42 protein-coding genes and 2 tRNA genes are annotated in these 40,442 nt (G+C 64.3%); 20 read left to right on the forward strand and 24 right to left on the reverse strand.

From position 1 onward, the window contains the following. Positions 1 to 253: 253 nt before the first annotated feature. Positions 254 to 1,387, reverse strand: a complete 1,134-nt coding sequence (gene ribD / locus BM144_RS18415; RefSeq protein WP_092955686.1) for a bifunctional diaminohydroxyphosphoribosylaminopyrimidine deaminase/5-amino-6-(5-phosphoribosylamino)uracil reductase RibD — start codon at positions 1,385 to 1,387, stop codon at positions 254 to 256. 116 nt (positions 1,388 to 1,503) lie between these two features. On the opposite strand from ribD, the gene pilV reads away from it, so the two are divergent. Genes pilV through BM144_RS18445 form a run of 6 tightly spaced genes read left to right on the forward strand, consistent with a single transcriptional unit; the run spans position 1,504 to position 9,282 of the window. Continuing rightward, the gene (gene pilV, locus BM144_RS18420; protein ID WP_092955689.1) at positions 1,504 to 2,166 is read left to right on the forward strand and encodes a type IV pilus modification protein PilV; all 663 of its coding nucleotides are present in this window, start codon (positions 1,504 to 1,506) and stop codon (positions 2,164 to 2,166) included. A gap of 29 nt (positions 2,167 to 2,195) precedes the next feature. Continuing rightward, a complete protein-coding gene (locus tag BM144_RS18425) occupies positions 2,196 to 3,227 on the forward strand; it encodes a PilW family protein (RefSeq protein ID WP_245783721.1) in 1,032 nt (343 codons plus the stop codon). Beyond that, entirely contained in the window at positions 3,224 to 3,823 is a 600-nt protein-coding gene (locus tag BM144_RS18430; protein ID WP_092955695.1) for a pilus assembly PilX family protein, read from the forward strand. The genes BM144_RS18425 and BM144_RS18430 overlap by 4 nt, the downstream gene beginning before the upstream one ends. Positions 3,824 to 3,830: 7 nt before the next feature. Next, positions 3,831 to 8,213 carry a pilus assembly protein gene (locus BM144_RS18435; protein ID WP_092955698.1) on the forward strand — a complete coding sequence of 1,461 codons (4,383 nt, stop codon included), beginning with the start codon at positions 3,831 to 3,833 and terminating at the stop codon, positions 8,211 to 8,213. Next, on the forward strand, positions 8,210 to 8,692 hold the full coding sequence (locus BM144_RS18440) for a type IV pilin protein (RefSeq protein ID WP_092955701.1): 483 nt from the start codon (positions 8,210 to 8,212) through the stop codon (positions 8,690 to 8,692). Before BM144_RS18435 ends, BM144_RS18440 begins: the two co-directional genes overlap by 4 nt. Further along, on the forward strand, positions 8,656 to 9,282 hold the full coding sequence (locus BM144_RS18445) for a GspH/FimT family pseudopilin (RefSeq protein WP_092955704.1): 627 nt from the start codon (positions 8,656 to 8,658) through the stop codon (positions 9,280 to 9,282). Before BM144_RS18440 ends, BM144_RS18445 begins: the two co-directional genes overlap by 37 nt. An 86-nt stretch (positions 9,283 to 9,368) precedes the next feature. On the opposite strand, the gene BM144_RS18450 is transcribed toward BM144_RS18445, so the two are convergent. The 5 genes from BM144_RS18450 to BM144_RS18470 all read right to left on the reverse strand — a co-directional run bounded on the left by BM144_RS18450 (position 9,369) and on the right by BM144_RS18470 (position 12,413). Then, entirely contained in the window at positions 9,369 to 9,977 is a 609-nt protein-coding gene (locus BM144_RS18450; RefSeq protein ID WP_092955707.1) for a DUF4142 domain-containing protein, read from the reverse strand. 251 nt (positions 9,978 to 10,228) lie between these two features. Next, entirely contained in the window at positions 10,229 to 11,065 is an 837-nt protein-coding gene (locus BM144_RS18455; RefSeq protein WP_092955710.1) for a DUF2243 domain-containing protein, read from the reverse strand. A gap of 33 nt (positions 11,066 to 11,098) precedes the next feature. Further along, positions 11,099 to 11,467, reverse strand: coding sequence for a hypothetical protein (locus BM144_RS18460; RefSeq protein WP_245783722.1), 369 nt, complete (start codon positions 11,465 to 11,467; stop codon positions 11,099 to 11,101). 24 nt (positions 11,468 to 11,491) lie between these two features. Then, positions 11,492 to 11,686: a DUF3606 domain-containing protein gene (locus tag BM144_RS18465; protein ID WP_092955714.1), complete on the reverse strand. Its 195-nt coding sequence runs from the start codon at positions 11,684 to 11,686 to the stop codon at positions 11,492 to 11,494. Between the two features lie 127 nt (positions 11,687 to 11,813). Continuing rightward, complete coding sequence (locus tag BM144_RS18470; protein ID WP_092955817.1) at positions 11,814 to 12,413, reverse strand: cysteine hydrolase family protein; 600 nt, start codon at positions 12,411 to 12,413, stop codon at positions 11,814 to 11,816. 283 nt (positions 12,414 to 12,696) lie between these two features. Between BM144_RS18470 and BM144_RS18475 the strand changes: the two genes are divergently transcribed. From BM144_RS18475 to BM144_RS18495, 5 genes are all read left to right on the forward strand, one after another. Beyond that, positions 12,697 to 14,331, forward strand: coding sequence for a histidine kinase famiy protein (locus tag BM144_RS18475; protein WP_092955717.1), 1,635 nt, complete (start codon positions 12,697 to 12,699; stop codon positions 14,329 to 14,331). A 126-nt stretch (positions 14,332 to 14,457) separates the two neighbouring features. After that, positions 14,458 to 15,525, forward strand: coding sequence for an SAM-dependent methyltransferase (locus BM144_RS18480; RefSeq protein WP_092955721.1), 1,068 nt, complete (start codon positions 14,458 to 14,460; stop codon positions 15,523 to 15,525). A 9-nt stretch (positions 15,526 to 15,534) separates the two neighbouring features. Continuing rightward, complete coding sequence (locus BM144_RS18485; protein WP_092955724.1) at positions 15,535 to 16,356, forward strand: DUF1295 domain-containing protein; 822 nt, start codon at positions 15,535 to 15,537, stop codon at positions 16,354 to 16,356. Then, on the forward strand, positions 16,353 to 17,006 hold the full coding sequence (locus BM144_RS18490) for a DUF6134 family protein (RefSeq protein ID WP_245783723.1): 654 nt from the start codon (positions 16,353 to 16,355) through the stop codon (positions 17,004 to 17,006). The genes BM144_RS18485 and BM144_RS18490 overlap by 4 nt, the downstream gene beginning before the upstream one ends. A 90-nt stretch (positions 17,007 to 17,096) precedes the next feature. After that, complete coding sequence (locus BM144_RS18495) at positions 17,097 to 17,516, forward strand: DUF2177 family protein (protein WP_092955727.1); 420 nt, start codon at positions 17,097 to 17,099, stop codon at positions 17,514 to 17,516. 50 nt (positions 17,517 to 17,566) lie between these two features. Here BM144_RS18495 and BM144_RS18500 read toward each other — a convergent pair whose 3' ends face one another. Continuing rightward, entirely contained in the window at positions 17,567 to 18,238 is a 672-nt protein-coding gene (locus BM144_RS18500) for a ChrR family anti-sigma-E factor (RefSeq protein ID WP_092955730.1), read from the reverse strand. Further along, positions 18,235 to 18,888, reverse strand: a complete 654-nt coding sequence (locus BM144_RS18505; RefSeq protein ID WP_092955823.1) for a sigma-70 family RNA polymerase sigma factor — start codon at positions 18,886 to 18,888, stop codon at positions 18,235 to 18,237. Before BM144_RS18505 ends, BM144_RS18500 begins: the two co-directional genes overlap by 4 nt. Positions 18,889 to 18,990: 102 nt before the next feature. On the opposite strand from BM144_RS18505, the gene BM144_RS18510 reads away from it, so the two are divergent. From BM144_RS18510 to BM144_RS18520, 3 genes are read left to right on the forward strand one after another with little or no spacing between them, the layout of a single operon-like run. Beyond that, entirely contained in the window at positions 18,991 to 20,367 is a 1,377-nt protein-coding gene (locus BM144_RS18510) for an NAD(P)/FAD-dependent oxidoreductase (protein WP_092955733.1), read from the forward strand. Then, complete coding sequence (locus BM144_RS18515) at positions 20,364 to 21,173, forward strand: DUF1365 domain-containing protein (protein ID WP_092955736.1); 810 nt, start codon at positions 20,364 to 20,366, stop codon at positions 21,171 to 21,173. Before BM144_RS18510 ends, BM144_RS18515 begins: the two co-directional genes overlap by 4 nt. Then, complete coding sequence (locus BM144_RS18520) at positions 21,170 to 22,444, forward strand: SAM-dependent methyltransferase (protein ID WP_092955739.1); 1,275 nt, start codon at positions 21,170 to 21,172, stop codon at positions 22,442 to 22,444. Before BM144_RS18515 ends, BM144_RS18520 begins: the two co-directional genes overlap by 4 nt. A gap of 34 nt (positions 22,445 to 22,478) precedes the next feature. Here BM144_RS18520 and BM144_RS18525 read toward each other — a convergent pair whose 3' ends face one another. Beyond that, positions 22,479 to 23,285, reverse strand: a complete 807-nt coding sequence (locus BM144_RS18525) for an SDR family NAD(P)-dependent oxidoreductase (protein ID WP_092955742.1) — start codon at positions 23,283 to 23,285, stop codon at positions 22,479 to 22,481. A 208-nt stretch (positions 23,286 to 23,493) separates the two neighbouring features. On the opposite strand from BM144_RS18525, the gene BM144_RS18530 reads away from it, so the two are divergent. Both BM144_RS18530 and BM144_RS18535 read left to right on the forward strand, forming a co-directional pair. Then, positions 23,494 to 24,966 (forward strand): SPOR domain-containing protein, encoded by a 1,473-nt coding sequence (locus BM144_RS18530; RefSeq protein ID WP_092955745.1) that lies wholly within the window; start codon positions 23,494 to 23,496, stop codon positions 24,964 to 24,966. A 170-nt stretch (positions 24,967 to 25,136) separates the two neighbouring features. Continuing rightward, a complete protein-coding gene (locus BM144_RS18535; protein WP_092955748.1) occupies positions 25,137 to 25,472 on the forward strand; it encodes an I78 family peptidase inhibitor in 336 nt (111 codons plus the stop codon). A gap of 66 nt (positions 25,473 to 25,538) precedes the next feature. Here BM144_RS18535 and hemW read toward each other — a convergent pair whose 3' ends face one another. The 5 genes from hemW to BM144_RS18560 form a co-directional block, all read right to left on the reverse strand. After that, the gene (gene hemW, locus BM144_RS18540) at positions 25,539 to 26,792 is read right to left on the reverse strand and encodes a radical SAM family heme chaperone HemW (RefSeq protein ID WP_092955751.1); all 1,254 of its coding nucleotides are present in this window, start codon (positions 26,790 to 26,792) and stop codon (positions 25,539 to 25,541) included. A 51-nt stretch (positions 26,793 to 26,843) separates the two neighbouring features. Beyond that, entirely contained in the window at positions 26,844 to 27,443 is a 600-nt protein-coding gene (gene rdgB / locus BM144_RS18545; RefSeq protein WP_092955754.1) for an RdgB/HAM1 family non-canonical purine NTP pyrophosphatase, read from the reverse strand. A gap of 45 nt (positions 27,444 to 27,488) precedes the next feature. Continuing rightward, positions 27,489 to 28,235, reverse strand: coding sequence for a ribonuclease PH (rph, locus tag BM144_RS18550; RefSeq protein ID WP_092955757.1), 747 nt, complete (start codon positions 28,233 to 28,235; stop codon positions 27,489 to 27,491). 154 nt (positions 28,236 to 28,389) lie between these two features. Continuing rightward, entirely contained in the window at positions 28,390 to 29,304 is a 915-nt protein-coding gene (locus BM144_RS18555; protein WP_092955760.1) for a PP2C family protein-serine/threonine phosphatase, read from the reverse strand. Next, positions 29,301 to 30,323, reverse strand: a complete 1,023-nt coding sequence (locus BM144_RS18560; RefSeq protein ID WP_092955763.1) for a serine/threonine protein kinase — start codon at positions 30,321 to 30,323, stop codon at positions 29,301 to 29,303. The genes BM144_RS18555 and BM144_RS18560 overlap by 4 nt, the downstream gene beginning before the upstream one ends. Before the next feature lie 87 nt (positions 30,324 to 30,410). Here BM144_RS18560 and BM144_RS18565 point away from each other — a divergent pair, with 87 nt between their 5' ends. The 4 genes from BM144_RS18565 (at position 30,411) to BM144_RS18580 (ending at position 34,576) form a co-directional block, all read left to right on the forward strand. Further along, entirely contained in the window at positions 30,411 to 31,322 is a 912-nt protein-coding gene (locus BM144_RS18565) for a YicC/YloC family endoribonuclease (RefSeq protein ID WP_175526069.1), read from the forward strand. 43 nt (positions 31,323 to 31,365) lie between these two features. Further along, on the forward strand, positions 31,366 to 31,986 hold the full coding sequence (gene gmk, locus BM144_RS18570) for a guanylate kinase (protein WP_092955769.1): 621 nt from the start codon (positions 31,366 to 31,368) through the stop codon (positions 31,984 to 31,986). A gap of 18 nt (positions 31,987 to 32,004) precedes the next feature. Beyond that, positions 32,005 to 32,208, forward strand: coding sequence for a DNA-directed RNA polymerase subunit omega (rpoZ, locus tag BM144_RS18575; RefSeq protein ID WP_092955772.1), 204 nt, complete (start codon positions 32,005 to 32,007; stop codon positions 32,206 to 32,208). Positions 32,209 to 32,308: 100 nt separating this feature from the next. Then, positions 32,309 to 34,576 carry a RelA/SpoT family protein gene (locus BM144_RS18580; protein ID WP_092955775.1) on the forward strand — a complete coding sequence of 756 codons (2,268 nt, stop codon included), beginning with the start codon at positions 32,309 to 32,311 and terminating at the stop codon, positions 34,574 to 34,576. 32 nt (positions 34,577 to 34,608) lie between these two features. On the opposite strand, the gene greB is transcribed toward BM144_RS18580, so the two are convergent. From greB to BM144_RS18625, 10 genes are all read right to left on the reverse strand, one after another. Continuing rightward, positions 34,609 to 35,178: a transcription elongation factor GreB gene (gene greB, locus BM144_RS18585; protein WP_092955777.1), complete on the reverse strand. Its 570-nt coding sequence runs from the start codon at positions 35,176 to 35,178 to the stop codon at positions 34,609 to 34,611. Between the two features lie 90 nt (positions 35,179 to 35,268). After that, positions 35,269 to 35,345 (reverse strand) — tRNA-Arg (locus BM144_RS18590). A gap of 146 nt (positions 35,346 to 35,491) precedes the next feature. Next, a tRNA-Ile gene (locus tag BM144_RS18595) sits at positions 35,492 to 35,568 on the reverse strand. 20 nt (positions 35,569 to 35,588) lie between these two features. Next, on the reverse strand, positions 35,589 to 36,593 hold the full coding sequence (hrcA, locus tag BM144_RS18600; protein WP_092955780.1) for a heat-inducible transcriptional repressor HrcA: 1,005 nt from the start codon (positions 36,591 to 36,593) through the stop codon (positions 35,589 to 35,591). A gap of 9 nt (positions 36,594 to 36,602) precedes the next feature. Continuing rightward, positions 36,603 to 37,193, reverse strand: coding sequence for a recombinase family protein (locus BM144_RS18605; protein ID WP_092955783.1), 591 nt, complete (start codon positions 37,191 to 37,193; stop codon positions 36,603 to 36,605). Between the two features lie 251 nt (positions 37,194 to 37,444). After that, a complete protein-coding gene (locus BM144_RS22930; RefSeq protein ID WP_139225773.1) occupies positions 37,445 to 37,732 on the reverse strand; it encodes a hypothetical protein in 288 nt (95 codons plus the stop codon). After that, entirely contained in the window at positions 37,729 to 37,908 is a 180-nt protein-coding gene (locus tag BM144_RS18610) for a hypothetical protein (protein ID WP_092955786.1), read from the reverse strand. Before BM144_RS18610 ends, BM144_RS22930 begins: the two co-directional genes overlap by 4 nt. Before the next feature lie 27 nt (positions 37,909 to 37,935). Further along, positions 37,936 to 39,309, reverse strand: a complete 1,374-nt coding sequence (locus BM144_RS18615; RefSeq protein ID WP_092955789.1) for a zonular occludens toxin domain-containing protein — start codon at positions 39,307 to 39,309, stop codon at positions 37,936 to 37,938. Beyond that, positions 39,306 to 39,692, reverse strand: coding sequence for a DUF2523 family protein (locus tag BM144_RS18620; protein ID WP_092955792.1), 387 nt, complete (start codon positions 39,690 to 39,692; stop codon positions 39,306 to 39,308). Before BM144_RS18620 ends, BM144_RS18615 begins: the two co-directional genes overlap by 4 nt. A 311-nt stretch (positions 39,693 to 40,003) precedes the next feature. Next, the coding region (locus BM144_RS18625; RefSeq protein ID WP_434802682.1) for a hypothetical protein at positions 40,004 to 40,442 on the reverse strand (439 nt) is incomplete at its 5' end.

Raw genomic sequence — 40,442 nt, forward strand, 5'->3', positions numbered from 1 at the left:
CTAAATCCGTTGGCCCATAGGTGGGCCCATAGATACCAAGAAAATCGCTCCAAGGCCCGTATTTCCTCATCCTACGGCTCTCACAGTCTCCGCCAGCCTTGAACCAACAGACGCCGCCAGGGCGTCTTTTGTTTTGTGCACGTCCATGGCCCGCCCACTGCCGGGAAACCAGAACGCAGAAGGGGCGGGATCGACGCAATCCGGATGGGGTGTGGCCGTGCCTCCAACGTGAGCGGCGCGTCGTCGGCAGGCGTTACACGAAATCCGCACGGCCGCGCACTTGGGCCAGCAGGCGGATGTCCTCCCCCACGCGGTCGAGCGATAGAACCTGCAGCTCCAGGCCGTCGGCCAGCGATTCGAGCGGGCCGAACTGGCTGATGCCGCGCCCGGCGCCCAGCAGCCGTGGTGCCTGGTACAGCAGCAGTTCATCGACCAGCCCCGCCGTGACCAGCGCACCGTTGAGTTCGGCGCCGGCCTCCACATGCAGTTCGTTGGCGCCGCGGCGCGCCAGATCCCGCAGCACGGCGCCCAGGTCCACCCGGTTTCCGGTGCTGTCCGGCAGGTAGACCACGGTAGCGCCGTGCGCCGCCAATGCGGCCTCCCGGGATGCGTGCGGCTGTGCGGCATAGACCACCACATCGCGGGCCTGGGCCTGCAGCACCGCGGCTTCGGGCGGCGTGCGCAAACGGCTGTCCACGATGGCGACCCAGGGCTGCCGGGGCGTGTCGATGCCGCGCACGTCCATGCGCGGATCGTCGGCAAGGATCGTCCCCACGCCGGTCAGGATGGCGCAGGCCCGGGCTCTCCAGGCGTGCACGTCCCTGCGCGCCGGCTCGCCGGTGATCCATTGGCTCACGCCGTTGGGCAGTGCCGTGATGCCGTCGATCGAAGCCGCCACCTTGAGCCGTACCCAGGGAGACCCGCGCACCATGCGGCTCAGGAAACCCAGGTTCAAGGCCTTTGCGGCGGCTGCGCCCGGCCCCACCTCCACGGCAACGCCTGCGGCGCGCAGGCGCTCGAAACCCCGCCCGCCCACCAGCGGGTTGGGATCGGGCAGGGAGGCGACCACCTTGGCGATGCCGGCCGCTGCCAGCGCATCGCAACAGGGCCCCGTCCGCCCCTGGTGGGAGCAGGGCTCCAGCGTGACGTACGCAATGGCCCCCTGGGTGGAATGCCCCCGGGCCTGGGCATCCCGCAGCGCCATGATTTCCGCATGGGCCTCGCCCGCACGCTGGGTACTGCCCGTGCCCAGAACCTCGCCTTCTGCGCTGGCGATCACGCATCCCACCCGGGGGTTGGGCGACGTCCGGAAAAGACCCTCTGCCGCTTTTTGCAGCGCGAGTTCCATCCATCCGGAAGGGCTGGGAACATCAGCAGCCACGGCCATTGCCCCCGGAAAACCCATCCATCGGCCGGCCCGGATGGAGTGAACGGTCAGACCGGCGGCGCAAACGGTCGAAACCGCCCCCCCTTGGGTAAGCAATTTTTCGTAACATCTTCGGCATGAAACGTCGTAGCACCCCGCATAACCCTTCGCCCCGCACGCTCCGTGCCGGTGCCTTTGGCAAGGCACAGGGCTTTTCGCTGATCGAAGTGCTGGTGGCCATCGTGGTGCTGTCCTTCGGGATGCTGGGAGTGGTGGGGTTGCAGGCGTATGCCATCCAGGCCAACCGTGACGCCCGCATGCAGGCACAGGCCGCGAACCTCGCCAGGGAACTGGCCGAAATGATACGGGGCAACAAGGCGGTGGGTGCCAAGACCGCAACGGCGGACAACCCGTATCTGGTCAATCTATCCGGAACCATGGCGACGGCACCCACTGAATATTGCCTGTCGGTCTCCAATGCCACCAATGGCTGCACCAGCGCAGCCGCGGTGGCCTCGGCGGAGATGACCGAATGGCTGGCCCGGTTGCGTGCAGAACTTCCGGGAGCACGCGTGGTGGTGTGTTTCGACAGCGCTCCCTACAGCAGCACCGGCAAGGGCCAATGGACCTGCACCAACAGCACCGATGGAATCGCTGTGATCAAGCTCGGCTGGACCCGCAGTACCACCAACCGCAGCGGAGACAGCGGCACGGCGCTTTTTGAAACAGCGACCGACTCGGGTTCCGTGCCCTCCCTCATTTTTCCCGTGAGCAGTGGAAATTCGCAAGGCGACGTATGACCTTCTCCCATTCATCCCGAGGGCCGCGCATGGCATCTCAGCGGCTCACCCTGCCGATCCGCCAGCGCGGTCTGACTTTGATCGAACTGATGGTGGCGATGACCATCAGCACGTTCGTGGCGCTGGCCGCCATCGCCGCATTGATCATTTCCCGCCAAGGCTTCACCAGCGTGGATGCGGAATCGCAATTGCGTGACAACGCACGGTTTGCCATTGAATTGATCCAGCGGCTCGGCGTGCAGGCGGGCTATAGGGACATCCAATTTGCCGCCACGGTTGCCCCCCCCAACACCACGGGGCTGGCCGCCGATCCCGATCCCAACGTCTTTGGACTCAACAACAGATCGCGAACAGGGAGCAATGCCTGGGACGAAGGCACTGCCTGGAGCAGCGGCGCAGCCGGCTATGGCAGCGACATTCTTGTTTTGCGCTTTCAAGTCGCCGCGGCGCCCTGGTCGACGGCATCGTCCCCTGAGTCCGACAAGGCGGTCATCGATTGCTACGGCAGAACGGGCACAGCCTTGCCCACCGATCGGAACGACCGCATGGTGAGCATCCTGCATGTGGCCACTGGGAGCGACGGTGATCTCTCACTGATGTGTTCCCGCTCTGACACCGGTGCGGCGCCGTTCGATGCCCAACCCCTGATCCGTGGCGTGGAGAACTTCCAGGTTCTCTACGGCGTTGACGGCATCGGTCCCGGCAATACCGCGGCCATCGCAGCAGCGTCGGTGGACTCGGTTCCGGAGCGCTATCTGCGGGCCGACCAGCTCACGGTCAGCGGCAACGATGCCGCCACCAAGGCGAATTGGCGCCAGGTTCGCAGCATCCGCATCGGCATGGTGCTGAGGGGCCCTCCGGGTTCTGCCGTGGACAACACCAGCCGAACGCTGTACCCGCTGGGAACGGCCGCGGCCACGGCATCCGCAGCGGCGGGTTCCGCGTTTGCGGTGGCGGCGGACCCTGGCACCGCGGCCTCAGGCCCAGCGGACGGCCGGTTGCGCCAGACGGTGACCTTCACGATTCACTTGCGGAATGCACAGGTGGAGAAACGCGGATGACGAACCAAAGCAAAGCCAGGGGCGCCTCCCTGATCATCGTCATGCTGATCCTGATCGTGGTGTCCATCGTGGGCGTCGGAGGCATCCAGATCGCGACGCTGGCCGAGCGCGCGACCCGCAGCGACAGAGACAAGCAGATTGCCTGGCAAGCCACCGAGGCGGGCCTGCTGGACGCCGAATTCGACATCCTGGGCCTGCCTGCGTCGTCCGGCAGCAAACGCGATTCGATATTCAAGCTCAAGGCGACCGACGTCTCGAAATTCATTTCCGGCTGCGGCAACTCCGGCAACTCCAGAGGGCTGTGCGCGTACAACCCGGCAACCAAGCCGGCCTGGCTGACGGTGGACTTCGAGGCCACCGGCAACAGCGCATCGACCACGCCCTTCGGGACCTTCACGGAACGCACGTTCCCCTCCGGCAGCGCAGGCATCCAACCGGCCAAACCACCGCGTTACATCATCGAACCCATCCCGGACCCTTCCTATTCGCGCACCGAAGGTCCGGAAAACATGCGGTACATCTACCGCGTGACGGTCATGGGGTTCGGTCCCAACCCGGACACGCAGACGATGCTGCAAATGATTTACAGAAACTGAGCCGATCATGTTCATGTCACTGCACTCTTTGATGAAGCGCATCCCCAGGCCCCTGCATCGTGCAAGCACCTGGGCGGTGATCTTGGGCGCACCGGTCGCCGCCATTTCGTTTCTGGCATTCGGCGTGGGCCCCACGGCGCCGAGCATTCCCGTATTGCCGCTGTCGACAGAGCCGCTGTACGCCAATTCCACGGCGGACAAGCCCACCATGGCCTTGGCGCTTTCGGTGGAATATCCAACCGTAGGCGCGCAATACACGCCCAGCGGAAACATAGACAACACCTACTCGAACGCTACCGAATACCTCGGCTATTACGACGCGGAGGCCTGCTACAACTACAACGACAGCCCCACGGAAACCATTCCGTCAGGCTTCACGCAATCGGATTACAAACGCTTCGTGCGTTCAGGCGCCGCCACGAACCGGAAGTGCTCCAATGCGTTCAGCGGCAACTTCTTGAACTGGGCCACCAGCTCCGCCATCGACATGTTGCGGCTGGCCCTGTCGGGTGGCGACAGATACATCGACACCGATGGCCTCACCATCCTGCAGCGCGCCGTCATTCCGAACGGCGATCCTGTCTGCATGTGGAACACCACCAACTTCCCGGCCAAGCAACTGCCCAAGGATGGCGGCGGCGCAGGCACCTACTGGGGCGCCGTTCCCACGCGGATGGTGACGGCAGCCAATGGCAACGACATCTGGGTCGCCAACACGCTGAACCGTGTGTATTTCGGTACGTCCCGAACCGGTGACTGCGGCTCCGGCCCCGCGAACTACACATTGGGCGGCCCTGCGGGCGCCAATGTCATGGAAACCCCCGTCCGCTCGGGCACTTCGCTTCCGAACGGGGCATTCCAGTGCATCAACGGCGAAACCGGCACCTGCACCTTCACCGGCATCAAGGAGGTCTGGTACGGCGTCAACAACAAGTGGGCGGTAGTGGCCGCCAGCGAAGGGCTGAAGTGCCCGAGCGGGTGCAACTCCGTACTGGGCGATCCTGCCCCGGGCGTGGGCAAAAAGGTCTACTACGTCAATTACACCGGCACCTGGAGGCCACCCCAGTCGTCCTCGCTGAACAGCGACGGATTTTTCTATTCCCGCGTCCAGGTCTGCGACTCGACCGGAAGCACGCTGAACGATTCCCGCGATTACAACCTCTGCCGTCAGTATCCCAGCGGCAACTACAAACCCACCGGGGTGATCCAGAAGTACAGCGACCAATTGAGATTGGCAGCCTTTGGCTATCTGATGGACCCGACGGCCAGCTACAACAATGGCCGCTATGGCGGTGTATTGCGCGCCCCGATGAAGTACGTCGGCACGAAGACCTACGATGAGCGCGGCCAGGACAACACGCCCACCGGCGGGAACAGCGCGGCCGAATGGAATGCGACCACCGGTGTTTTCGTCACCAACCCGGACAACTACACCAACAGCACCGCCGAACTCAATTTCGGGATCAGCGGGGTGATCAACTATCTGAACAAGTTCGGGCGCACAGGCCCTATTCAGGGCCGGTACAAAACTTACGACCCCGTCGGAGAGCTGCATTACGAAACGCTTCGCTATCTGCAAGGCCTGGCTCCCAGCTTGGATGCCGTGAGCAACATGTCGACATCGATGTACGACGGGTACCCGGTGTACGCCACCTGGAACGATCCCTACGGCGGAAGCCGCTCTGCCACCGCGGATTACTCGTGCCTCAAAAGCAACATCGTGGTGATCGGCGACATCAATACCCACGACGGGAACAGGCTGCCCACCCCCAGCGCCACGAACAACATCATCGACATCAATGCATGGCGAGGAGTGGTTCAGGCTTTCGAGAAGAACCAGACCTCCGTCACCTATGTGGATGGAAGCGGTGCCACGCGATCGGTCTCCAATTTCAACGGCACCAACAACAGCGTGCCTTCGGCCTCGGGCACCAGCCAGATCATGGGCTCGGCCTACTGGGCCCACACCCATGACATCCGTGGAACAGGCTGGACAGGCACTGGCGGCCCGGCCAAGCAACGCCCGGGTCTGCGCGTGAAGACGTTCCTCTTCGACGTGAATGAGTACGGCGACCAGAACAACGCCAACACGCGGCGAAACGCCAACCAGTTCTTCATGGCCGCAAAGTACGGCGGTTTCGAAAGCGACCCGTCCAATCCAGGATCCAAGCCTTACAACGTCCAGGGCAATCCATTCAAGGACCAGACAGGCACCAACAACAACAACGTCTGGCAGAAGACCAGCGATCCGGGCGAAGCCAGCACCTACTACCTGCAAAGCAGTGCCCGCGGTGTGCTGAATGCCTTCAATGACATTTTCAGCCGGGCAGCGACCTCCGCCCGGAGCATTGCCGGGGCCAGCGCGGCTTCGCCACGCATCAGCACCAGCTCTCCGACGGCCCTCTTCTCTGCAAGATTCGACACCAGCAACTGGAGTGGCGATGTCGTGGCAGAGCCGCTGTCCGTGGACAGCAGCGGCACGGTCACGGTCGGCGCCAGTTCATGGAGTGCGGCAGACCGGCTCGCCACCATGACCGCGCCAGCCACCAACCGCAATATCTTCGTGGGCGATCCCTCCAGCACGGCCAACCCGAAAGCCGTGAGCTTCACGTGGGCGACCATCGGCAGCACCTTGCAAGGACAGCTGAACAAGGAGACACCCAGTTCTGCCGCCGACTCCCGGGGGCAGACGCGGCTGGATTTCCTGCGGGGAGATCGCTCTCGCGAAGGCAACCCGTTCCGCGTGAGAAGCTCGCTGCTGGGAGATATAGTCAACTCGGCAGTGGTCTATTCGGGCGCTCCGTCCGCGGCCTTCTCCGGCGCAGGCTACACCGCGTTTGTCAGCGCCAACGCCAACCGCACGAAGGCCGTGTTCGTGGGTGCCAACGACGGCATGCTGCACAGCTTCAATGCGGCAAATGGCAATGAGCTGTTTGCCTATATCCCGAGCTGGATGGGCCCCAAGCTCTCCGCGCTGACCAGCACCAATTACGCCAACAACCACCAGAGCTATGTCGATGCCTCTCCCGTGATCCGGGAAGCGCAGGTGGCGTCGAATGGCACGGCGACAGACTGGAAGACGGTGCTGGTTTCAGGGACGGGTGCAGGAGGCCAAGGGGTCTTCGCACTGGACGTATCCGACCCTGGAAGCTTCGACGCGAGCAAGGTGATGTGGGAGTTCACCCAGAACGATGATGCCGACATGGGCTATGTCGTGGGGCAACCCCAGATCCTGAAACTGCGCACCAACACCACCGGGACTCCCGTCTACCGCTGGTTCGCAGTGGTCGCGAGTGGTGTGAACAACTACGTCAAGGCGGACAGTGCCGGCAACTATGGCGACGGCAATCCGGCATTGTTCCTGCTGGCCCTGGACAAGCCTGTGGGCGATGCCTGGGCATTGGGCACGAATTACTACAAAGTCTCCCTGCCGGCCAATGCGGCCCTGAGTGCAACGGCACCCACGGGCGCCATCAATTTCAGCGCCCTGTTCGGAGCCAATGCCGAAGTCACCAACATCTACGTCGGTGACCTGCATGGCCGGGTGTGGAAGCTGAACTTCAGCGGCGTGGCGGCCAGCAACTGGACGACAGCCAACCTTTCTGCTTACCGTAACGGCGGCCTCCCGGCGCCCTTGTTCATTGCCAAGACATCGGGCGGCAACGTTCAGCCGATCACGGCGGCGCCTGCCCTGTTCACCGGCCCGCTGGTTCAAGGGTTGGAGACTTTCTATGTCATGGTCGGTACGGGCAAGTTCCTGGAAACGGCAGACACCACCTCCACGCAGGTGAATACGATCTACGCGCTCTACGACGACGGGAGCACCGGATCGGTCAGCAACACGGGGGCCATTGCCAGCAGGGCGCGGCTCAAGCAGGGTTCCATCGACACGACCGCCAAGACCGTCACCGTCCCCGCCTTCACCTGGGGCAAGGCGACGAGCGACAGCGACACGGCCAATCCACGCTCTGGCTGGTACGTGGATTTCGTCGGCACCGGCGAAAAACTCGTCAGCGCCATCAGCAACCGCGGCAATTTGATCGCATCTTTCAACACCATCATTCCCGGTGCCTCCGGGAACCAGGGGGTTTGCAGCAACACGGGCGGTGGCGGCAACAGCTACACCATCAATGTGGGTACAGGGGCCGGAACCTACGTTCCCTCCCAGGTGGGACTGTTGGGGCCGGGATTGCTGATCGAAAATGAATCGCAGCAAACGCTGAGCGCTTTCGACAGTGCGGGACAGCGGATTCGTACGACCACGCAGAAACGCATCAATATCGGCCAGAGCAGCGTGGCTGCCGGTGGGGAAGTGACCATTACGGAGATCATCGGGCGGCTCAGCTGGCGCCAGATCCACAACTACCAGGATTTGAAGAACACACCATGAAACACATCAAGAACAGCCAGGGCTTCAGCCTGATCGAACTGATGATCGTGGTGGCCATCATCGGCCTGCTTGCTGCCGTTGCGTATCCTGCCTACACCGACTCCATCCTTAAAGGGCGACGGGCCCAGGGGCGTACGGCCCTGGCCGAACTGCTGCAACAGCAAGAGCGGTACATGACCCAGAACAATTGCTACCTGAAGTTCACCAATACCACCGGCACCCTCAGTGCAACCACGTGTGCTGGCGGCACCTCGACGGACGTGCCGTTCAAGGTGTTTTCCGGCGATACGCGCAGTTCCACGGCTTACTGGCTGTCGGCCAAGGAGTGCACCATCAACAACACCGCGGTGGACATGAAGACCTGCGTGCTGGTAGAGGCCGTGCCCACCAAGACAGACTCCGATGTAGGAACACTTCAACTGAACAGCTTCGGGCAGAAAACATGCACCGGCAACAAAAAACAACTGTGCTGGCCATGACCGGAATCGCACGCCGGTTTCGCGCTCGCGGCTTCACGCTCATCGAGCTGATGGTCACGCTCGGCATTGCGGCGATATTGCTGACCCTCGCAGCGCCCAATCTCTCTCAGTTCCAGAGAAACTCACAGCTGACCTCCGCAACCAACTCGTTGGTCGGCGCGCTCAATGCGGCCCGCGCCGAAGCGATGAAACGGGGCAAGAACACGTTCGTCGTCCCCACGAGCAATGGCAATGGCAATCAGTGGGCTACCGGCTGGGTGGTCTTTGTGGATATCGACAGATCCCAGGCGTATGAAGCGGGCAATGACTTCACCGTGTTGGAGCAACCCGCGCTGCCCGGCTTCATCACGGTGTCCGCCAATGGGACGGCCAATGAGTCTCCCGCCTATGTCATGTTCGACAGTTCAGGGTACGCTCGCCCGAAAGACGGAAGCTTCTCGAATATGACCATCAATCTCTCCCGCTCCGATCTCTCGGGCGCCAGCCAGATCGCTGAGACCCGAAGAATCAAGATTGGCATCACCGGTAGAATCAGCACCTGCAAGCCTGCCAGCAGTTCTGACGCCACCTGCCCAGCCACAGACAGCTGATCGATACCTGGGGCGCTGGACGCAATTCCTGCAGCCAGGATCAATGGGAATGTCGCTGCGGCGGGAGCGGCATTTCCCGCGCACGGTCACGGCTTGCGCGACTTCTCCGTTTTCTCTGCCGTCACCCCCACGTCGGGCGCCAGTTGCTGCGCCATCTCGAGGTGGTGCTTCAGTGAGGGTAGCGTCTTTTCTGCAAATGCCTTGACCTCCGGATCACGGGCGTTGCGCACGCCTTTCTCGAAAAGCGCGATGGTGTCCTTGTGTGCCTGCAGGCCCATGGTCTCCGCATAGCGCTTGTCGAAATCGGCACCATCGGCTGCGTTCAGCAGCTTGAGCTTGGCCTCTTGCACCATCGAGGGGCCGTCCGGTACACGCACATTTTTCGAGGCGGCCAAGGCTGCCAGTTCCTGGTTCACCTTGGTGTGCTCATCCACCATCTGCTGTGCAAATGCGCGAGTCTTGGGGTTTTGTGCTTTTTGCAGCGCGAGTTGACTGCTCTTGACTTCGGCATGGCCGTTGTGAGCCGCGTCCTTCAAGAAAGAAGTTTCGGCTTTTGACAGCCGCGATGCAGCAGCCTGGCTGGCCGCATTCTCCGCCGGCCTGGCCGCGCCGGCTCCCGTTTGCGCGGATGCCCCGGCAATATGGAGCGCACAGCCCACTGCAACAGCAGACAGCAGCAAATGACGATGGTTCATGACTTTCCTCCGATGGTGGTGAAAAACCGCGGGGTGCCAACGAGGTGACGCCGCCACGGAACTCTATCGTTCAAGGGCAAAACGTATTCCTGTGGCCCCACCCTTCTGCGTCCCAGGCAAACGGGGTGCTCTCCTGGCTACGGACAAGCGATTTGAATTTTTTGCCGCTGCAAATCAATGGAGGTCATCCGCAGTGGTGCATCGCGAATTGGCTGCAGACCCTGGTTGGGATCCGAAGCAGGGCTCTCATCTCAGCCCTGGGATCCCGCAGCCATCCAGGACAGGCATCCCAGGCTCACACGGGAGGTGCTCACCAGCATGGCTCCCCGTGCGTACAGTTGGCCGGCCCTTCCAGCATCATCCATGCGAACAGCCCAGAGGGCCCCGGAACGATCCGCCCAGACGACACGCGCATCCACGGCCGCCAGCCGGTCCATGGCCGATGCAGCGGAGATTCCAGGCCTGAACAGCACAACCACCTCCCCGCTCTCACGGCCTGCGGGTTGCAGCGATAACAAAGCAGCGCCACCCACGACCAAGGCGACAGCCGCTACGCGGCCATACCCCGCGCCGCGATGGCCCTCCGCCCCAGAACCCGGACCGCCCTCCGGAGGATCTCCTCCTGCGGGCCCATGGCGGCGTTGCCAGCCGATCCACATCGGCAACAACCCAAACAGCACCAGCCACGTGGCATCCCATGCCAAGGGCATTGCCGATGCATCGCGAATGCGGTGCAACCCCAGCAGCCAATGAGAGAAAACAGCGTCCACCAGATGCCACAGGCCGAAACCCAGTAGAAAAAATCCCCAGAGACAGCGCCCGCCCCCTGAAAGGGCAAAGAAGCGGCGCGACTTCCAGAGCTTCCAGAGCCCAACCGCTGCGATGGCGTACATCAACGCATGGAATACGCCATCCGCCAGGATCTGCATCCGTATGTCCTGCAATGCGGGAGAGCGCAGGCCGCTCAGAAGGTGGTGCCATTGCAGCACCTGGTGAAGCAGGATGCCATCGAAGAATCCACCGAAACCGAACCCAAGAAATCCTCCGGCCCAGGCCAGTGCCTTTCCCGCGTTGTTGTCGGGCGGCATGGGCCTGCCCAAGGTGGAGGAGTCCGCCACCGCTTACCGCTTGCGGTCGTCCGTCTCGCCGATCAGTGCCGCGCCTTGGCGAGACGATGGCTTAGGCCCGGTGGGCTGGTCTCCTCCATATTCAAGCCCGAGGGCCCGCGCGGAACCCGAGGCATCCACCGACGCCAGGGGCCCCGTCTGGAGATGGTCCGAATGCTGGTCACCCGTCCTGTGGCGCTCCCGATTGCCGTAGCTGCTTTCGTCACCGCCCGCACCGAACCGCCGCCCGCCATCACCGGTAGCAGGGTTTTCACCGCCGGCCGGCGTGGCCGTGTCCCTTGGGTCGTTGCGCATGCCGTATTGGTCGAAATGACCGGTATCGCGCTGGCGATCCTGTTCAGTAGAAACCTTGTCCGATTTCATAAGTTCTCCTGCCTGTTCAGCACATCAATGCGACTGCTGGCGCCGCTGCTCAAGGTAGTTGCGCACCGCCTCCGCCGAATTGCCGACCGCCTCGACGGCCCTGCGCAACTCGAATTCGTCGCAGTTCAAAACCGAGGCCCAGTCCCGCACCTCGTAGTCTTCCGAAAGATTGATGAGGCGCCGATCGGCACCGCCTGCCTTTGTCTTGTCGTCTGCCATACCGCCAGCCTCCTGCGCCGATTGAAAACGATGACCCATGCTAGGAAATCGCGGTCGGCAGGCGGCGTAGGACAAGTGCTGCCGCTGCGGTGCGATGTGTCAACGCATCTTTACGGGCAATGGCGCCTCAGAAGGCCTGGGCTTTCATTGCAATGGCCGACGTTCCCGGACGGGTATCGCATTTGAATACCTGAGCCAACTGCTGCATCGCGTTGCGTTTGCGCGAAGGGCTTTCCGCAGCGGTGCAATCCGAAGGCACCCATACGTCGTAGCCGAGCATCCTGGCGTCGGTGGCGCTCAGCATCACGCACATGTCGGCAGCCAGCCCGGCGACGATGATGCGCCGCGTGCCCATCTGCCGAAGCAGGTGCAGCAGCGGCGTGGACTGGAAGGCCGAATGACATGGCTTCAGCAAGGTCAGATCGCTTTGCTGGGGCGCCATCAGCCGGGCGAGTTCTCCACGCCGTCCTGGCAATTGCGCACATGCGCTCAGGATGTCGCTGAATTCGCTATGCCAGGTACCGTAGTTGTCATTGGCATATACCGTAGGCACGCGATGGAGCCGCAACTTTTCCCGCAACCGCAAAGTCGCACGTGCGGCGCGCAAGGCACCGGGCAACAAATCCTCGGCCGTCGGGAAATTCAAGGGATTGATGACGTCCACGAGGAGAAGTACGTCCCGACTCCGCGGAAGCCGGGTGCGTTGGAGGGTAGCGGCGGAAGACACAGAGCTGCAGGCCATTGCTTGGGGCTTCCGAGCATTTCTTCCGGTCGGCCCCCACCTCGTAGGAAAGCGCCGAGAGCCACCGGCCACCTGTTTCCAGCACACCTCGAAGCGCCGGGGTAGCCGACGCGTCACTTCGTTCGCCATTCCCCTGTTCAGGCCTGGCCCCTGCCGAAGGAGAACGCGCCATAGGCCGGTACGCGCTCGGCAGTACGGCGCCTGCGCCTACAGCGCGACCGTGGCAGGAGGAAAAGATATCCCGGCCTTTTCTCCTTATAGTCGGCCGATGAGCAGCGAAAAGCCCCCCGTCACCGCCCCGAAACGCACCTATGTCGCAGAGGGTGCTCCGCATGAGGTCGCCGATCACAAGGACGACATCTTTTTCGCTGCCATCGAGACGACCCGCATGCCGATGCTGGTCACGGATCCCCGCCAGCCGGACAACCCGATCGTGTTCTGCAACCGGGCTTTCATCACGATGACGGGTTACCAGCCGCAGGAAATCCTGGGGCATAACTGCCGTTTTCTCCAAGGCCCCGCCACCGATCGCAACACCGTTGCCGCGTTGCGCGAAGCGATCGATCAGCGCAAGGAGATTTCCCTCGAACTGCTCAATTACCGCAAGGACGGCTCATCGTTCTGGAATGCTCTGTTCATCTCCCCCGTGTACAACGCGCGCGGTGAACTGGTGTATTTTTTCGCCTCCCAACTGGACGTGAGCCGCCGTCGCGACGCCGAGGAGGCGTTGTCCCAGGCGCAGAAAATGGAGGCTCTAGGCCAGCTCACGGGCGGTATCTCGCACGACTTCAACAACCTGCTGCAGGTGATGTCGGGCCACCTGGACGTGATGCGGGTGAAGAATCGCAGCCAGCGCCTCAGCCAGCAGGATATCGATCGCTCCATCGACAGCATCCGAAATGCGGTCAGCAAGGCATCGACGCTGACGCAGCAGTTGCTGGCCTTCTCGCGGAAACAGAAGCTGCAGGGACGGGTGGTCAGCCTCAACGCGCTGGCGACCGGCATGGCCTCGCTCGCAGAACGCACCCTGGGCGAGGCGATCCAGATCGATTACGTGCTCGGCGACGACGTTCCCAACTGCGAGCTCGACACCACGCAACTGGAGGTGGCGGTCCTCAACCTGCTGTTGAATTCCCGCGACGCCATGCCTGACGGGGGCCGCATCCGGGTCGAGACCCGGGGCATCGACTTGCATGCGCAGGACGGCGACGCGTTCTCCGGCCTGCCGCCCGGCCCCTATGCAACCATCTCGGTCACCGACACCGGAGCCGGCATCCCCGCCGACATGGTGTCGCGTGTGATGGACCCCTTCTTCACCACCAAGGAAGAGGGCAAAGGCACCGGGCTCGGCCTCTCGATGGTGTATGGATTCGCGAAGCAATCCGGCGGTGCGGTCACGATCTACTCCGAAGTGGGTGTGGGCACGACGGTGCGCATGTACTTCCCGGCAGTGCATGGCCGTGCGAACCCCGAATTGATGGAGTCGCTGGCGCCGAATGTGCGCGGCGGAACCGAAACCGTCCTGGTGGTGGATGACCGGGTAGAAGTGGCCGATCTCGCGAAAGCCATGCTGGACGGGCTGGGCTACACGGTCCATGTCGCCCACAGTGCGCATGCGGCGCTCAAATTGGTGCGTTCCCTGGACACCAGCGCCCTGCCGCATCTGCTGTTCACCGACGTCGTGATGCCGGGTGGTCTCAATGGCTATGAACTGGCCCGCGAGATGCGCAAGACGGTGGCGGGCATCCACGTGCTGCTCACCACGGGCTTCGATCGCGATATGGGCAGCCTCGCCAATGTCGCGCCGACCGAATTCGAGATTCTGAAGAAGCCCTACCGCTTTGCCGATCTGGCAAGGCGTGTGCGCATGGTGCTGGACGGAGCCACGGGCACCAGGACCTGAGCGGCTGCGGGCAGCCGGCAGTTCGGTGAATCCTGCCGCCATCATCCTGCAATCCAAATGCGGGGCCGCCGCGTACAGGTGCACGAAGACATGCCCTCCGGCGTGTCGCTACCGGGAGCCTCTCGCATGCTGCAGAACAACGCCACCGCCATTCGATGGGTCGAAAAAGGCCTGCTCCCCGACCCTTTCGTCCGGCACGGCATCCGCCGGCTGCTGAAAGACCGCCTGACCGAACTGCGCAGTGGCGACAGTGCGGCGGCAGCCGAACAGACGCAGGTATTTCTGGAGCGCATCCGCTCTGCGCCTCTGGCACTGGTGCCCGACAAGGCCAACGAGCAGCACTATGAAGTCCCGGCCGAATTCTTCGGCAAGGTGCTCGGGCCGCACCGCAAGTACAGCAGTGGCCTGTGGTCGGCGGAAACGCAGACACTGGCCCAGGCCGAAGAGGCCGCCCTGGAAGAAACCTGCGCGCACGCGGGCCTGCGGGACGGCCAGCACATCCTGGAGTTGGGGTGCGGCTGGGGCTCGCTGACGCTGTGGATGGCCGATCGCTACCCCTTGAGCCGCATCACCGCACTGTCCAACTCGCACTCGCAGCGCGAATACATCGAGGCCCAGGCGATGCAGCGGGGCCTGCGCAATGTGCAGGTGCTGACCTGCGACTTCAACGTGTTCGACACCGCACAACGCTTCGACCGCATCGTGTCCGTGGAAATGTTCGAGCATCTGCGCAACTGGCCGCGGGCCTTTGCCCAGGTGGCACGCTGGCTGGAGGACGACGGCCGCTTCTTCATGCATGTGTTCGCGCACCGCGAAGCGCCCTACCCTTTCGTCGCGCGGGATGCGAGCGACTGGATGAGCCAGCACTTCTTCTCGGGCGGCATGATGCCCAGCGACGATCTGGCCCTGCACTGCCAGGACGATCTTCGCCTGATGCGGCGCTGGCGCTGGGAGGGAACCCACTATGCGCGCACCGCACGGGCCTGGCTCGACAACATGGATAAGCATGGGACGGCGCTGCAGCCGCTGTTCGCACGTGTATATGGTTCGTCAGCCGGCACGTGGTGGACGCGCTGGCGCCTTTTCTTCCTGGCGGTCGAGGAACTCTTCGCCTATGGTGCTGGGCAGCAGTGGTGGGTCAGCCACTACCTTTTCGAGAAGCGCAGCGCTGCCTCCCGCAGCCCCGCCGCGTGAGGAGCCGAGATGCTTTCCTTATCCATCACCGCTGCCTGGCAGGTCGCCCTCGGAGGACTCGCGTGGGCCCTGGTCATCGCGGTGGCCACCTGGGCGGTGAGCTGTGTGCGCCGCGATGCGAGCCTGGTGGACCGCCTCTGGGCCATCATGGTGTCCGGCGCAGGCGTGGTCTACGCGGCCCTGCTTCCAGGTTCTATGGAGCGGGGGCCCGCCCTCGTGCTCCTCGGCCTTGCCCTCGCCTGGGCCGCCAGGCTCAGCACCTTCATCACGCTGCGCAACTGGGGCCACGGTGAAGACCATCGGTACCGGATGATCCGCGAGCGCAACGAACCCCACTTCGAGCGAAAAAGCCTGTACCTGATCTTTGGACTGCAAGCCGTGCTGGCATGGGTGGTGTCCGCCCCGCTCTTCGCCGCCTTCGCATCGCCGGACCCGCGCGGCTGGATGGCCGCGTTGCCGGGCCTGGTGCTCGCAGCGGTCGGACTGGTCTTCGAAGCGGTGGCCGATGCACAGATGTCGCGTTTCAAGAGCCAGCCCGATCACCGGGGCCAGGTGATGGACCAGGGGCTGTGGCGGTACACCCGGCATCCGAATTATTTCGGCGAAGCTTGCGTGTGGTGGGGACTGTGGCTCGGGGCGATGGGCACGGTGGGCAGTGCGGCCACCTGGAGCGTGGTATCGCCACTGCTGATGACGTTCCTGCTGCTGCGGGTGTCGGGAGTGGCCCTGCTCGAAAAATCGATGCCCGAGCGCCGGCCGGCCTACCGGGAATACCAGCAGCGCACCAGCGCATTCATCCCCTGGCCACCACGCACGGAGAAGCAGCCATGATGCCCAGGCCCACCCTCCCGCGTGGGCGCCTGCGCAAGACGGCGCTGGTTGGACTGGCGGTGGCTGCAGCTACCGCCGCCTTTCTGCCGACCGCGGGCCATGCGCAAGAGGCGGCAGAGCGGCAATGGAATTTCTCGGTCCTTCTCGACGGTGCGCTTATCGGGGAACACCGGTTCAGGCTCACGGCACTGGAGCCCGGCAGCCGCAGCCTCGAAAGCACCGCCCGTTTCACCGTGCGTGTCCTGGGGGTGCCGCTGTACCGCTACCGGCACGAAGCACGCGAGCTGTGGAGAGGAGACTGCCTTGCCCGCATCGCATCCGATACCGACGACGACGGTACCCGCAATACGGTGCGCCAGGACTTCGCTCCCGACGCGGGTTGCCTGCGGAGTTTCGCCTACTGGAATCCTGCGATCCTCGCGTCGCAACCGCTGCTCGACCCTCAGACCGGCAAGACGGAAGCCGTCCAGGTCTCGCGCGAGGAAGACGGTGTCATCACCGTCCGCGGACAGCCGCGGCCGGCCACGCGCTGGCGTCTCATGGGCCCGAAATATCCGATCGACGTCTGGTATGCCACCGGCTCAGGAGAATGGGTGGGACTGGATTCCACGGTGCGCGGTGGACGCAAGCTCAGCTACCGGCTGCCCTGAAATGGCATTTCTTTACTTGCTCACCCTACCGCCATCGTCCACCGGCCGATGCCTCCCGGGCCACTTCTCCACTCCTTCGAAAGCTGCTCCATGACCCGCACCTACGCCATCGCCTACGTCGCCACAGCTATCGCTTTTCTCGCCCTCGACGCCGTCTGGCTGGGGACCATGGCCGGGCGCCTTTACCGCCCTGGCATCGGCCATCTGATGCAGGATGGCTTCTCGTTCGCGCCCGCACTGGTGTTCTACCTGCTGTACGTCGGAGGCATGGTTTTCTTCGCAGTCGCCCCCGGCATCGACAAGCAGAACTGGCTGCACGCGTTGGGGTTCGGCGCAGCGTTGGGCCTGGTGGCTTACGCCACGTTCGGGCTCACCAACCAGGCCGTACTGCGCGACTGGCCCTGGCACGTGACAGCCCTCGACATGGCCTGGGGCACGTTCGCCACGGGCACGGCCTCGGCCATCGCAACGGCCGTGGTCATCCGCTGGTTCCCAAACTCCGCAGCCTGACCCGGGACTCCGCGCGGGGCCCGCGCAAGGCCTGCGCGGGCGCGGGCCAGCTACATGCCCACCAGCGCGCCCACCCAACGGGCCAGACGCCCATCGAACAGCAGCCGCCCATCGACAGCCGCAAGGCAGATGCAGTCGCTCTGTCCCTGCACCACCGGCTGGTGGTGCACGCCACCATCGGCACCGTCGAAGTCTCCGGGCCCGAACAGATCGTGCCCGTCATGGAAGGCGCCATGCAGCACCTGGGTCCACTCCAGTCCATGGTGGGTATGTGCCGGCAAGCTGCGCCCCGGCGCAATGCGCAGGAGGAACACATTCGCCGCAGCGTCGCGCTGCGGCGCCATGCGGCTCCACGACATCCCCGGACCGATCCACTTCCAGGGCGTGAATCGGCGGCCCTGCAGCGCCTTCGGCCAGGGCGCTCCTGCGGGCCACGCAGGGCGGGCCGATGGTGATGCCGCAACGGGCAGGGCGTTCGATTGTTGGGAAGCCGGCAGCGCATCGACGGCCTCCAACGTGCGCGCCAGGGCGTCCGCCCGCAGCGTCTCTGCCGGCAACGACTCCATCAGCACGCCGCCTGCGGCCTCCAGCGCGCGCAGGCGTTCGCGGCACTGCGGGCACATTTCCGCATGCACCGAGGCCAGCAGTGCAGGCCCCGCCGACAGCCGGCCGGCTGCCAGCTCCAGCAAGACTTCATCTCCGGGGTGGTGGCGTATCGTCATGGCGCGTGGGAGCCGAGAAGGCGGTGCAGATGGCGTACGGCCAGGCGCACGCGGGATTTGACGGTGCCCAGCGGAATGCCGAGTTCATCGGCGATCTGTGCGTGGGGCTGCTCATCGAAGAAAGAGCGGCGCAGGACCTGTGCCTGGTCGGGCGACAGCAAGCCGAGCGCGCGGCGCACATCGCTTTCGCGCTGGGCAGCGTAGACCTGTTCTTCGGGGCCGGCATCCTCCATGGCGAGGTCCTGCCCTTCGTCGCTTTCGGAGAGCTGGTTGCCCTTGCGTCGCAGGTGGTCGATGCGCAGATTGCGCGCGATGGTGAACACCCAGGTGGATACCCCTGCGTGCGCGGGATCGAACGTGGCGGCCCGCCGCCACATGTTCACCATCGCTTCCTGGGTAAGGTCTTCTGCGACGCCCTCCAGGGTGCCCAGGCGCATGAGGTAGGACTTCACGCGCGGTGCGAAATATTTGAACAGCGCCGCAAAAGCCTGCCGGTCGCCATGCTCGGCCACCGCGCGCACCATCGCTATGCATTCATCCCGCGACGGAGTCGATCCCTCGGTGTAATACTTCGTCACAATCGACAGGTAGGGGGGCAGGGTGGGCCGCGGGGTGCGGGGCTCTGCCAGGGGCTGGCGGACGATGGTCATGGTGCTGCACATACGCAGCGATGGGCGGATTAGATCACGGCCCATGGAGCGGAATCCAACAGCCCGGCAGATACGTACAAGCCCGCAGCATCCGAGGATTCCATGAGAACGATCCATGACCAACCTGCAGCGGGCGATGGCCTGGCAGGACAACGCCCTAGCGGCCCCATCGACATTGCCGTCATCGGCAGCGGCATCTCCGGCCTGGCCGCCGCGTGGCTGCTCGCCAAGCGCCACCGCGTCACGGTATACGAGGCCGATGCGCGGCCCGGCGGCCACAGCCACACTGTGGAGGTGCCCGGCCCTGCCGGGCCGACACCGGTCGATACGGGCTTCATCGTCTACAACGAGTCGGCCTATCCGAACCTCACGGCACTGTTCGCACACCTGGGCGTGGAAACGGTTCCCACCGACATGTCGTTCGCAGTCAGTCTGGACGCTGGTGCGCTGGAGTACTCCGGCTCCGGGCTCTCCGGCCTGTTCGCGCAGCGGTCCAATGTGCTGCGCCCGCGCTTCTGGTCGATGCTCCGGGATCTGGTGCGGTTCTACCGCCAGGCGCCCCAGGATGCGGCCAGCATGGGACTGCTCCCGCTGGACGAATACCTGGACCGCCGCGGTTTCGGCCGCGCGTTCCGCGAGGACCACCTCTATCCCATGGCCGCCGCCATCTGGTCCACGCCGGCCTCCCGCATCGGGCAATACCCGACCGAATCCTTCGTGCGGTTCTGCGAGAACCACCAGCTCCTCGACCTCGGCCAACGCCCCGCGTGGCGCACGGTGCAGGGCGGCAGCCGCCGCTATGTCGAGAAATTGACTGCGGCACTGGGCCCCGGTGCCCTGATGCTCGCGCAGCCCGCCGTGGAGATTCGGCGCACGGACACCGGCGTCTACGTGCGCACGGCCGATGCGCGCGAATCGCGCCGCCATGACCACGTGGTGATCGCCACCCATGCCGACCAGACGCTGAGGCTGCTGCCCGACGCCACCGAAGCCGAATCGCACATGCTGGGTGCATTCGGCTACAGCCGCAACCTGGCCGTGCTGCACAGCGATCCGGCACTCATGCCGCAGCGGCGCGCGGTGTGGTCCAGCTGGAACTACGCCAGCGAGAGAGGCCTGACCGAAGGCCTGAGCGTGACCTACTGGATGAACCGCCTGCAGCATCTGCCGCAGAGCCATCCCCTCTTCCTGACGCTGAACCCCATCCGGGATCCCCATCCGCAGCACGTCCTGCACACGCAGGTGTACGAACACCCCATCTTCGACGGCGGCGCGCTGCGTGCGCAAAAGGAGCTGTGGGCCTTGCAGGGTCAGCGGCGCACGTGGTTCTGCGGCGCCTACTTTGGTGCGGGCTTCCACGAGGACGGCCTGCAGGCAGGCCTGGCGGTGGCCGAGGAACTGGGCGGCGTCCGGCGGCCCTGGACCGTGCCCCAGGAATCCGGGCGCATCCATTGCATGCGCCAGGGGGTCGCCGCGTGATCCCGGCGGCGGCGCCCCCCAGCGCGCTCTGCACGGGCGATGTGCTGCACGAGCGGCTGCGTCCGGCACGCCACCGGCTGCGTTATCGCGTCCATGCGCTGTGGCTGGATGTGGACGAGCTGCCGGACCTGTCGCGGCGCCTGCGGCTTTTCTCGCTCAACCGATTCAATCTCTTCAGCCTGCACGAGCGCGACTACGGCACGGGCTCGGGCGAGCCGCTGCGCCGCCATGTGGAGCGCCAATTGGCTGCGGCCGGGGTGGACGCGCCTTTGGGCTCCATCCGCATGCTGACCATGCCGCGGATCCTGGGCTATGCGTTCAATCCGCTCACGGTGTATTTCTGCCACCGGGCCGATGGCGGGCTGCAGGCCATGCTCTACGAGGTCAACAACACCTTCGGAGAGCGCCACAGCTACCTGGCCGCCGTCCCGCCGCAACGGGCGCACGACGACCGCCAGCGGCACGGATGCGACAAGGCCTTCCACGTGTCGCCGTTCCTGCCGCTCGCCATGCGGTATGCCTTCGACGTGCAGCGGCCGCGGGCCGCGGGCGACGCGCTGGCCCTGACGGTGACGGCCGGCGACGCCTCGGGGACCGTCCTGGGCGCGCTCTGGAGGCTGCGCACCGGTCCGCTGACCGATCGCGCGCTCGCCCGTGTCTTTCTCACGCACCCGCTGCTCACGCTCAAGGTGATCGGTGCCATCCATTGGGAGGCACTGCAGCTCTGGATCAAGGGCGTGGGCTTCCACGCCAAACCACCGGCTCCCGAACGGACCCTCACCATCATCCGCGCCGAAGAACCATGACGCCTTCCTCTCCATCGTCCGCGAACGCAGCCCACGGGATGGCCTCCGGCCAGTCCGCCCATCCGCCGCACGCACCCCAGGCCGACATCGCATGGCCCTACCGGCCTCTGGCGCGCCTGCTGCGCCGCCTGCTGGACACCATGGCCTGCGGATCGCTCGTGATCGAACTGCCCGGCGGCGCCCAATGGGCCGGCAGCGGTTCCGAGCCCGGGCCCCATGCCGTGCTGGTCCTGCACACCTGGAAGCCCGTCTGGCGCCTGCTCACGGGGGGCGACCTCGGCTTGGCGGAGGGGTACCGGCGGGGCGAGTGGTCCAGCCCCGATGTGGCGGCCCTGCTGGAAACCGGCATCCGCAACGAAGCGCGCTGGAGCCGCGCCATCGATGCCGGTTGGCCCGTGCGCTGGGCGAGCCGGCTGCTGCACCTGCGGCGCGCCAACACGCGCAGTGGCAGCCGGCGCAACATCGCGTTCCACTACGACATGGGCAATGCGTTCTATGCGCAGTGGCTGGATGCCTCGATGCTCTACTCCAGCGCGATCTATGCCTCGGACACCGAAACGCTCGAAGAGGCCCAGGCCCGCAAGCTCGCACGCATCCTCGAATGCCTCGCTCCCCGGCCCGGAGAGCATGTGCTGGAGATCGGCTGCGGCTGGGGCGCACTCGCCCTGGCCGTGGCGCAGCAGGGCCGCGCGCAGGTGACCGGGCTCACCCTCTCGGCAGAACAGCTGCGCTTCGCGCAGGACCGGGTGCAGCAAGCCGGCCTGCCAGCGCAAGTGGACCTGCGACTGCAGGACTACCGCGACGTGCAGGGCACGTTCGACCACATCGTGTCCATCGAGATGCTCGAAGCCGTGGGCGAGCGGTATTGGCCCACCTACTTCTCCACGCTGCGCGAGCGGCTGCGGCCCGGCGGCCGCGCCGTGGTGCAGGTGATCACCATCGGCGACGGCCATTTCGAGCACTACCGCGCCGGTGCGGACTTCATCCAGCGGTACATCTTCCCGGGCGGGATGCTGCCGTCGCCCTCCGTGCTGTCGGAGCAGGCCAGCCGTGCCGGCCTGCGCATCGCCTCCAGCGAGACCTTCGGTGACAGCTATGCCACCACGCTGGCCGAATGGCGCAAGCGTTTCCTGCGGGCCTGGCCCTCTATCGAACCCCTGGGGTTCGATGCACCGTTCCGCCGCCTGTGGGAGTACTACCTCTGCTACTGCGAAGCGGGGTTCCGCACCGGGCGCATCGATGTGGGCCTCTACACGCTGACGCACGCATAGCCAGGCCGCAGGGGCCAGCCACGCGTCCCGCTCGCTAGCGCTCGGCGGTCCCGGGCTCCGCCATGCGCCGGTGCTGCGCGGCCACGAGCTGCGACGGCGCGACCTTGGACAGCGCCACCTGCAGCTTGTTGCCGAGCCCCACCACCACATCGGCTTCACCGGCATGCAGGGCTTCATAGCCCGCGCGCGCCACATCCGCCGGATCGGACTTGTCGGATTGCGTGCCCACTTTTGTGTCCTGCATGCCCGCCCGTTCGAAGAACCGCGTATCCGTCACACCGGGCATCAGGCAGGTCACCGTCACGCCCGAGTCCTGCAGTTCGTTGCGCAGGGCTGCGGCGAATGAGTCGATGAACGCCTTGGAGCCGTTGTAGACCGCCTGGAAACTGCCGGGCTGGAATCCCGCGATCGAGCCGGTGATCAGGATGCGGCCCTGGCCGGCTGCGCACATGCGCTGGGCCACGCGCTGCACCAGCCACACCGTGCCGGTGATGTTGGTGTCGATCACGTGCCGCACGTCGGGAAAGATCTGGTCCAGAAACGCCCCGCCCAGGCCGTGGCCCGCATTCGCCATGAGGGCATGCACCATGCGGTCGCCCACCACGGCCCAGAGTTTCTGCAGGCCCTCCTGCGTGGCGAGGTCGGTCTGGATGAATTCGACCTCCGCGCCCTCCGCGCGCAGTGTTTCGGCCGCCCCGTTGAGCGGCGTGTCGGCCGCGAGCACCAGGTTGTACCCACCCCGGGCCGCGTGCCGGGCCAGTTCGAGACCGATGCCGGAGGATGCTCCGGTGATCAACGCCAGGGGGCGCGCCGTGCCGGTGGTGTCTGCAGCTGGCTCCATGTCCAAACCCTCTTTCTTGTCGCTGGATGGTGGAAGGCCGCCGGGCACACGTTCAGGGCACGCCGGAGCCTCGTGGAAAATCCGATGGTGGAAGCGCCTCCTTCCGGCCCATGTCGGACGCCGCGCCGTGAATCGCAGCGAAAAAGACGCGCGTGCCCGGGTCCGGTGCACGGCCGTGCAGCCCGCACCCCATGCCAGAATCGGGGCCATGTCCGCCACCTCGGCCTATGCGGTGACCGCCGCCACCACGCCCCGACGCTCCGACGACAGCACCATGGCCGTGCTGTACCGCGCCGCCCTGGGGCCGATGGGCACCGCCCGCTACCTCTCCGCCTTCGAGCGCTTCGATGTCGCGGGCCGTGCCCTCCCCGGCTGGAACTGGGCCGCTGCACTCTGCACACTCAACTGGATGGTCTTCCGGCAGTTGTGGAGCGCCGCGCTCGTTTACGTGGCGGCCCTCGAAGGACTGGCCCTGCTGGCCGTCGCCGTGGGCCAGTACACCGCCCGATGGCCGTTGCCCGTGCTGGCCGGCCTGGGGCTCGCGGTGCTGCTGGCAGCCACGGTGATCCCGGGGCTTTATGGCAATGCCTTCGTGCACAGCGAAACCCGCAAGCGCATCACCAAGGCCCTGTCCGCGTCCGCCACGCTGGCCCAGGCCCAGGCGCTCCTGGAGCGGCAGGCACCCACTCCGCGCCGGCTGGCCTGGATCGCCGCCGCCAACGCCGTGCTGGCCCTGCTGATCGCAGCGATCGTGGTGGCGCTCTCCCGGCAGGCTGCAACCGCAACGGCGCCGTCCGGGACCGCGATGCCGGCCGTGCGTGCCACGGCCTCCAGCCCCGCGGCGTCCCAGGCCTCGGTCTTCGACGATGCACCTGCCGCGCCTGCCCCATCGGGTGCAGCCGCCGCGTCTGCGCCGGCTTCGGCGGCTGCGCCGCAGCCCCCGGTGTCTGCAGCCCGAGCGCTGGCGGCCCCGACTCCTGCGCCGCAGGCCCCCGGGGACCGCGATGCGTCGGCGCCCGAGGCACGCGCATCGTCGCCTGCGGCCTCCAGCCCCCGTGCCCAGGCTTCGGTCGCCGCCGTCCAGCCGAGAGCGCTGCAGGCATCGGCACCGGCCTCTGGAGCATCCGCGTCCATCCCGACACCGGCAGCCGCTCCGCCTGCCGCGCCTGGGATTCCGCAGGCGGCCAGCAGGCCAGCCACCGCTGCGCCGGCGGCCCCCACCACCTCCGCCGCAGTGCAGCCTGCGGCAACGGCCTCCGCAACGGCGAAGTTTGCAAGCGCGCCGGCCTCGGCTGCAGCGTCTACCGCGGCAGCGCCGCGGTCTGCCCCATCCGCGGCGGCTTCGCTGCCGGCCAGTGCCCCGGTCCGCGCCCCGCGCGCATCGGCGTCCGCGCGGGCAGCCGCGACGACGGCCCCTGCCGCAACGGAGCGCACCGACGCGGCGGCACGCAAGCTCTACATCAACGTCGGGCTGTTTGCCGAACCGGCCAATGCGCAACGTGCCCATGGACTGCTGCGCGGCGCCGGCATTCCTGCCGCGACCCAGCCGGTGACGGCCGCGGACGGGCGAGAACTGCTGCGCGTGCGCGCCGGCCCTTTCACATCGGCCTCCCAGGCCAACGCCGCGGCGGCCCGCATCCGCACGCTCGGCCTGGAAACCTCGGCGGCAAAGCGCCCGTGATGGCGGGCGCAACGTGCCGCCCAGTCGATGGGCATGGGCATGTGCGTTACCGCTGGTGACGGCCCGCCCAGCATGGCTGCGCTATGGTGCCGGCTCCCATCGGCGCGCCGCTTCGGCAGGCCGTCCTCATCCCGATCCGACCATTGACTTCAACCACGGAGCATCCATCCATGCAAATTTCTGCCCGCGCTTTCGCCTCCGTTGCCCTCGCCCTCCTTGCCGCCGGCTGTAGCACGGCGAACCTGCCTTGGGGCGGCTCGGCCACGCCTGCCGCGACGGGCCCGACCGGCGCCCCTGTCGGAGGCACCTGCGACGCCGCTCCCGCACAGGCACTGATCGGCCAGAACAGCACGGCGAAGGTGGTCGAGGACGCCCGCGTGCGCTCCGGCGCCCACCTGGCCCGCGTGCTGCGCCCCGGTCAGATGGTCACCAAGGAATTCGACGCGCAGCGCCTCAACCTCGAAGTGGACGGCAACGGGCGCATCACGGCCGTGCGCTGCGGCTGATGCTCCTGCACTGACGGAGGATTCCGCAGGCCGCGCACTGCCGGCGGCACGCGCAGTGCCCGCGGCTCACTCCGCCAGGAAGAGTTCCTGCAGATCGCTCAGGAAGTCGAATCCGCGCTCCGTGGGCCGCACGCGCGCCATGCCGCGCTCGATCAGCCCCTTGCGCTCGGCCTCGTCCAGCGCGCCGGCGATCGCCGTCAGCGGCAGCCCCGTGCGATCGATGAAATCCTGCAGCGCGAAGCCTTCGCGCAGGCGCAGTGCATTGAGCATGAACTCGAACGGCAGGTCTGCCCGGCGCACTTCCTGGTCCTGCGCCACGGCATTGCCAGCCAGCGCCTGTTCCATGTAGCGCTTCGGGTCGCGAAACCGCACCTGCCGCGCCACGCGGTGCGCGAAGCTGATCTTGGAATGCGCGCCCGCGCCGATGCCGAGGTAATCCCCGAACTGCCAGTAGTTGGTGTTGTGCACGCAGGCATGCCCTTCGCGTGCATAGGCGGAGATCTCGTAGCGCCCCAGCCCCGCAGCGCCGGTCAGCTCCGTGATGCGGTCCAGCATCGCGTAGGCCTGGTCGTCTTCCGGCACCTGGGGCGGGAACTTCGCGAAGTAGGTGTTGGGCTCGATGGTCAGGTGGTAGATGGAGATGTGCGGCGGTGCCATCGACAGCGCCAGCGCCATGTCTCGCTCCAGATCCTCGAGGGTCTGGCCGGGCAGCGCATACATGATGTCGAGATTGAACGTATCGAAGGCCTGCGCGGCCTCCTGCACGGCCGCCAGGGCCTGCGCGCGGTCGTGCACCCGCCCCAGCGCCTTCAGGAAGCGGTCATCGAAGCTCTGCACCCCCACGGACAGCCGCGTCACCCCGGCCGCGCGGTAGGCCCGGAAACGGTCCTTCTCGAACGTGCCTGGATTGGCCTCCAGCGTGATCTCCGCATCGGCTTCGAGCCGCAGGCGTGCGCGCACATCGCCGATCAGCCGGTCGATCGACGCCGGCGAGAACAGGCTGGGCGTGCCGCCGCCGATGAACACGCTGTGCACCGTGCGGCCCCACACCAGCGGCAGCGCCGCCTCCAGGTCGGCCATGAGCGCGTCCAGGTAGCGGGCCTCGGGCAGATCGCCGCTGCCGCCCTGCGCCTCGTGCGAATTGAAGTCGCAGTAGGGGCATTTCTTCAGGCACCACGGCAGGTGCACGTACAGCGACAGCGGCGGCAGGCTGCCCAGACTCAGCACGCCGGGGCGCATCGAATGCCGCACGTCGCGCAAGGGTGCGGGCCGCTCTTCGGCACCCTGGATGCCGCTGGCAGGAACGATGGGAATGGACACGGGCGAAACAGCAGGAAAAAGAGATTGCTTGGGAAGCGCCGGCGACCGGCTTCAGAACCAGCTCTCGCGCATCAGCGCGAGCATCTGCCGGGCCGAACGCCCGCGGTGGCTGTGGGCATTCTTGACCTCGGCCGGCAGCTCGGCGAACGTCTTGCCGAATTCGGGCAGGAACATGACCGGATCGAACCCGAAGCCCTGGCTGCCGCGCGGCTCCGTGGTGATCTCCCCGACAACGCGTCCCACTGCGATCAGCGGCTCCGGGTCCTCGGGGCTGCGCACCGCCACCAAGGTGCTCACCATCGCCGCGCGCCGGGTCGCCGCGCCCTGCAGTTGCTCCAGCAGCGCGCGCACGTTGTTGGCGTCGCCCTTTTCGTACCCGAACCGGGTGGCGTAGTGGGCCGTCTGCACGCCCGGCAGCCCGCCGAAGGCATCCACGCAAAGGCCCGCGTCGTCGGCCAGGGCGGGCAGGCCGGTGTGCAGCGCAGCGAACCGCGCCTTGGCCAGCGCGTTCTCGACGAAGGTGTGGAAAGGCTCCTCGGCCTCGCCCACGCCCAGGTCCGCCTGCCGCACCAGTTCCACGCCCAGCGGAGCGAACATGCTTTGCAGTTCGGCCAGTTTGCCGCGGTTGTTGGAGGCTAAAACGAGTTTCATGGTCAAAAGGCCTTCATGCCGCCGATTTCATTAGAAAGTTTGCTATTAATTTAATAGCGAACGGTGCTGCAGCGCGATCAGCTCCTGCACGCCCTGGCCCGCCAGGTCGAGCAGCCGGTCCATCTCCTGGCGCGTGAACGCCACGCCCTCGGCGGTGCCCTGCACCTCCACGAAGCGGCCTTCTCCGGTCATGACCACGTTCATGTCGGTGTCGCACTTCGCGTCTTCGGTGTATTCGAGATCGAGCAGCGGCGTGCCCTGCACGATGCCCACCGACACCGCGGCCAGCGGCGCGGTGATGGGCGACGCGGCGATCTTGCCCGCCACCAGCAGCGAGGCGACCGCATCGTGCGCGGCCACCCAGGCGCCCGTGATCGCCGCCGTGCGGGTGCCGCCGTCGGCCTGGATCACGTCGCAGTCGAGCTGGAGGGTGCGCTCGCCCAGAGCCTTCAGGTCGAACACCGCGCGCAGGCTGCGCCCGATCAGGCGCTGGATTTCCTGCGTGCGGCCGCTCTGCTTGCCGCGCGCGGCTTCGCGGTCGCTGCGGGTGTGCGTGGCGCGCGGCAGCATGCCGTATTCGGCCGTCACCCAGCCCTCCCCGCTGCCGCGCTTGTGCGGCGGCACCCGCTCTTCGAGCGAGGCAGTGCACAGCACTTTGGTGTGCCCGAACTCGATGAGCACCGAGCCCTCCGCATGCATCGTGTAGCGGCGCGTGATGCGCACCGGACGCAGGGCGTCCACCGCGCGGCCGGCGCTGCGCTCGAAAGGACCGGAAATCGCTGGAAGGTTCATGGGTCGGAGGTCAGGAAAGGCAAGAGGAAACGATGGATGGGCCGGCCGCGGCAGCGGGAGCGCCGCGGCCTAGGGAGTCGAGACTGCGCCGGGATTGCAAAAAGCAGAAAGGCGCCCGCCCTCCGGCCGTGCGCGTGGAACCGCCACTGCGCCGTCAGGCCTTGCGCGCGGCGGAACGGCGGATCGCCTCGTTGATCTCGGCGATGGAGCGCTCGATGGCTTCGTCGTCGAGGTCGTCCAGCTCATCGCCCTGTCCGCCATCGAACAGCTCCGCCTGGATGGTCGAGGCGAAACCATCGTCGCCGATGTGGTGCGTCGAAATGCCCTGCGTGGACTCGAAGGTGTCGGGCGTCTCCCACTCCATCGCCACCACGGTGACGTTGTCGCTGGAATCGCCCGCCTTGCGCAGGGCATCCTCGACCAGCTCGGGCACGGCCTGCGCCACCGGAAGGCGGCCGAGTTGCCGTGCGATGGACGCATCGTCCAGCGCCCCCCAGAGACCGTCGGAGCACAGCAGGATGCGGTCGCCCTGCTCCAGCGCGACGGGGCCGGTGATGTCGTAGATCGGCTTCGTCGGCGAGCCCAGGCAGGTGAAGAGCACGTTGCGGTTCACGCGGTCCAGCCCGGGCAGCGACGCATTGCGCAGCTCCATGTAGGAGTGGTCGCGCGTGCGCGTCAGCAGCTCGCCAGAGCGGACCATGTACAGGCGCGAGTCCCCGCAATGCACCCAGCTCGCGCTGCCCGACTGCACCACCGCGGCCACGAGCGTGGTGCGCGGCGTGTCGAGCATGCCCTTGTCGCTCGCGTAGCGCAGGATCTGGTGGTGGGCGGCCAGCAGGGCCTCGGCCAGGAAAGCATCCACGTCGGGCAGCACGGGCTTGGCCTGCCGCTGGAATATCGCGGACACGGTCTGCACGGCGATCTGCGCGGCCACTTCGCCTTCCGGATGGCCGCCCATGCCGTCGGCCAGCACGAACAGGCTGGACTCCCGCGTGTAGCAATACCCCATCCGGTCTTCGTTGAGCTCGCGGCCGCCGCGGCGGCTGACCTGGAAGACGGAAAACTTCATTTCTGCTTCGCTCCCCCGCCCAGGCGCGTGGCCTCGCCCACCTTCTGCGCGTTCTTCTTGGTGTCGGACACCAGGGTGTCGAGCTGCAGGCGCATCTTCTCGCCCACCGAGAGCTTGGTGTAGCGGCGTTCGCCCTCGCGGCTCAGTTCCTTCTGGAGCGCGAACACCGATTGCGGCCGCGAAAGGGGATCGAGCGCCATGCACCATTCCACCACCTCGATGAGATTGTCGGAATACACGCCCCGCAGCTTGCTGAGCGCGAGCGACAGGCGGTCCTTCTCGGCCCGCTGGGGCGCCTCGTTGGGCGGAAAGCCCTGCATGCACGCGTAGATGCAGGCACCGATGGCATAGATGTCGGTCCAGGGGCCCATGGAGGAATCGCGCCGGTACATCTCGGGCGCCGCGAAACCGGGCGTATACATGGGGCGGATGAAGTTGCCCTCTTTCGAGAGCACCTCGCGCGCGGCCCCGAAATCGATCATCACGGCCTTGTTGTCGTCGGTGATGAAGATGTTGGCGGGCTTGATGTCCAGGTGCAGCATCTTGTGCTGGTGCACGATGCGCAGTCCGCGCAGCACTTCGTCGAAGAGTGACCGGATGGTCGATTCGCGGAACACCTTCTGGGTCTTGAGGTCGCGCGCGGTGATGATGAAATCCTGCAACGTCGCGCCTTCCAGGTAGTTCATCACCATGTAGACCGTCTCGTTCTCCCGGAAGAAATTGAGAACGCTGACGACCGACGCATGGGATATCTGGGCCAGGGCCCGCCCCTCTTCGAAGAAACTCTTGAGCCCCAGCCGGTAGAGCGAAAGCTTCTCGGGAGGCACCTTGGGCAGCAGTTCGCCCGGCGAACGCGTGGCGAGGGAGGAAGGAAGGTATTCCTTAATGGCGACCTGCTGGCCTTCGGGATCGAGGGCGAGATACACCACGCCAAAGCCACCAGAGGACAGCCGGCGCACCACGCGGTAGCCGCCGAGCATCGTGTCGGGCGGCAGGGGAGCCGGCTTGATTTTTGACATATTTGCGAAGAAAACTCGGGCGCGTCTCGATCGAGAAAAGGAACCCGGATAATCGCCGGATCGCAAGCAATCACCGAAAAAAGTCCGATGGCAGTTTACAGCATGACCGGCTACGCGAGCGCCCAGCTCGAGGCCTCCGCCACCGAAGCAGAAAGCGGTGCGCGCCCCGCACGGCTTGGCATCGAGATCCGCTCCGTCAATAGCCGCTTCCTCGACCTGGCCTTCCGCCTGCCCGACGAACTGCGCAGCCAGGAACCCGGTTTGCGCGCCCTGGTCACCCAGCATCTCAAACGCGGCAAGGTGGAAGTGCGCGCTTCCATCGAAGCGGATGCGCAGGGCGCCCTGCCCGAGCCTTCCGCGCGGATGCTGCAGCGGCTCAATTCGGCGCAGGACGCCGTGCGCGCCTGGCTGCCCACCGCCGAGCCGCTGTCGGTGGCCGATGCGCTGCGTTTCTGTGCCAATGCCGGCGCCACCTCCAGCGAATGGAATCCGGACAACGTCCAGGCCCTGGCGGAACAGGCCTTGCAGGATCTGCTGGCCTCCCGGGAGCGCGAAGGCAAACGGCTTTCCGCGATGCTGCAGGACCGGGTCAAGCAACTGCGCACCTTGACGCGCCAGGCCGGCCCGCTGGTGCCCCAGCTGGTCGATCAGCAGCGCCAGCGTTTCCTCGAACGCTGGAAGGAGGCCATGGCCCTTGCCGAAGGCGCGCCCGTGCCGGAAGCCGCCCAGGACCGCGCCCTCTCCGAAGCCACCGCATTCGCCATCCGCATCGATGTGGCCGAGGAGATCACCCGCCTCGAATCCCACCTCGATGAGATCGAGCGCCTGCTGAAGAAGGGCGGAGACATTGGCAAGCGGCTCGATTTCCTGATCCAGGAACTGCACCGCGAAGCCAACACGCTGGGATCCAAGTCCGCCGCCATGGACCTCACCCGCATCAGCGTGGACATGAAGGTGCTCATCGAGCAGATGCGGGAACAGGTCCAGAACATCGAGTGAACGATAATTTTGCAGTTTTGATAGCAGCCCGCGCATATCACGTATGGACTACCCAGGAAACCTCTTCGTAGTGGCGGCGCCGAGCGGCGCCGGCAAGTCGAGCCTCGTCAAGGCCTTGCTGGAGCTCGACTCGCATGTGCAGCCATCCGTCTCCCACACGACGCGCCCGCCGCGCGGCCAGGAAAAGCACGGCCGTGAGTACTTCTTCACGTCCGAGCCGGAGTTCGACACGATGGTCGCCGGGAACGGCTTCATCGAGTGGGCGCACGTCCATGGCCGCCGCTACGGCACCTCCCGCAAGGGCATCGAAGAGCGCATCGGCCAAGGTGCCGACGTCATTCTGGAAATCGATTTTCAGGGGGCGATGCAGGTCAAGAAGGCTTTCGCCAACGCGGTGCTCATTTTCATCCTGCCGCCGAGCTGGGAAGAGCTGCGCTCCCGCCTGGAGCGCCGCGGCGAAGACGCGCCGGATGTGATCGAACTGCGGCTCAAGAATGCGGCGCAGGAGATGGCACAGGCCGCGGAATTCGACTTCGTTATAATCAACGAGCTTTTTGAACGGGCGCTTTTCGACCTGAAAACTGTCGTCCATGCCCAGCGGCTCAAATATGCAGCCCAGCGCCGCGCTCGGGCCGACACCTTCGAATCCCTCAATATCGCCTAGATCGCCTGGAGAATCCGCATGGCCCGCATCACCGTTGAAGACTGCCTCGAGCACATCCCGAACCGCTTCCAGCTCGTTCTGGCGGCCACGTACCGCGCGCGCATGCTGAGCCAGGGCCACGCCCCGAAGATCGAAAGCCGCAACAAACCCGCCGTCACGGCCCTTCGCGAAATCGCAGACGGCAAGATCGGCCTGGAAATGCTCAAGAAGGTTCCAGGCTGACCGCCTGAGCGCACCGAAGCGCTTCGCTACAACAGCACCGCCAGGCGGTGCTTTTTTTTGCCTTCGGCGGACCTCGTGGGAGGCACGCTACATTTAGGGTATGAACGCGGTCTTGAACAAACCCTCCGCCCGAGAGCCGCGCCCCGGCGAAAACCCGGTGGCAGGCATGTCCACGGCGGCCGCCAACGCGGCCGCTGCCAGTTTTGCCACGCTCACGGAAAACCTGGATTACCTCGACGCCGCCAGCATCGAACTGGTCCGCCAAGCCTACCGCTTCGCGGACGAAGCCCATCTGGGCCAGCTGCGCAACAGCGGTGAGCCGTACATCACGCATCCCATAGCGGTCGCGGCGCAGTGCGCGACCTGGAAGCTCGATGCCCAGGCGCTCATGGCTGCGCTGCTGCACGATGCCATGGAAGACTGCGGCGTCACCAAATCGGACCTGATCGACCGCTTCGGGCCACAAGTGGCAGAGCTCGTCGATGGCCTCACGAAACTCGACAAACTCCAGTTCAACACCCGCGAAGAGAACCAGGCCGAGTCCTTTCGCAAAATGCTGCTGGCCATGGCCCGCGATGTGCGGGTCATTCTCATCAAGCTGGCGGACCGCACGCACAACATGCGCACGCTGTCCGACATGCCGCGGACCAAGTGGGGGCGCATTGCCTCTGAAACACTGGAAATCTACGCGCCGATCGCCCATCGGCTCGGACTGAATCAGACCTACCGGGAATTGCAGGATCTCGCGTTCCGCCACCTGCATCCTTGGCGCTACGCGACGCTTTCCAAGGCAGTCAACAAGGCGCGCAACCGCAGACGCGACATCATCCAGAAGGTGCAGACCGAGGTGGACGCTGCGTTCTCCCGCATCGGCATGAAAGCGCGATTGGCAGGGCGAGAGAAAACGCTCTACGCCATCTACCAGAAGATGGACACCAAGCATCTCAGCTTTGCACAGGTGACCGATATCTATGGCTTCCGGGTGGTCATGGCGTCCGTGATCGACTGCTACACCGCCCTGGGTGTGTTGCACCAGCTCTACAAACCTGTTCCAGGAAAATTCAAGGACCACATCGCGATCGCCAAGCTCAATGGCTACCAGTCGCTCCACACCACATTGGTAGGCCCATCCGGAATCAACATTGAATTCCAGATGCGCACGGAGGAAATGCATGTGGTGGCGGAGGCGGGGGTCGCAGCACACTGGCTCTACAAGGCGCAAAACGCCGAGGGCAGCACGGCAGAACGCCTGGGTACCAAATGGCTGCAGTCCTTGCTCGACATCCAGAACGAAACGCGTGATGCGGCCGAATTCTGGGACCACGTCAAGGTGGATCTGTTCCCCGATGCTGTCTACGTATTCACCCCGAAGAGCCAGATCATGGCTTTGCCTCGGGGAGCGACGGTTGTCGATTTCGCATATGCCATCCACAGCAATGTCGGTGACCGCGCAACGGCAGCAAAGATCAACAATGAGCAGGTGCCTCTGCGGACCGAGTTGAAGAATGGCGATGTGGTGGAAATCATCACGGCCCCGGTGTCCACTCCCAATCCGGCATGGCTGGGATTCGTCCGAACAGGGCGCGCACGCTCCAAGATCCGGCATTACCTCAAGACCCTCGCCCACACCGAATCTGCAGGGCTGGGCGAGAAATTGCTGACGCAAGCACTGCGCGCCGAAGGCCTGGAGAGGCTACCGACCGAAGCAGAGAATCAGCCTCTCTGGGACAAACTGCTTCGATTCACCGGAAATCGTTCCCGCATCGAACTCATGACCGACATCGGCCTGGGCAAGCGCATTGCCGGGATCGTGGCCAAACGGCTCATGGTATTGATGGCGGAGCACGGGCACAGGCCGGACGCTCTTTTGCTGACCCGTGAACGCTACACGTCGCACGAAACCCTGTCGCAAGGGGGCGTCACGCTGGATGGCAGCGAAAACGCATCGGTTCAGTATGCAAGTTGCTGCAGGCCGGTTCCAGGAGACCCCATCGTTGGCTATCTGGGCCGAGGAGAAGGCTTGGTGGTGCACAACGCGCAGTGCGGCGTTGCCAAGAAACTCCAGCACAAGGACAGCGAGCGCTTCATTACGGTGGATTGGGCGGATGAGCCCACCCGCATGTTCGAGACGGGCATTGTTGTGACCGTCACGAATGGAAAAGGCGTCTTGGCACGCATCGCAGCAGAGCTGGCCAGCTCCGAAGCCGATATCGTGCACGTCGATATGGATGAAGAAAAAGCCATGGACACCACGGATTTGCGTCTGGTGGTGGCAGTGCGCGATCAGGCACACGTGGAAGCTTCATTGCGCAATCTTCGCCGCACGACGGCTGTACTGCGCGCCTTTCGCATCCTGCCTTCGATCTGACCGCACTCCAGAAACCTGCATGGCTTGAAACGTCAAGAGGATGTTTTCGCGGGATAGTCGACCTTGAGAACTTCGAGCCTGCGTACGCCTCCAGGCGTGCTGAGCCGAACCTCGTCACCTTCTTTCGATTTCAACAGGGCGCGCGCCACCGGTGATACCCAACTCACCTGGGACTGCAAGGTGTCGACCTCATCGACACCCAGGATCGTGACCGTGCGCTCAGTATCGTCATCTTCCACATAGGTGACCGTGGCACCGAAGAAGACCTGATCGCGCCCTTCGTGGACGGAAGGGTCGACCACTTCAGCAATATCCAGGCGCTTGGTAAGAAACCGAATCCTGCGATCAATTTCGCGCAAGCGCTTCTTGCCATAGAGATAGTCACCGTTCTCCGAGCGATCGCCATTGCTCGCGGCCCAATGAACGATCTCGACCATCTTCGGACGCTCTTCGTCCATAAGGCTCAGCAGTTCAGCGCGCAGACGCGCATAACCCGCAGGCGTGATGTAGTTCTTGCTCCCCCTGGGAAGGGGCGAAGCAGGAGCACCCAAACCTTCATCGGCAGAATCGTCGTCTACCTCTTTGGTAAAAGCCTTACTCATTTATTGAACGTCTCCAAATGAGCCTGCACTGCAATCACAAAAATACAATGGAAAAAGCCTCGTGATTTTTACATCACGAGGCTTACCATTTGGTGCGGCTGGCAGGAATCGAACCCACGACCCCTTGGTTCGTAGCCAAGTACTCTATCCAGCTGAGCTACAGCCGCTAAGCTTTGAATTATAGCATTTTTTACTACTCTTCAAAGAACTCTTGAAAACTTTCTTGAACTTTCAAGTCAGTGCATCAAGAGCAGAACGCCATTGTAGTACGAAAATTATCGCTTTTTGGGAAAGTCGAAATTTCCGTTGGCGTTGGTAGGGCGTGGCGGACTTGAACCGACGACCAAAGGATTATGAGTCCTCTGCTCTAACCAACTGAGCTAACGCCCCGCCAGCATCGATTGTATGTGCTAGCGCCGATGGCTCAATGCATTCGTGACCAGCTTGGAGGTGATGTCCACGATCTGGATCATGCGGTCGTAAGGCATCCTCGTGGGTCCAATCACCCCCAAAGTCCCGACAAGCTGCCCATCCACTTCGTAGGGAGCGCTGACCACCGACAGCTCCTCGAATGGCACGATCTGACTCTCTCCACCGATGAAAATCCGGACACCCTCTGCACGGTTCGAGACGTCCAAAAGCCGCAGAATCTGGGTTTTGTGCTCGAAAAGCTCGAAAGCTTTCCGCAGGTTGCCCATGTCGTTGGAGAAATCGCTCAGGGCCAGCAGGTTGCGCTCACCGGAAATGATCACCTCCTCCTGAGAGGCAGCCATGGCTTCCGTTCCCACGTTCACTGCAGCCTGCATCAACGATGCAATTTCCCCACGCAACTGGTCTACCTCGGTCTTGAGTCGCTCCCGGACCTCTTCCATGCCCAAGCCCGAATAGTTGCTGTTGAGAAAGTTCGCAGCCTCTGCCAACTGCGATTGAGAATGATCGACCTCGGTAAAGATCACCCTGTTTTGCACATCTCCGTCTGGAGACACGATGATGACGAGCAACCGCCGTTCGGAAAGTCTGAGGAATTCGATGTGCCGAAAAACGGATGGTCGTCGAGGGGCCATTACGACCCCAACGAACTGCGACAGGCTGGACAACAGCTGCGCCGCATTGGCAATCACCTTCTGAGGCTGGTCTGGCGCGAGCTCTGGAGAGCAAAGTTGCTCCCTTTGAACCGTCAGCATGGTGTCGACGAAAAGCCGGTAGCCTTTGGCCGTGGGTATGCGCCCGGCAGAAGTATGAGGGCTGACGATCAACCCTATGTCCTCCAGATCTGCCATGACGTTTCGAATCGTCGCGGGGGACAAATCCAGGCCCGATGCCCGGGACAAGGTCCGAGAACCCACCGGTTGGCCGTCGGCAATGTAGCGCTCGATCAGCGCTTTGAGCAACAACTTGGCACGGTCATCGAGCATTGAATCATTTTACTTATCTGCGCGCCATCGGCCGTGCTGCCCCCTACCTTCGTGGCGGTGGATGTGGTACCGCAGAGTGCCGACTGCAACGCCCAACATATCTGCAAGCACAGCCTGGCTGTACCACCCACTACGCCAAGCAGCTACAGCCTGAGCAACATCATCCCGAGTAAGCTGCGCAACGCGGCCCCAAGTCTTACCAGCAGCTCGCGCGGCACGCTGCCCCGCTAAACAACGTTCGCGGATAAGTTCTCTTTCGAACTCGGCAAACGCAGTGAGCAAATGCAGAAACATGCGCCCTTGAGGCGTATCAGTTTCGATAGCTTCGGTCAGCGATCTAAACCCAACCCCCTTGGACTTGAGCAACTCGAAGACGCGGACGAAGTGCGAAACAGACCGTGCCAATCGGTCTAACTTGTAGACCACCAACACATCCCCGGGCACCAAGCGGCCAAGTAAACGCTCCAGCTCCGGGCGTTCCTTCACTCCAGATTTTTTCTCCTCCACGATATGCCTGATGCCCGCGCGTCGAAAGGCTGCAAGCTGTGTCGCGGTCGATTGTTCTAAGGTCGAAACACGCGCGTATCCGTATGTTGTCATTGCTACACAAAGTGTAGCGACGAGGAAATGCAGATACAGGTTTATCAAGCGCGGGGCGAGGCCCTGCCAACACATCGACCTTGGTACGCGATAAGCAGAGCAGACGCACAAAGGCCCCGATCCGCCGCGAGGCAGGCCGAGGCCCTGGGAGTGGTAATTGGGGGCGCGCTAGACCCGCTCTGATCGCTGCATGGGGCACGTCGCGCGAGACATCCCCAACATGGGGCAAGGCCCCATACCCCGGCAAGGCTCTATCTCTGCACTTCCTTGCGAGACTGGGGATCGGCTGACCATTCGATGTACCCAGCGGGAGGCACAACAGCGGTTTTTTTGGGCTCACGCCACCGCCATTCAAAAAGCTCGGGCGGAGGGACATACGGCTGCTGGACCTTCTGAACTACCGGCTGAGACACAGTCCTGAAATAGCCAGCAAACAAGGTCCACCCCTTCAGCGCACGGAACTCATCAAACGCATCATGAGCGCACAGCGCGATGAAGCCACCGAGGGCAACAGCAGCCGTGATCTTCGCGAATGTCATGCGGCAATGCTCACAATGGTGGACACCACAGGCCCGGCAACGAACGCGGTGACGCCTGCATAGAACATGACGTTGGTGCCATGGCGACGCACGTTATCGACCTTGTCAATCATGCTGCGCGCGAACGCAAAAGCCATGAAGAAAACGCCCAAACCCCACATGATCGCAAGCACCATTTTTCTATCCTCCCTATGCTGGGGATTTTACTGTGGTAGGGCGCCGGTACGCCACTGACCGACAACATCGTGGACCGACACAATTTGCGGATCGTGCGGCACCTGATCCGGCATCGGACGCGACTGCGCAGCCGAAGTGTCGGCGCCGGCCTGGACGGACCTTGGGACGCCGGCAACAGATATGCCAACCTGGGGCAAGTCGCAGATCACAGTGCGCTCTTTGCCGCGCCACGACACGATGGCAGCGCAGTCGGCCAGCCGCTGCCACTTGTAGCCCATCGTGACAAGGTCAGCATCTGTGATGCTGAAAACCGGCTGACCGTTCTGGCTGACCATGAGCACGCATGAGGTGCGGCCAGCCATGACCAGGCAGCCAGTTAGATGCAAGCCGCGCGCTTCCATCGGCTCAGGATGCTCGACCGGCGCGATACGCTGCACCTGAGGAGCCGCAGCGCCGACAACCAGAGGGGCTGGCGATGCCTGACCGGTGCCGACCACGGTAGCTGCAGGCCGTGGCGCGGAGCTGGCCACCGCTGCAGGACGGACAGACGGAGGCTCGGACTTGCCAAAAATTTTGGAGCCCATCCACACAAACCCAACAGCGGCCAAGCCAAACATGACGTAAGACGCGCGGCGCCATTTGACGTTGGCCGGTGCAACGTCCTGGGCTGCAGCTTCGATGACCGCAGCGCCTTGCGTATGGCTTTTGTAGAAGCCGAAGAACTCGGGCTTATACGGGCGAATGTCGCTGGACACCTCACCACCGCGCAGGCCTGCAAAAACCTTGCGAACGTATTTATCGGAGGCACCGAGGAAGGTGGCTTTACGCACGCGGATGTGCATTTCCGCAAGGCCTGCAACATCCTCTTCCAAGGCTTTCATCCGCTGGGTCATGAGCAGCACATCGGCGCCGAAATGGCGGCTGATCTTGAACCACTGGATGACCTCATCCGGGGTCATCTTGCCCTTGCGAATCTGTTCGCGCGGGAAGGAAACGTGACATTCATCAATGACGAAAAGCGGGCCGATGTTTCCATCGCCACGCCACTCGTCATAGAAGTCCCAAACACCGGCAAAAAGGCGCTGGCCCATGGGTGCTGGAGCTGCAGGCTTCCCCTTGTGCATCAGGTCAGGGTCCACGCCCTCAGCAAATTTGCCGACAAGGTAGGCAGGCTCCCCGCGGTTGGCCGCTTCAGCGTCCCACGATCCCAAGATTGGTTGCGGGCCGCGGCGGATCTCAAGCAGTTCGCACCAATCCGGATTCACGGCGCGGAATGCCTGTAGGTTCAGGGGCAGATTGGTTACCACCTTCCTGCCGGCCTTGAGCGCGGGGATCACATGGTAGGTAACAGCTTCATAACTCTTCCCCGAGCCGGGGACGCCCTCAAGCAAATTGATCATGAGCCAAGCCGGGTGAAGGGGATGAGCTGGAGCATGAGGCGAATAACGATTGCTGCAGTGACGATGCCGAGTGCTGTACCCAGGCCGATTGTCTGCAGCACGACGATCACATCAGTAGGCACCAGAGCCCAGGTCCTGGCAGCTTCTGCAGCCATCGTGTCCAAGCCGGTTATGCCGTCGAGCGCCGATTTTGCGAGCGAAAAACATTGCTCCAGGCACCACAAAAACACATCCTGCAGAAGCGTCAAAAGCGCCTTGAAAAAGCGCGGCATGAGCTCAAACCACCAATCAACAAACTGGTCGATCTTATCGACGACCTTTTGAATGCCGTTGATCACGGCAGCTATAGCGCCGGTGATCCCAGAGGAACTTTCTTCTGCCATTTATCAGCCTCCAAACACAAGAGAGCGGGCCAGCCACAGGGCAGTGATGAGGATGCACAAGCGGATGAATCCCCACACCATGGGAGGCGGACTCACATCGAATGTGCCGAAATTGACGATGCCGACGTTTACAGGGACTTTGAAGGAAATGGGTGCGCCATTGGTGTCCGAAATGGACGGAGCGAAAGACGATGCCAACGTAGACAGCTTGCCATTCGCACCACCGAGCCCAGACGATTCCCATACGCCTTTGATGCCGCCTGGATACTTGGTCTCATACAGATTGGGCTGGCCGTGGTCTTTACCGCCGCCTACGGTCCCAACTCCAGTCCCGTTGCCACCACCAGTACCGCCGCCTGTGCCGCCGCCTGTTCCACCGCCTGTTCCACCGCCTGTTCCACCGCCTGCGCCACCGCCTGTGCCACCACCTGTGCCACCGCCTGTGCCGCCGCCTGTGCCACCACCTGTGCCACCACCTGTGCCACCACCTGTGCCACCACCTGTGCCACCGCCTGTTCCGTTGCCGTTGCCGTTGCCGTCGCTATTGCCACCGCCTGTGCCGTTGCCGGTGCCACCGCCTGTGCCGGTGCCGTTACCCGTGCCGTTCCCGTCGCTATTGCCATTGCCACCATTGCCACCGGTGCCCGAGCCGTTACCGGTGCCAGTGCCGGAGCCATTGCCGCCACCATTGCCACCACCCGTGCCTGTACCGGTACCCGTACCAGTACCGCCACCGCCAGTGCCACCAGT

Origin of the sequence: Paracidovorax konjaci (assembly GCF_900112675.1) — a bacterium.
GTDB classification, from domain to species: Bacteria; Pseudomonadota; Gammaproteobacteria; order Burkholderiales; family Burkholderiaceae_C; genus Paracidovorax; species Paracidovorax konjaci.

Bases quoted from the DNA above. Each gene is read 5' to 3' on its own strand.
- BM144_RS18615 (WP_092955789.1), bottom strand. From the start codon at position 39,309: ATGATCAATTTGCTTGAGGGCGTCCCCGGCTCGGGGAAGAGTTATGAA.
- BM144_RS18505 (WP_092955823.1), bottom strand. From the start codon at position 18,888: ATGACCATCGTCCGCCAGCCCCTGGCAGAGCCCCGCACCCCGCGGCCC.
- BM144_RS18455 (WP_092955710.1), bottom strand. From the start codon at position 11,065: ATGCCGCCCGACAACAACGCGGGAAAGGCACTGGCCTGGGCCGGAGGA.
- ribD (WP_092955686.1), bottom strand. From the start codon at position 1,387: ATGGCCGTGGCTGCTGATGTTCCCAGCCCTTCCGGATGGATGGAACTC.
- BM144_RS18430 (WP_092955695.1), top strand. From the start codon at position 3,224: ATGACGAACCAAAGCAAAGCCAGGGGCGCCTCCCTGATCATCGTCATG.
- BM144_RS18465 (WP_092955714.1), bottom strand. From the start codon at position 11,686: ATGGCAGACGACAAGACAAAGGCAGGCGGTGCCGATCGGCGCCTCATC.
- greB (WP_092955777.1), bottom strand. From the start codon at position 35,178: ATGAGTAAGGCTTTTACCAAAGAGGTAGACGACGATTCTGCCGATGAA.
- BM144_RS18555 (WP_092955760.1), bottom strand. From the start codon at position 29,304: ATGAAGTTTTCCGTCTTCCAGGTCAGCCGCCGCGGCGGCCGCGAGCTC.
- BM144_RS18520 (WP_092955739.1), top strand. From the start codon at position 21,170: ATGACGCCTTCCTCTCCATCGTCCGCGAACGCAGCCCACGGGATGGCC.
- BM144_RS18525 (WP_092955742.1), bottom strand. From the start codon at position 23,285: ATGGAGCCAGCTGCAGACACCACCGGCACGGCGCGCCCCCTGGCGTTG.
- BM144_RS18490 (WP_245783723.1), top strand. From the start codon at position 16,353: ATGATGCCCAGGCCCACCCTCCCGCGTGGGCGCCTGCGCAAGACGGCG.
- BM144_RS22930 (WP_139225773.1), bottom strand. From the start codon at position 37,732: ATGACATTCGCGAAGATCACGGCTGCTGTTGCCCTCGGTGGCTTCATC.
- BM144_RS18480 (WP_092955721.1), top strand. From the start codon at position 14,458: ATGCTGCAGAACAACGCCACCGCCATTCGATGGGTCGAAAAAGGCCTG.
- BM144_RS18500 (WP_092955730.1), bottom strand. From the start codon at position 18,238: ATGACGATACGCCACCACCCCGGAGATGAAGTCTTGCTGGAGCTGGCA.
- BM144_RS18450 (WP_092955707.1), bottom strand. From the start codon at position 9,977: ATGAACCATCGTCATTTGCTGCTGTCTGCTGTTGCAGTGGGCTGTGCG.
- BM144_RS18580 (WP_092955775.1), top strand. From the start codon at position 32,309: ATGAACGCGGTCTTGAACAAACCCTCCGCCCGAGAGCCGCGCCCCGGC.
- BM144_RS18495 (WP_092955727.1), top strand. From the start codon at position 17,097: ATGACCCGCACCTACGCCATCGCCTACGTCGCCACAGCTATCGCTTTT.
- BM144_RS18510 (WP_092955733.1), top strand. From the start codon at position 18,991: ATGAGAACGATCCATGACCAACCTGCAGCGGGCGATGGCCTGGCAGGA.
- rpoZ (WP_092955772.1), top strand. From the start codon at position 32,005: ATGGCCCGCATCACCGTTGAAGACTGCCTCGAGCACATCCCGAACCGC.
- BM144_RS18605 (WP_092955783.1), bottom strand. From the start codon at position 37,193: ATGACAACATACGGATACGCGCGTGTTTCGACCTTAGAACAATCGACC.
- BM144_RS18620 (WP_092955792.1), bottom strand. From the start codon at position 39,692: ATGGCAGAAGAAAGTTCCTCTGGGATCACCGGCGCTATAGCTGCCGTG.
- rdgB (WP_092955754.1), bottom strand. From the start codon at position 27,443: ATGAAACTCGTTTTAGCCTCCAACAACCGCGGCAAACTGGCCGAACTG.
- gmk (WP_092955769.1), top strand. From the start codon at position 31,366: ATGGACTACCCAGGAAACCTCTTCGTAGTGGCGGCGCCGAGCGGCGCC.
- pilV (WP_092955689.1), top strand. From the start codon at position 1,504: ATGAAACGTCGTAGCACCCCGCATAACCCTTCGCCCCGCACGCTCCGT.
- BM144_RS18435 (WP_092955698.1), top strand. From the start codon at position 3,831: ATGTTCATGTCACTGCACTCTTTGATGAAGCGCATCCCCAGGCCCCTG.
- BM144_RS18445 (WP_092955704.1), top strand. From the start codon at position 8,656: ATGCACCGGCAACAAAAAACAACTGTGCTGGCCATGACCGGAATCGCA.
- BM144_RS18560 (WP_092955763.1), bottom strand. From the start codon at position 30,323: ATGTCAAAAATCAAGCCGGCTCCCCTGCCGCCCGACACGATGCTCGGC.
- BM144_RS18565 (WP_175526069.1), top strand. From the start codon at position 30,411: ATGGCAGTTTACAGCATGACCGGCTACGCGAGCGCCCAGCTCGAGGCC.
- BM144_RS18475 (WP_092955717.1), top strand. From the start codon at position 12,697: ATGAGCAGCGAAAAGCCCCCCGTCACCGCCCCGAAACGCACCTATGTC.
- hrcA (WP_092955780.1), bottom strand. From the start codon at position 36,593: ATGCTCGATGACCGTGCCAAGTTGTTGCTCAAAGCGCTGATCGAGCGC.
- rph (WP_092955757.1), bottom strand. From the start codon at position 28,235: ATGAACCTTCCAGCGATTTCCGGTCCTTTCGAGCGCAGCGCCGGCCGC.
- BM144_RS18530 (WP_092955745.1), top strand. From the start codon at position 23,494: ATGTCCGCCACCTCGGCCTATGCGGTGACCGCCGCCACCACGCCCCGA.
- BM144_RS18535 (WP_092955748.1), top strand. From the start codon at position 25,137: ATGCAAATTTCTGCCCGCGCTTTCGCCTCCGTTGCCCTCGCCCTCCTT.
- BM144_RS18440 (WP_092955701.1), top strand. From the start codon at position 8,210: ATGAAACACATCAAGAACAGCCAGGGCTTCAGCCTGATCGAACTGATG.
- BM144_RS18485 (WP_092955724.1), top strand. From the start codon at position 15,535: ATGCTTTCCTTATCCATCACCGCTGCCTGGCAGGTCGCCCTCGGAGGA.
- BM144_RS18610 (WP_092955786.1), bottom strand. From the start codon at position 37,908: ATGGTGCTTGCGATCATGTGGGGTTTGGGCGTTTTCTTCATGGCTTTT.
- BM144_RS18425 (WP_245783721.1), top strand. From the start codon at position 2,196: ATGGCATCTCAGCGGCTCACCCTGCCGATCCGCCAGCGCGGTCTGACT.
- BM144_RS18460 (WP_245783722.1), bottom strand. From the start codon at position 11,467: ATGAAATCGGACAAGGTTTCTACTGAACAGGATCGCCAGCGCGATACC.